Genomic DNA, 57,671 nt, shown 5'->3' on the forward strand with positions numbered 1-57,671 from the left:
TCATCGACCCGGGCAACAGTCCTTGGATGTTCCTCGTTCCTCGTGCCTTGATCGGTTTAGGGATGGGCCTGTCGTTCCTCGCCTTGAACACCCATCTGATTCAAAACGCGCCAAGAGAACTTGTCGGTCGAGTTACATCTCTGACTAGCGCGGCACAGCAGGTTGTGACTTCTTTCGCCGTCGCCGGACTTACGACTTTCATTGTGAGCCGTACCGGCCATTATGTAAGCCAAGGTAAAACAGCAATGCCTAACGCCATGACGCACGCTTATCATAATGCTTATGTTTTGCTTGCGGTGCTTGCGGCAGTCAGCGTGCTTTTGGCGGCAACGCTTAAACGCAACGTTGCCGCTCGTACAGAAGCTCCTGCTATGGTTGCCGAACTATCTTGATTACCTAGATGGAAGGATCACACAGTCCGAGAAATCGATTTATTAACCCGGATGCTACAAGAGCCCGCGGAATCGTTGATGATTCCGCGGGCTCCCTGTTTTGGCATGAAGAAGTTCCACTCTCCCCTTCGTCGGCATACTGTGAATTTTCCCCACCGTCACACCAGTTCCATTAGTACAAGCAATGTAACATGATTTGCATCCAAACTTCCACCGAAGCGCTCTCCGCTTGAAAATCTAACGGTTGGCACAGCCGTTAATCAGTCAAAAACAGAGCATTGATTTTCTAACGGTTGTGAGCGTCGTTATTTGGTGCACATCTCCTCGTATCGCATCAAAACAATGAAAAAGCCGCAACTACAACCGTTAGAGTCACAAATGACCAAAAATCCGCGATTTAACGGCGATGGCAACCGTTAGAATCCGCGGAATACCCAATGTATGATAAAATAATCAATAAAGCTTTATTTTCAGTCGAGAAGAGGGAGTCCCCACATTAATGGCCGTAACGATTTTAACTGTAGACGACGATAATGACTTCCAGAGAATGCTGCATATGTTTTTATCGGCAGAGGGCTTCCATGTGCTGCAGGCCTTTAACGGCGAACAATGCTTGTCCTTGTTGGAAAGCAATCATCCGGATCTTATTCTTCTGGATATTCAAATGCCGGACACGGACGGTATCACATTATGCCGCAGCATAAGAAGCTTGTTTCAGCGTCCGATCTTATTTCTAACGGGAAATAGCCAGCAACAAGACAAGCTGAATTCGCTCCAGTCCGGGGGCGACGATTATATCACGAAGCCGTTCGATCATTTGGAATTGATTGCAAGAGTGAAAGCCCATCTACGCTGGGGGATGCTGCTTACTTCGCCGCAACCATCCAGCAAGCTCTCTTTTCCTGGACTTGAAATCGACCTGGAGCGGCTAAACGTCACAGCAAACGGGCAAGCCGTCACTTTACTGGCCAAGGAACTGCATCTTCTGCTTACTCTGGCGCAAAATCAGCAGCGGGTGTATCACCCAAGACAGCTTTATGAATTAATTTGGAACGATTTATCCGGCTACTCGTCTGAACTCATTAAAGTACATATTTACAAGCTGCGCAAAAAGATCGAAGCCGATCCGATGAATCCCAAATACATCCACACGGTGAGGGGTTTCGGCTACAAATTCGATCCGAACTTGTAGCTTTGGTTAACCTTTTATTGAATAATCGGCAATGTAAAATAAAATTGACTGCCTTGCTCACGCGCGCTGTCTACCCCAATTTGTCCACCATGCCGCTCAACGATTTCCTTGGCAATTGCGAGGCCTAATCCTCTGCCCTGAGCTTCACCTTCCCGATAATGTCGAACGAATATATACTTGAGCTGTTCCTCGCCTATGCCAGTACCGGTGTCCCCCACAGTTACTTTGACGGACTGCTCACATAGCAATGCTTGAAGCGTGATCGTGCCTCCTGCGGGGGTAAATTTACATGCATTGTTGACTAAATTAACGATCACCCTTTTAATCAAATGAGGGTCCATGCGCACATCTGCATCGGCAAGAGCAGACGAAATAACGAGCTCGCAGTTATGCCCGGAGTATCGAATATCCGCCTCCATTTCCTTAAATATATCTTCGATCCAATCCCCGAACATGACCATCTCCAAAGTACGGGGGCTCTTCACACCTTCGAATTGGCTTAAAGCGAATAAGTCATCGATAAATCGGTTAACATCATGCACCTTATTGTGCACCTTGTCCAACAGCAAGACCTGCTGCTCCGGGCTTTCTGCAATCTTGATCTTAAGCGCCTGAATACCGCCTTGAACAATCGACAGCGGCGAACGAATATCATGGGCGATGTTTTGAAGCAAGTTCGTTCGCGACACTTCCGCTACGACAAGCTCCTCGTTTGCCCGCTGCAAGCTCACCGTTTGCTCTGCGACCTTCTTCTCCAACGTGGCGTTCCACTCCGATAAAGTATGCACCAGCTTGTTTTGGGCAAGCTCCTCATTTTTGCGCATTTGAGCCATAAGACCAAACAGGATAAACGCCATGAAAATGGATTCGACGATCACACCGAGCTGCGGGGCAAAGCGGGTAAACAAATTGTCGGGAAACAGACCGTATAAAAGCAATGCTTTAGGCGCAACAGTCATGATGACTTGCGGTATTCTAATGAGAGCTACCACCTGCGCGATACGGTTCCCTTTCCACGCGCATTCAATGACGCAAGCCATGGCCAAAACTAAAGTCACATACTTGAACCAAAATACAAATTGCGCCATGCCGAATGGATAAAAAAAGATAATGCCTAAGCAAACAATCGGACAAAGTGTGATCATCAACTGGCATAGGAGCTCGGTCATAAGTGCTTTTTTCGCGGGAAGCAACAATCTGTATAGGAACAAAACGCCGAACCAACGCCCCAACGTATAAGAAAGATCATAAACGGCAGAAGGCCTCTCCCAGAAAAATGTAGCGGTCGTTTGTCCTGTCCAATGATCCGTTCCAAATATCGGCAGAGAAAGTCCGTTCCAGATGAACAACCCTACGGCGAAGCTGAGAAGGCTAAGAGGGTAGTATACATAGGCAACATTGCGAACGTGCCAGTATAGCGCCAGCAAGAAAATGACAATGATAAGGACCGCTCCGAAATATAGACCATGCATCAGCAATTGCCCATACACATTGCCGTATACGGCAGACGGCTCTGTCAGTCTAAGCGGAAGAAGCATTGAACCGGATGCTTCGCAGCGAATATAGAACGTGGAAGTCTGTCCCTGTGGAAGGTTCAGCTTATAAGTTGGATAATGGCGATTGATCGGAACCGCTTCGCCGGATGCATACACTTTCATACTATCGACAAGAGAATTGTACAGGCTCAGCTCCCACTTGGCGTTGGAAGATTCGTTTCGGACGGTCACCCGCACCCAATAAGCTGACGATTTATACCCGAAGGAGGATTTCCCCTCAGCTGGTTGAAATTTCTCCTGCACATCTGGCGATTGGATGTCCTTAAGCGACCATTGCCGACTTGGATCTTCCAGAACGTCCATGTGTGCGTTAATCGAGTAATTGAGCTTGCCATCGACCAATGTAAGGCCAGAACCCCCGCTCGTCCCCTCTGCATTTGCAGCAGGAGCGACACAGAAAACACTAAATAAATAGATGAGCAGGAAACCGTATATGCTCCGCATGACAACCACCCTGGTCAATATCGATCATCGAATTTCCATTCGCCGTTCACTTCACGAATTCTCGATAGACATAATTCTTCATTGGACCTACTTTCCCCTTTAATTTGGCATACACTAAAACCCTTCCAGCGAATAAGGCGTTCGACCCGCAACAGATAAAAGCACCCCAAGCCGCAGAAAATCTACGTTTGGCGGTGCTTCCGCGACTTACTTGAGGTTAAAAATTCCTTTCCCGGTTTCCATGTTAATCGGCAATGATGAGTGTTCATGTGTGATGAGCCAGGAGTCATTTTGTTTTCTTAAACCAAATGTAAATCTGTTTGTCATTTGACGAAGCTTCTCTCCGGATTTGTTATAAGCCGCAAACCTAACCGTACAACGAACGAAAGCAAGATTTGAATTTTCCTCGACGACTAAATCATCATAATCAACTTTAAGCAATACATCTTCCTTCGTTAAACTATCAAACCACTCGTGCACGTTTTCACTCCATTGCGTGAAACCGGTACACTCCCAATTTTGCCAACAGTCATAAATATGGATATCCGATGCATAAGCAGATACAAATCTATCAACGTCTTTCTCGTTGACGGAAGATTTGTAGTTCTCTAAAACATCCAGAACATTATTAAAGCGGACACTCATCATATTCATCTCCTTATCTGTAAAATAGTCTATAACATTATAGACGAAGCTACGATAATAAAATCATCGGTTGACATAGATACTTTGGATAAGCAAGGTTGTCACCAATAGAAAACCGACCTGATAGTAGCGGGTAGATTTATTAAGCTGCCCGATATCACACTAGATCGATACTCTGCACAGAACCAATATACTCATAATTGTATATTTTGCCCGAGACCCCTGATGGTATTGCTCGGAATTTACCTTTGTCCACAAGTCCTTGGCAGTACTTAATTGCCGTCTGCTTGTGGATCTCAAGTTCTTCTGCAGCTCTCGACGGGCTGATGATACGATGATTTCGAATCGCCAATCGCATCAACTCTCGTTCGATTTTTAGGTATTTGCGCCAACTCGTCCCATCCCCTCCTCCTGTCGCTGCAAGATACTGAGCTAGAATACTTCGAACCATAGCAAGCACGAACGTTGGATTTTCTTTCATTTCATCAAGGGATATGGTGATTACGTGACAATCTTGCGATTGTAGATACAACCCTCTATTCAAATCCAATCGATACTTCGAACGATCCGTGCCATGCGATCCATAATCCATGATTTCGATGACGAATCGCAAGCTACCTAAGATCCACATAAAGTCCACGAAATACGGCCGTCCCCGCCAGTCTGTAACTTCATATTCCGGATGTAGTCCAGCAAAATGCCCCATAAGGTTCCACCATATTTGTTCTGCAAAAAAGCGATTACCGAATCCATGCCCTCTTTTCAGAGCATCTTTTCGTTCTCCGTGGCGTTTCGACAAATGTGCCTTGATCCACTTCTCATGCTCGATCACAAAACTCAAGCTACATCACCTTTCCATTCATAAAATAAGCCCCGAGTTCCCGTAATGAAAGAGGGAAATCGGGGCGTGCTTCGCCGCATTAATATTGCAATATATTGCATAAGTCGATCCTAACGGATTCGCTCCACATGATGCAACTGTTTTTTTGCAATCTTCTGCGATTGTGACTGCCTCGAGCCGAGTTTGTACGATTTTTCATACAAAGACATCCGAAGGACTATTCAGCACACTGCTTTGTACGATATTTCATACAAAACCTCTACGACGGACTATTCAGCACACTGCTTTGTACGATATTTCATACAAAACCTCTACGACGGACTATTCAGCAAACTGCTTTGTATGATATTTCATACAAATCTTTCAAAATCTAACCGTTTGTAGAATGTGCATACTCCATCGCTCGAAATATCCACATTATGGAAATTCTCCAACTCGTGTAAGACGGATTTCCAGTTCATTACTCACAATCGGCTGAAAATTGGAAGCGGGCACCGGATCATTAGTATGTAGTAGGGAAGCAAGCCATGGTCTGCCTCCTTATTTCATACTAATTACAATAACCCCGGCTACGATTATTCCGGCCCCGATCCAGCGATTGGGAGGTATGATTTCCCCAAAGATCAGCCAAGCGATCAGCAGGCCGAGTACGTAGGCCATGCTTTGCATAGGATAAGCCATGCTTAAAGGCATCCGCGACAATACCGCAAGCCATAATACCGTGGCCACAGCGTACATCCCCGCCCCCGCCATGATCCAAGGAGAGGCAAGCACTTGAAGGGCGTTGCTTATATGCAGTCCTCCGGAGCGATCCAATCCGATCTTCCACAGCGTTTGACCCGTAAGCAGAAGAAGAATGTTTAGCGATAACATTAGAATAGGCGCCATCATCGTTACATCTCCTATTCTTCGAGGTTTTGCAAACTCTTATCCATAGGAGATTTCGATTGAATCGGACGATTGATCTGACTCTCAAGAAGCGCCAATGATTGAGTTAGCTTAATGACATGACTGGTTAAATGAGAAACGGCAAGGGACAAATGAAGCAGCAGGAACAAGACAGCCACGAAGGCGAGAAGATATAGTAGCGACGGTGCATAAGACACATGAAGCATCGCAGAGAATCTGTCCAGCAAACTCGGGAATAATGAAAGCCCCATCATGAAAACGCCAAGCACTAGCCACAATATCGCATACTGTTCTCGTAACCTGCGGCTGCGGATCAGATGGAGCACCATAAAAGTAAAACCTAAGCCAATTACGAAACTAACGAAGTATATATTAGGATTCATAGCTTAAATTCAGCGCCTTTTTCTTTCGACTTTTGGCTATCAGTACCGCCAAAATGACTTTTACCATGTAATATAAAGATTGAAACGACGAGATGCTTGAAGTTCCGGTTTGACGTTCCTTCATCACGACCGGAATTTCGGTGAACGAATATCCGGAGTTATCCAGCAGCACAAGCGCTTCAACCTCCGGATAGTCCGTCGGGTACTCTTGCGAGAACAACTCGACCGCTCTTCGTCCGCATATTCTGTAACCGGAGGTCGGATCGGTGACTCTTTTCCCAAGCAGTCCAGATAATAGCTTCGCGAGCAACTCTATTCCTATCTTACGGGCAAAGGTAGATTGAAACCCCCTACGTTCCAGAAACCGTGAGCCAACGACCATATCAGCTCCCGTATCCCGCAAGGCTTTTAACATAAAATTAAAATCAGCCGGATCATGTTGACCGTCTCCATCGATCTGGGCGGCATATTGATACCCGAACTTGGCAGCATACTGGTATCCGGTTTGCATCGCGCCTCCTATTCCCAGGTTCGCCGGCAAATGGACGGTTAATGCACCTGCGGACTCCGCAAGCATGCCGGTATTGTCGCTCGAACCGTCATTAATGACAATGACGTCCGCCTCGGGCAACGTTTCCCGTATTGCTGAGATCACTTTCACGATTCCTTCAGCTTCATTATAGGCCGGTACGATAATCAATATTTTCCCTCTATCGACTTGTCTAACGATACTCATGGCGCTGTCCTCCCGATTAAATGCTGCCACTTAAAGCGGCGACCTATCCATCCGAGCATGTGAGCAACAAGCAAACTATCCATCACAATAAGCAGCGGCATCGTTATGACGTTGTAACGGTATTCCGGGACGAACGCAAGTCGCATCACCGTTATAGTCAATACCAATACGACTAGCAGCGCAGCCGGTTTACGCCAATTGCGCAACAGAACAACCGACGATACGATGGATAGCATAACAATCGCCAAGTGCAAATACGACTTGAAAGGAATGACGGAATAGTATGGTTTATGGCCGCTTCCGCCAAACATTTTCCCGTAAATATACTGCAGCTTACCGATCGTATACCATTTTAAGTAGGTACCTGTATGCTCCGTAAAACCGATCCGCAGTCGTTCCTTAGCGACTTCCATTTGAGTTTTACCCGCACGGTCGACCAAACCGTCGTCGTAGTTTTTATTCGGATAGGTTCCCGCCGCGAATGGATTCACTTGGGTAGAGGTAATGATCGGTTCGTGCAACGTAACGAGATTACGAATCAACCATGGCGAGAGCACAATGCCGGTCCCGATGCCGGCGATCAGCATCAGCTTCATCGTCATCTTGGCTTTGCGGTGCCAGAACAAATGGAGGGCAAAGCTTGCGGGCAGAACGACCAAAAATTCCGGACGAGTCAGAACAGTGAGTCCAATCATGATTCCGGCTGACAACGTCAGCTTCCAATTGTTCTTTTCGAATGCCAAGAGCTGCAAGTAAACGTAGGTCATAAACAATAAGGTCGCGAGCGATTCGGTCAATACCGCCCCATTTGTCCAGATAAAGGGAGGATACACCGCAGCTACGGCGGCTGCCGAAAGTGCCGCTATATCCCCTCCGAGCTTTTTCGCTATACGGTAGATCAACCAAAGCGTCACGAGGCTGAAGATGGCCTGCATGTAGCGAATAAGGGTCATCGGATCCTTGTTGATTAAATCAGCAACCAGATAGGAAGCAGCCATAAATAAAGGAAATCCCGGAGAAACTTGGGCATTTGGCTCCTCGCTTTTATAACCGTATACCCCCTTTTCCAACAACTGCCGCACCATAATGTCGTAATTGACCGTATCATGAGAATTGTTATGAACGGCCGAAGACAAAAAATCGAATCTTAAATAAGCTGAAACAACAAAAATCAATATTAAGGTTATTCCCGCGCCCGTCCACTTTCGCTGCATGACGAATCTCACCTCTCTGTTCGAACTTCAGTCCCGTTGAATTTCCGGGTGACGGCGTTCCGGCGGCTTCCGCCATGCTCCGGGAGACGCCCAAACAACATCCAGGCAGCCGGAAGGAATTTGGCCGAGAACGCGACGGCAGCTAAAGAGCCCGATAACATGACGATCCAACTGCCCAAATACTTCATGTGCGACATCCAAGATATGCCGTAATCCGGCATGAACCGGTCGTAAATATACAGGAACAATAAATGAATTAAGTAAATGCCAAACGAGTATTGACCTATCGGCTGCAATAGTCTGGATAGCGAAGTCGGAAAGCGGCGATAGATGAAAAATGCCGCTTGAACGATCACCAGCGCTGCCGTTATCGAATGAAAGTTCCACAGAAACTCGTACAGCATGGAGTTATAACGAACGCCATTAGCTCGAGCTTGATAATAAATCGAGACGTGAGCCAGAGCGATGGTCAGCCACGTTGCCCACAAAAGCCCCCAACCCAATACGCGGCTAAGGCTTGCGTTTGCTTTAGAAACGACGATCCAATTTTTGATTTTCGGATAATAAATCCCCAGCGCCGCCCCAAGGAAAAAGAACGAAAAGTAAGACAGCGACCAGCTTCCTTTGTTCGTGACTTGCCAATAATACTTATTTAACAAAACGAAGCTCCATTGAACGATAAAGCCGATCGGAATGAGAAAATGCACCATTCGCGCCCAACGCTTCGTTGCCCATAACAGAACAGGAAACAACACGTAAAACTGAATGCTAATGAAGACAAAGTACAGGTGTGCGTAAGCTTTTCCGGTGATCAGCTTTTTCCAGAAGGTAGCCAAGGCATCCGCATCAAACAAAACCTCATTCGCGCTGTAACGCACCATGACGAAGTAAATCACCGAGAAAAGGGCATAGGGCACGAGAATGTAGAGCAATCTTTTTTTGTAAAAGGAACTAATCAGTTTGCCATCCAGCGGCCTACAATAATAGCTGTAAAATAGGACAAAACTGCTTAGAAAAATAAACGTCGGGGTTCCGACTTTGGCAAAAATGTTTAAAAAATTGTAGAACCAGTAGTAGCCGGAGTGTTGCATTGCAATCGTGGCTGATGCGCTGGCATGCACGGTCAACACGCATAAAATGGCTAGAGCTCGCACGAGCTGAAGCTCCGGAATACGATCTTGGTCACGATTAGCTTTCATATTCATAGCCTCAAACCTTCCTCTAATGGGTGTAAAGTAAGCTTATTATAGAAGGAGGTTCTTACCGATTTCAGTATCAACAACTTAAGATTCGTTTAAGTATTGTTTAAGGAATTAATAAAACAAAAACACCTTCAAAATTGTCGTCCACATCTTACGATGTCGAGACATGCTCTTGAAAGTGTTTTGATTTTGAATCACTTTTATGGGGTTATTTTCCGGAGGGGGTATCTATCAGCCTTTGACCGCCCCCGCCGACAATCCCTTCACGAAGAAACGCTGGAAGCTCAAGAACAAGAGCAGAATGGGCAGCATTGTGATCGTGATGCCCCCGAACAGCAGACTTAAGTCCCCCATTCCGCGTCCGGCGAAAAATTTGTAAAGGCTGATGCTGATCGTTGGGTAATCCACGGCATTGAGGATTACCAGCGGCAACTGCAAATCGTTCCACACATAAATGAATTGCAAAATGATCAGCGATGCCGTCACTGGTTTGACTAGCGGGAAGATGATGCGGAAGAACGTATGCGCCGGCGAACTGCCGTCGATATAAGCCGACTCTTCCAGATCGAACGGCAAGCTGCGCATGAAACCGCTGAACATGAAGATGCAGAAAGGCGACAACACGGCGACATACATCAGCGAGATACCCATAATGGTATTTTGCAAGGATAGGCTTTTCAAGAGAAATACGATCGGAATGAGTACCGACTGCACCGGGATCAGGATGGCCGATGCGTACACCCAATACAGTGTATTGAAGATCGGGTGTCGGATGCGTGCCACGGCGTAAGCAGCCATCGCGGACAAGCAGATGGCAAAAAGAAGCGCGATGCCGCCGATCGAAAACGTGATGCCGTATGCCTTGAGCGTATTCAGCTTCTCAAAAGCTCTTGCGATATTGCCGAAGCCGACAGAGAATTCGGGTAGCGCAAGGGGCGCGGTGACAATTTGTTTGTGACTCTTGAACGCATTGATCATGATCAAATACAAGGGAATCGACACGATCACCCCGAGTAAACAGGCAAACAGCTCGAAGACGGCCTTTTTCAAGATTTTCACCTAAGACACCCCCTGTTCATATTTACGGGACATCGCGATGAAAAATAGCGTCACGACCAGTGCGACAATTGTCAGGACGAACGACGACGCCAAGCCGTACGACAATTCGCTTGAAGCGAACGCGTAGCGATAGATCCGGATGGCCATTGTCTCGCTTGAATTGGCCGGACCGCCGCCCGTCAGCGCAAACGGCAAGTCGAATATACGTATGCCGTTGGCGAGGCCGATCAGCACGTTCACGGTAATTCCCGGCGCAATCATGGGCAAGGTGATCGAGAAGAACTTCCTGACCTTGGTGGCGCCGTCGATGCTGGCCGCTTCCTTGAGTTCGGCGGGAACGCCCTGCAAAGCGGCAAGATAAATGATCATAACCGGCCCGATCCCTTGCCACACGGTAATGAAAATAAGGGAGTACACGACATAGTCGGGTGAATCGATCCAAGGAATATTGACGTTGGCGCCGCTCAGTTTTGTCAGCAAACCATTCAGCAACCCGGTATTCGCATCGAAAATATACCGCCAAACAAACGCTGCAACGACAACCGGGATGATGTTCGGAATGTAGAATAAGGCGCGTAAAATGTTTTTGGTTTTAAGCGCTTGATCCAGCATCATCGCCAGCAGCAACCCGATGGCGTTGGCCAGGAAAGCTGTGGAAATCCCGATCATGAGCGTTCGGGTCAGCGACTCGGTGAACACCTTGTCCTGAAAAATATCCCGGTAATTTTGGAATCCGATGAACCGGTAGGCCCCGATCCCCTTCCAATCCGTTAAGCTGTAATAGAAGGACTGGACGATCGGGAAAATCAGAAAGATCGCGATGACGGCTGTGATAGGGATAACGAACGCAACACCTGTAATAAACATTTTTCTTTGCATAGGGAAGCCCCCTATTCATTCGGATACATTGCTGGCTCTTAGTCGCATATGTGAATACGTCTTACCCGTTATTTCGCTTTCGTCTTGTTATATTCCGAAATAAACTTGTCGATCGCTTTGTCGAGATCGCCTTTGAACGTATATTCTTGCGCCGCGTTGCCGAGTGCAATCCAAGTCGCGCCAGGGATTGGACCTGTATTGGCGAACGAGATCACCCGATCTGTCTGCAACCAATTCGGCACGTCGCTATACGCTTCGTCGGGCTTGCCCACTCCCGGCATGGCCGAGAGCGAACCTGCGGCCTCATTTAATTTTCCGTAAATCTCCTTGCTGAAGAGCCAATTCAAGAATACTTTCGCTTCCTCAACATGCTGACTCTTGGCATTGATGGCGAAACCGTCTTCCGGCACGAATACATAAGCGTTCTTCTCGTCCGTTTCATAAGGCAGATTGATAAAACCGAAATCGAGGTCCGTGTTAAGCTCGTGTAACGTTTTCGCTTCCCATGTGCCCCCCAGCAGCATAGCGGCATCTCCATTGGCGAACGATTGCTGCGCGATCGCGTATTCGTTCGTAAAGCTGCCCGTGCGCACGAATTCGTTCAGATCTTTGAACCGCTTGAATCCTTCCTCCAGAATGGCACGATTGTCCGGCAGGCTCCAATCAACGCTGTTGGACAGATAGGCTTGCTTGAACGCGTCGTTTTTCACTGCATGCGCGCCGAACGTCCAATGGAACACATTGCCGATCCCGGTCTCCCATTTCGAGGAGTATACGAGCAGGTCCTTGCCTTTTTCCTTCAATTTCTTACCGGCATCCATCAGTTGATCCCATGTTTGGGGCGGCTCGTTATAGCCGACGTCTTTCAGCATCGCTTTGTTGTAGTTTAAGCCGAGCACGCCGAGGCCGTTAGTGAAGATCGCCTGCTTGTCCTTCAAGGAAGTCGCTTTACGGATGGATTCGGAGAAGTTCTGACTTGCCTCCAGTTTGCTCAGATCGTAGATATATCCTGCCTTATCGGCCATGGTGGTGGTGTCGTGGCCGATATTCAGTTGGTAGATGTCCGGCAATTCGCCGGTGGCAATGCGTGTGCGCAACGTATCGAACAGGCTGCCGTCGGGAAGGGTTTCCACCTTGATTTTAATATTTTGATGACTACTCTCGAACTCCTCAATCAACTTATCTTGGATGTGATTGAACACCGATTCCGCTAACATCATGGACACTTCCGCTTTATCGTTCCCGCTGCTTGTCGTTCCGCCGTCTTTACCGCCTCCCGAACAAGCGGCCAGCAAGCTTGAGAGCATAACTACGGTAACGCCAGCACTCGTCAACTTCTTCAACCTCATGGTTGCATTATTCATGTTTACATTCCCCCTGTTTGTCATGTCATTCTGTGTCCAGTTATAATTTGATAATTTGATCCGCATACGAGCCGCTTTTGCGGAATTCCGGCATATCCATCGTCCGGCCGCCATTCATGACGGACAGCTCGGACAGAAGCGCTACTGCCGTCCATTCACAGGCGTCGTAAACATCGATGGCAGGTTTCTCCAAACCTTTAACGGCATTTACGAAATCCTCAACGACAAAGTAATCACTCCCCCAGTGTTTGGCATTTTTCTGCTCCTCCGTTGCGTTCTTGTAGCGATCAGGCAAGTATTCATGAAAATCGCTTAACGGGCGCCACTTCCTGTCATACTCGGAATCGCCCCCCATCCATTCCAGCCATAACTGATGCTGACCGCCTTCGACGCCGCTCCTCGCTTCGAAGCATCCTTTCGTGCCTTGCAAGCTGTAGTTAATGCCGAGAGGCCGCTTCGATATGCAATCGACGCGAATCTTGATCAGCTTGCCGCTTTCCATCTGGCAGACCGTAATCGTCGTGTCTTCCTGACGAAAACGGGAATCCGTATGCCAGCCCGTACCAAAAGTAGAAACGGATTTAATCCGGTCGCCTTCGAACCATTTCATGACCGGTCCGAGACTATGCGTCGGATAGAAATTCCCGCGCTTGCCCAATTGCCAATACTTACGCCAGGTTGGCGCCGATTTTTTCGCGGCGTTCTCGCGGTTAAATTGGTACGCCAAGCTGCGGACATCGTGAATGTACTCTCCCTCGCCAAAGTAAACTTCACCGAAGACACCCTGCTTAACCATATTCGTAATGATCTGATTCTCAGGGATATAACAATAGTTTTCCGCCATCATATACACTTTTTTGGACGACTCAACAGCTTCCTTCAACCACCATAGTTCGTCCATCGTGACTCCCGCCGTAACTTCGCACAACACATGCTTGCCCGCATTCAGAGCCGCGATTGTTTGCGGTACGTGCAGATGCATAGGGGTAGAGATGACGACGGCATCGATGTCCGACTCTAGTATATCCTCGAAAATCCGATACGTACGGGGTATGCCGTGTTCGCGCGCTGCCTCCTGAACGTAATCTCCGTCCAAATCGCAAAGCGCTACGACTTCCGTATCGGGATTGCTCTGAAAGCCCAGAAGCGTGCTAAGTCCCCTTGCCCCGACAATTCCCACTTTAATGGTCATATCAATCTCCCTGTTCAATCAGTTTAATAATTGGAAGCGCCTTCAATAATGGCCAGCCAACGCGATCATGTACTTCCCACGGTGTTTAGACAAGCCGGACTTCTAAGCCCTTTTCCTTGATGGCTTCGATCTCATCCTTGTTTGCGTTATGATTTGAGATCAGACAATCCATTTTATCGACCGTCTCGATGCGGGCGAAGTTGGCCCGGCCGATCTTTGAATAGTCGGCAACCAAAATTGTTTTGTCGACGAGCGCAATCATTCTCCGGTACAGCTCCGCTTCCAGGTGATGATAGGTCGTCACCCCAAATTCAGAGCTGACGCCGTCCGACGACAAAATAAGCTTGTCCGCCTTGTACCGATTTAACTGGGCAATAGCATCGTCACCTGTAGTGAATTGGTACCCCAAATTGATATTGCCGCCTAGTATGACGACTACATTAAGGTTTCGATGGAAACCGGCTTCATGGACTACGGGCAACGAATTCGTAATGATGATCAGGTTCTTGTGATTTTTCAGTTCTTGCATTACATATAGCGGGGTCGTACCGGAACCGATGATAACCGTATCGCCGTCCGAGATCATAGCGGCCGCTTCCACAGCGATTTTTCTCTTCTCCTCGCCGTTCACCGCTGATCGGTCATGAAACGTCATATTGTAGTAGCTTTTGTATGTGCTGATCGCTCCGCCATGTACGCGTTGCAATGCTCCCTGCTCTTCAAGAACGTCAAGGTCAATACGAATTGTCACTTCAGAGATGCCGAACAGCTTGCTTAAGTCGTTAACTTTCACTTTGCCTTCGCGATGCAGTAACTCCAGAATCCGATTTCTTCTTTTATCGATATCAAGATCTTTCACATCATGCTCATGCATGAACATTCCTCCAGGATTAGACGATAGGATGGACCAATTCGTCGGAACGGCCGCGTTGCTCCTCGCGGATCGCCAGTAACGTCTCGTCCATACTGTATAATAGGTAGTCTATCATTTCCCTGGTGGCGATTGTAGGTGGCTTCGTAAGCGCTGCAGGCGGGCAGCTTGCTTTGTAAGTTTGAGCGCTAACATCAATACATGCTTCGTTCAGCACCTTGGTGAATTGCGTGACAGTCTGCGCTTCGCGGAAGAAGATCGTCGACAAGTGTCCCAGCCCTTCCGTCCGGTCGATGAAGTCCGGATAGCGTACCGCCAAGTCCCGCAGCTTGTCTTCATAGTATTGACCAATGTTGCGTATGTGGCTGCCGTTCTCTTCCGTGAACTTCATTGTTATCAAATAGGCCAGCGCCGCCAGTTCCTCCTGTCCGTTCGTAACCAGTGCGCCGAATTGGTTAAGTGTATCCATGGCCGCTGTCGTAATGATGCGAGAAGCTGGATATTGGCCGCCTGGGAAACCTTTTCCGATGACCACGAAATCGGGATTCAACTTGTATTCCCGGAACAGATACATAGGCGGATACCACATGCAAGATTGAATTTCATCACACATGATCGGAGTGTCGTGTTCGTGGCACAGTGCATAAACTTTCTGTAAATACTTAGGCTCGAGCTTGATGCCGCCGTAATTCATCAGAATGATTTCGTGCAGAAACCCCGCTGCCTTATACGGCGGCTTGTTGTACTGTTCGAATTTCGTCTGAAAATCTTCCCAGTCGTTGATTCGAACCGGACAAACCTTCAATATCCCCGCCTGCTCTAGCTTTTCTCCCAGTCCGGGCCACATGTCGCGCATGATCTGAGCGAAAATCGTAGTCCCATGGTAGTTCGCCTTGCCCCCGCCGTCGTGGTCCGCCATCACGAAAAATACCGGCGTAAGGTTCCCGTATTTTGGCTGACCAAAAGTTTCATCCAATCGATAAAACCGAGCCAGCATCATTTTAATGCCCGCTTCGCAAGCTAATGTTCCGGTCTCAAGATTGAGGACACGATTCAACATTTGTGGTTCTTGGGAAGCGAGAGCGGCATCCAATTCGTCCGTCTCTTCAGGACGAAATCCATTGATCGTCCGGACAAGCTCCCGTTCAAGAAACCGGGTAATGTAGCCGCGGGTGTTATTATGAGTCGCATTCGTAATGCCGAGTGCCCTTGCGTTGTCAATCAGCCGATACCCGGGAAAATTGTGACCGAGCGGTGTATGGTAGTGCTCGCTCTTTGCCGCAAGGTACAACCTGCCGTCTTCACCTAAGCGGAGACCTCCCAGACCGCCGATCGGACTCGCTTTCGTATTGGTTGCGCTTCCAAAAGCATTCGTAGGTGCTCCTTCAAGCGACGATTCCAGAGCAGAGACGTACGGCTTGCCAACATACGTCAACAATTGATTCGTAAAACTAACGTATTCCTCCGGCAAAAACTCAACCTCTTCGTGCGCCAACCGCTCGGCTTCCTTGAGGTTGAGCCCCAACAAGGAAGTGGCACCTGCGATGACGCTGTTCATATAGGACGAGCCTAACAACTGAACCAAAGACAGCTTCACTGAGTTCAATCAATCCACCTCGCTTCCCTGGTAGCCATGTTGTTTTTTTATTTCGTTTTTATTTTATTTATGTTTCGTTAATCTGTCAATAATATTATTTATATCTTCGTATCGGTTTCGTTTTCCATTTGTTAAGGGGCAAAACTGAATCTTACTCGGTGGAGATGATGACCCTTATCAAACACTTTAATGGTGGACCATAGCGAGATCGAATATCTGACCTCTTCGCTGCTAGTAAAGCGCTGTCCAATTAACCTCTAACGCCCGCCAGTTATCACAGGAGATCGATACTTTGCACAGAACCAATATACTCATATTTGTATTTTTTGCCCTTGTGGATCTCAAGTTCGTCTGCAGCTCTCGAGTGACTACCTCGGGCCGCGTATGTACGATTTTTCATACAAAAACCATCCGGCGGACTACATCTTACGTCGCTTTGTATGATTTTTCGTACAGAACCTTTGGGACGGACTATTCAGTTCACCACTTTGTATGATATTTCGTACAAAACCTCTACATTGGCTATTTAGCACACCGCTTTGTATGATATTTCGCACAAAAAAATTTCGTTCCCTATGCGCGGAGTGCCCCGACCTCTTCGCTGCTGAAGATCGACACAAGCTGAAGATCGACGATTGACAGCCAGAAAGGCTGCAACATATAATATGGGAAAACGTTGTACCATAATAGAACAAAGTCGTTCGCATTTCGCTTAGCCATTGTGCCGCATTTTTTTTGAAATTTGGTACAACGTTTTCCCAATCCTCAACAGAGGTGATTTTACCATGACCATACAACTGAAGGATATTGCCAAGTATCTGAACGTGTCCGTGTCTTCGGTGTCCAAGACCATTAACGGTACCGGCCGGGTCGGCAAAGAAACGCGCGAACGGATTATGAAGGCGATCGAAGAGCTGGGCTACCAACCGAACGAGGTTGCGCGCAGCCTTAAGCGTAAGAGTGCTAATTCGCTTGGCGTCATCGTCTCGGACTTGTCCAATCCTTTCTATTCGAAAGTAATTAAAGGGATAGAGAGCGTAGCCAGCCGCAACGATCATCACGTCATTGTGTGCAACTCAAACGAAGATGCGCACAAGGAAGAGGAATATGTCAAGCTGCTGATGCAGAATCGCGTAAGCGGTCTGATCATCGCCTCGGTCGGCGGCAATCCAAAAGCGCTTAAGCCGTATATCCGATCGGGTATCCCCTTCGTCTTCATCGACAACGAGCCGCGCATAGACGAACAATATAATCTTGTGACGATCGATAACATCAAAGCAAGCTACGAATTGACGCAGCATCTTCTGGATCAGGGTCACCGACATTTGGCGATCATCACCGGCCCTCTCGATCAATCGACCGCGCTCGAGCGCAAACTAGGCTTTGAAAAGTGCCTATCGGACAACGGCGTAACAATGTCGGAGCAGTGGGTCGGCAGCGGCGAGTTCAAACAAGCCTCCGGTTACGCGATCATGAAAGATTGGCTGAAACGGGACCAGCTTCCGACGGCGTTGTTCGCGGCCAACGATTTTCTGCTGTATGGAGCGACCAAGGCGCTGTACGAGCGCGGACTACGCATCCCGGACGACATGGCGGTCGCCTGCTTTGACGCGGATGACGAAACCGGATTGATCCGCCCGCGACTCACCTCGGTCGTTCAGCCAGCCTACGACATTGGCGCAGCCGCTGCCGAGATGATCATGAGGAGAAAGCAAGAAGGAGCCCCTCGCCAAGCCGAGCGAATCGTACTAGAGTCGTCGTTCCGACCGAACGAGTCAAGTTTAAAAGGGAGGTGAACACAATGAGCAAGGAAAACGGTAACCGCCTATGGGTATTTCCGGATTGCGAGCTTCCGCCGGCCGGGGATTTCCCGCTGAAGGGACACGAATCCGTCATCGTGCTGAATCAGAACCGCGAAGTTGCCCACTTGACGATTACGCTGTATTTTACCGATCGCGATCCCGTCACGGATATTCGGTTGACCGTGGAAAGCGAGCGCGTCCGCTGTCTTCGGCTGGACAACCCGGATGACCTGGCAGGCTTCGTAGTCCCCCGGGAAACGCAATATTCCCTGAAGCTGGAGAGCGATGTGCCGATCGTCGTGCAATACGGCCGGTTGGATACTCGTCAAACGAACATGGCCTTCTATGCCACAACCGGCTTCAGTCTATAACCAGATCCGCATCTGCAAGCCTTGGAGGAGAATCCGTGAAGGACAGCATACACGTTATATTCGGCTTTGATATGGAGACCGATGTCGGGAGCTTCACCCCGTATTACGACGGCGTCAAAAATGCAACTGGCCCGCTGATCGAGGTATTTGAGCGTAAGAACATCAAAGGTACGTTCTTCTATACCGGAGACGCGGCCAGAAGAAATCCGGACAGTGTCGCTCTCGTGCGAGATAGCGGGAACGAGGTGGGTACCCACTCCCTGTTTCACGAGACGGTAGGCGACCAACTGTTCCCGATTCCCGGCGTTGTTCCGCTGCTGGCGGAAGAGGTGCCGTTTCGGATCCGCAAGGCAACGGAATGGGTGCAGGAGGTGCTGGGCAGTCAACCGGTTTCCTTCCGCTGTCCGCGATTGTGGAGCTCGACGGCGGTCGTCAACGCTCTAGAAGAGTTGAACTACGCGGTGGACGCCTCGTACCCGATGTATTTTTACCGCGAGCGGCTTGTCCCCTATCATCCTTCTCGCGAGGATTGGACTCAAGAAGGGGATCTTAATATTTTGCAAATCCCTAATTTCGCGGATATGACGATGAAGAGCAAGGACCCGGGACTGGAGCGCGATCGCGACCAATGGCCGCTGTTCAGAACGAAAGGCGCCGACGCGCTCATGCAGCGCGTTCACAGCTTTATCCGCTTTATGCGGGAGAAGGATTTGCCTGTTGTGCTCTGTTTTTATTTTCATCCGTGGGAGTTCATTCCGATTCACAAAAGCTACAAATACGGGGAATGCACGGTAACGCCGGACCGATTCATCACGCTCAACTGCGGTGATAAAGCGATGGAAGAGTTCGGTCTGTTGATCGATCGGCTGAAAGATTTGGGCGCCGAATTCCATCGGGCCGATGATTTTGCGGTGAAGTGGCATCGTTATACGACAGCACAGTCCAGAACATGAAACCCGGCATCACCATGCGTTGAGGACAGCCAAACGATAAGGGAGCGAAGAAAATGACACAGCACGTCAAAATTCCGGATTACGAGTACACGGAACGGATTCAGAAGGCGGCAAAGCTCGTTGCGGAACGGGGACTCGATATTCTCGTCGTTAACTCTAATGAGGCGGATTATGCGAACGCCCGCTACTTCAGCGGCTTCTGGCCTTTGTTTGAACGCGCCGGAGTGGCGATCTCGGCAAGCGGGGACGCTGCATTGATGGTCGGACCGGAAAGCACGGTGTATGCGGCGGACTTCGGCAAGATCGACAAGATTTTTTGCCTGATGGAATACCGCGAATCCGCTAATCCCAGCTATCCCGAGATCAAGCCCGATACTTATAACGATGTGTTCAAGTCGATCGGCGTTACCGGCGCGAAGCTGCGGATTGGCGTTGCTAGCTTCCTGGACACGACGGTTGTCATGATGGAAGGGCTCCGCAGCAGCTTTCCGGAAGCGGAAATCGTCCGCGCCGACGACATTATGGTCGAGCTGCGCACAATCAAATCCGACAATGAATTGGCTTGCATGCGCGAGGGCTTCAGAATTACGGAGTTGGCCACTGCCGAGGTCATCCGACAAATTCGGCCCGGTGTAACCGAGTGTCAGATGGTCGGAATAGCCCAACGCGTTATTTACGAGAACGGCGCGGAATACGAAGGGCTCCCGATGTATATTTTCAGCGAAAAATCGACCCGGCACGCCATTTCCCGCTCCTCCCATCGCGTGATCAATAAGGGCGACATCGTGCAACTCAACTTGTCGGCCAAGGTGGACGGCTATTCACCGGCAATCGGTTTGCCGATCAGCATGGGCAAGCTAACTCCTGAACGGCGTCAATCTATTGAATTTGGGCTCAAAGCGCACGAATGGACGCAGAGCAAGCTGAAAGCCGGAGTCGTCGCGAGCGATATTGCCAAAGGATTCCTGCAATTTTATAAGGATAACGGCTATGGAGAAAATTATTTATACGGCCCCTGTCATGGCACCGGCATGATCGAGGTGGAAGCGCCATGGATGGAGACGTCTTCAGACTATATTTTACGCCCGAATATGACTTTCCAGATCGATACATTCTTCATGACTAATTCGTTCGGCGTCCGTTGGGAGAAAGGCGTCGTCATTCGCGAGAACGGCTGCGAGCCTTTATGCAGCCCAATTGGGCGAATTCACGAGTTGGAGTTTTAGCCGCATGCCGACAATAACGACTATTCGGCTAGAAACTTGCCGGTTCGAACGTGAACCGGCTTTGCTGCTTGAGCACGGGGGACTGTGCGCCCACGTCTTCCGTTACCGGTCCGGCGTCTGCGCTGTAAAGCTAACGAACGCGGAAGGAAATTTGGTGGTGCTGCCCTATCAAGGACAGCAAATTTGGTCGATGGACTTCGCCGGCAGATCACTGGCGATGAAGTCGACGTTCGACGAACCCCAGGAGACACGCGATTTTCTGTCCACCTACGGGGCGTTCCTTCTGCATTGCGGGATGAGGGCGATGGGCAATCCCGGAAAGGCTGACGATCATCCCGTGCACGGCGAGTTACCCAATGCGCCATTCCAGGATGCGTGGCTGCGTGCAGGCGAGGATACTGAGGGCGCATACTTGGAAATCGGAGGGTCCTACCGGCATACGCTGGCATTTACTTGCGATTACCGCGTCGAAACGGCGGTCCGGTTGTACGAACAGGCGACAACGGTTCGCATAACAGTTAGTTTGACGAATCTACGATCGGAACCGCTGGAATACATGTATTTGGCGCATCTCAATTTTCGGCCTGTCGATTACGGCAGGCTTGTATACAGCGCGCCAAATGGTGAGGGGCAGGTTGGGATGCGGCAGCCGAATCCAGAGCTCATAAGTCGGAATCCAGCATACGGAGCATTCATCGACAAAGTGGCGAAAAATCCCGCACTGATTGACGTGCTCGACCCTACATTCCCGATCAACCCCGAAATTGTCCTCAATTATCGCTATGTAGCGGATGAGGAGGGCTGGGCTCATAGCATGCAAGTTCGACCGGACGGGTACGCGGATTATGTGAAGCATCGGCCGGACGAACTCCCCCAGGTGGTTCGATGGATTGCCAGAACCGGCCACGAGCAGGCGCTTGGACTCGCTTTACCTGCGACAGCCACTGCCGAAGGATACAGCGCGGAAAAAAGAAAAGGCAATGTGCGCCAGTTAGCTTCGCACCAGTCCATCTCCTTTCATTACGAAGCCGGGCTGCTTTCGCCGGAGCAAACCGCCGACATGGAACGCCGGATCACATCAATCCTGAACGCTGAAGATGCTGAACGGTTATAATGACTGTCTGTTGACGACAAGTAAAGGACCTCAGCCCCCATTGGGAATGAGGTCCTTCTTAGCCTAACTTGAAACGCGTCAATTAAAATAGTTGCACAAGCCGCCTTCCAAAGAGTTGGTCCAACTATTATTGTGTTTTTTCGCTTCTTTCATCGTGGAGAAGTCGGAATGTGTAATTATAAGCTCCGTCTTGTTTTCCTTATCAACAAAGTCGATCGTAACAAGCGTTTCCTCCGAATCGTCTCCTTCAGTCCCCCATTTCCAAGTGAACGAAAGCTTTTCATTCGGAACGATTTCTACATAACGACCTACTAACGTATGAATCTTACCATTGGGAGCTTGCATATGAAAAAGGTATTTCCCTCCAATGGAGACGTCCATTTGGCCAATGGTCGTCGTAAAACCCGTTAGCCCCCACCATTGCTTTAACTGTTCTTCCCTTGTCCAAGCCAGGTACACGATTTCCTTGCTAGCATTGTAGACACGGCGAAGCTCAAGGAAAAACTTCCCACCTTGCATTGATATCATGAATCGGGCCTCCGTTAGTTTTCTTTAGGTTGATTATCCAAAAAAAGTTCAAGGTTATCCATTTGAGCAGTCCAAAACTTCCTGAGGTCCATCAACCACTCATGAGCGTTCTCCACTGCTTGTGGATTTAGACCATAATATCGATAAGTCCCTTCCTTACGAACTGAAACTAAACCGGCCTTTTCCAACACCCTCAGGTGTTTAGAAACGGCCGGCAACGACATCTTAAAAGGCATAGCCAAATTCATAACCGTCATTTCTTCAACGGCTAGGCGCCTTATGATTTCTCTTCTCGTGGGGTCTGAAAGGACTTGAAATACATCATTTAATTGTTCTTCGTTATATTTAACCATATGTTTAATTTTATGTAGGTGTTTAACTAAAGTCAAGGCATGAAAAAAGAGCCGAACGATCAGGGTTAGGTACCTGAATCTCGTCGGCTCTTGTTTGTTTTCTTTAGAAGCCACTAGCAACTTCTCGCGCTTTCCGAACTGCTTTTTCTTTGATCGCTGACGCTTGGTTGGGATCTGCAGCCATGCCTTCAACGAAGATGCCCTCAAAGCTAGGGACTTCAAAAAACGCCATAATGGCATTCAAGTGGCGATGACCCATTTCAAAGTCCGCAAGAGCTGAGCCAGGTGATAATACGCTTCCGCTTGCCTGAATGTGAACCGCCTTTTTATCTCGCAACAAGCCGACACGGCCTTCACCGGGAACATACTTAAACGTTTTTCCTGCAACGCAAATAGAGTCGATGTATGCTTTCATAACAGGCGGAAATGAATAATTCCATATTGGATTTACAAATATATACTTATCTGCAGCGACGAATTGATCGACAAGTTCACCTAAACGACCTATTTTCGCTTTTTCCGCACCCGTTAATGCATCAAAAACAGCGCCTGCCCCAAGCTTTCCCCAACCGCTAAACACATCAGCGTCAAGCTCCGGAATATTCATTTGGTATAGGTCAAGATGAATAACTTCATCATTAGGATTTGCGGACAGGTATGCCTGTACGAATTCTTTACCAATTGCCAGACTATACGATGTTTCATGATCGTTCGGATTTGCTGTGATATATAAAACGGTTGCCATAATCGAATTACCCACCTTTATTTGAGTTGAGAAAAATAGTTAAGAAAAATAATAACGCTAAACTTTTGCGACACGTATCTCATCATTGCTTACCACCCGCGAACGATGCTCATCGCATCTGAAAGTAAATCGAATCAACACCTCCCACTACTTTTCTATTGAGACTCATTCAACTTCGAACATTTCTAAGTCATTATTTAACCAATTGGTTATTTAACTTATTGGTTAAATATAAAAGAGTTTTTATTTCTTGTCAAGCAGTTATCTCTTGAGCTTTTGATCGAGCGGAACCGAAGATCGCATTGCGGAACGACTATCCAGAATGGTTCAATAAAACTAGTCCTTTAAAACAAAAAACACGCCTCGCGGCGTGTCGGTGGTTTTTGTTTGGTGGACCCTAGCGGGATCGAACCGCTGACCTCTTCGCTGCCAGCGAAGCGCTCTCCCGCATTGGTCGGTTTCACTGCCATGGCCATCCGAAGAATATGCTTCTATGACAACTCAAGATCCAAAACTTGACGAAGCCACTCAGCCACCTGATGCGGAGCTTCCAAAGGGTATTGATGACCATAGGGGATGAAGGTTGTATCGAAGTGCTTGAATCGTTCCGGAATATGATGTGCTGCATCCCGGTCACCCCAATGGATTCGTACTTTTTGGGCGTTCCATAATTCAGGTTTTAGCTGGAAAGACTGGACTTGCGTTAACGCTGACATGACCATTGCGTTAGTAGAACGAATGCGGGCCGACTTCAGATCATGAATGACGTAGTTCGAGTAGTGATCCAGCCGTTCGCTGTACGCGATAAAGTCATTGGCTTTCAGCAATGTTTTTCTGAACGCGGAGCGAGATATAAGTTTCAAAATCGACCTGGTAACACCTGCATATTTATATTTGGCATGAATGGGATGCAGTACGGGCTGCAATAGCACGAGTTGCCTGATCTGCTGGTCGATTCTTTCCATGACCTTAGCAGCGATAAGTCCGCCGAACGAATGACCAATCAAAATAACAGGGCGATTCAGCTCGTGAATCATTTCGATCACAGCCTCTACATAGCCGTCCATCAGAGAAGAATGATGATGACGCGGTGAATGACCGAATCCGGGAAGGTCCACCAGCCAAGTATTGACATCATTCAATTGTTTCGCTATTGGAACGAAACAATCGGCCCCGCTGAATGTTCCGTGCAGAAAAATAACCGGTGTACCGTGATTCTCTTTTTCCAACGAAATCAGTTTGGATCTTCTGCGTTGCACGAACCCTTCGCGGTGCTCGGATGAGGGGTGGCTTAACCGGAAATCAAGATCGGCGATTACGTAGGGAAGCGTGGTCGGAACAACGGATGTCCGTACCCCGTTCTTACGCTCAATTTCAAACTTCGAGGTAACCGGGAATTCCGATTTCACGAGAAAATGCATCGATTCTTTGGGAATTCCCAATAGCTTGCCGATGCCAAGTCTTAATAAAGACTTCAACAAAGCAAGCGGAATTGTGCCGAAAGGCGGCGCCACTCCCATCTCCATCGCAATTTGCCTGATCAATGAACGGATTGACGGACTATCCTGCTTGGGATCCAATAAATAATACGTATTACTCGCAAGCTCCTTTGTTTGCACTAAGTTAACAATGAATGATGCGACATGATCAACATGTACCAACGGCAGCCAGTAGTCCTTGCCTCCTGGAACGAGTGGCATAAGATTCCTTCTCACAGAATCTACCAGTATACTAAGACCACCAATCTGCTCCGTAATTCCCGAGTAAGAATGGCCGATGACGGTACTGGGATTAACCGTGGACAGCGGAATGCCTAACGGTTTTAGTGCTTTTCGTATATAAGAGTCCGCTTGAAATTTCAATTTCTCATACGGGGGAGATTTCTCAAGAACGGCATCCAGATTGTGAAAAGCATTTTGCTCGTTATATGGACTCATATAGCCAACAACGTGAATGAATTGCTTCAATCCTTTCTTCATATGGATTTTTTCGGAAAGTTCGGCCAATTCGATGGCAGGATTAAGAAAAGCTTGCTCTGCCTCAATCTGGCTTAACTCAATATTCATGGGACCGCCCGCATGAATGATGATATCGGAATTTTGTATTCGTTTGTAATCGTTCGCGGAAAGCCCTAATTTCGGTTTCGACAAATCTCCTATTACTGCAGTAACGTGTTGCGGCGCCTCAAGCAAATGTAACCGCCCGAGGGTATGTTGAAAGCGATCAAGACTTCGCACGAGTACAATAATGTCGTGATTTCTGGATATTAACTCGGCAAGAATATGCCTACCGATGTAACCCGTCCCGCCAGTCAGGAATATTTTCAATTGAATCATCTGCCTTTCGATTCATTTATTAGTACTGAATAGTGCTATTCGGTGCAAAAAAAAATGACTTAAGTAACTAATCACTTAAGCATCGAAGCTAAAGCTTGAATAAGATTCTGTGCTAGCATTGGATTGTTGGTGGCCTTGGTTAGGAATAGCGCTCCTTCGATGGAGGTGACAATCAATGCCGCTGTCTCTTGGACGGGCAGATTCCGGCTCAATTCTTTCTTTTCCATGCCTTCTTCCAGCAGCTTCTCAACAACTTGTAGTTGTTTATCGAAGAATGCTTTTATTTTAGCTCTCGCTTCCGAAGAGGAATGGGAAGTCTGCGTATAAAGTGTCAGGAACGGACATCCACCAACATAATCGATTTGTTCATTATCCTCCGTGAGGATTCGAAATAGTCGCTCCATTTTTGCAGGAATGGACATGTCTTGCATCAAGGTACGGGATATTCGTTCTTCATACCGCGAGATCAATTGGTCGACAATTGCTAACAAAAGCTCCTCCTTACTTTTATAGTGGTAATAAATGTTGGTTTTTGAAACTTTGCTGAGGGCAACAATTTCGTCCATGCTTGTCACTTGAAACCCTTTTGTTAGAAATAAGGTCGATGCGGTCTGCAGGACGATATCTTTGTTTGAAATGCTTGATCTTTTGTTTGTCATATTGCTACTATACAGTACTACAAAATGTATGTCAAACCCTGTTTGTGATTGGAAATGATACTCGAACATTATGTGGTCCTTTCCTCCATGAGGTTGTGTTGTCCTCACTTCACAGGTACTACGACCCCCTCCGCCTCCCTTCCCGCAGCTTGCCACTTCACTTTTTGGGCTTATAGGGTCGCTCTTTACGATGCGGCAGGATTCACTTCATGTTACGGCCTGCTGATTTGCTCGCACTCCCACAGGGAATTACTTTGTCACGGGGCTTCAACCTTAGGATCTCTCCACCAGTCCTAACTTGGCTAGGCGCGCGCCAAAATAAAACCGCAACCTTCGCAGGTTGCGTGGGTTTTAAATATATGGTGGACCCTAGCGGAATAACGATATTTTGATTAAACTTGCTAACGATGATCAATCGACGATGCAGATCCCAGCGGTAAATATCGATGCCGTACTCGTCCGCCTTCGGCTCCCTGCGGTGCGGAACGCCCCAATTTGGTTCGATCTTTCGCGAGGCCACACAAAATAAAAAACGCATCAGTATTTGGATGCGTGAGTTTACATTTTGGTGGACCCTAGCGGGATCGAACCGCTGACCTCTTCGCTGCCAGCGAAGCGCTCTCCCAGCTGAGCTAAGGGCCCGGGATAATTGTCACGAATCGTGACGACAAGAATGAGTATATCACAGGAAAAAAGCGCATGTCAACGTATTTCCCACAACACGCATTTCCCACTTGAGCTGTTTTCTGGGCAATCAATTACGAATACAAGAGTCGCTGTGGTGAGCCGTAGTTGTGTTTAGTCCAACTAATTGCCTGCTACTTTTCCTTACTCCCCAAGTTTCACTCAAAGAGGCAAGGCGGATAAGACGACCCCGTCGCCTTATCGGCCCCGCTCTTCCCTAGACCCTATATCCCGTGCTTACTCATCAGCGAGTTAAGCTCCTTCATGAACATGTCGATGTCCTTGAATTGACGATAGACGGACGCGAACCGGACATATGCGACTTCGTCAACGCCGTAAAGATGCTGCATCATCGCTTCGCCGATCTGCCGGCTTTCGACTTCTGCGCTGGCCGTGTTGCGGAGCTCCCGTTCGACATCGCTGACGATAACTTCGAGCTGAGCGACTGACACCGGACGTTTCTCGCAAGCGCGCAGCAAACCGCGAAGCACCTTGTCTCGATTGAACTCCTCGCGGCTTCCGTCTTTCTTAATGACGATAAGCGGTGTTTCCTCGACGGTCTCGAACGTCGTAAACCTGCGGCTGCACTTCTCGCACTCGCGACGGCGGCGAATCGATTTATTGTCGTTGGCCGGCCGAGAATCCAGCACTTTCGTGCCGCTGAAGTCACAATGAGGGCATTTCATGACGCGAATTCGCCTCCTTCAAATTTTTTTTTGCATTTCCAAGGCTTCCCTTACATGAACGAGACAATAAAGCACATAATACTGTTACCAACCGCAAGGAGGTGAATCAACAATGGCTTCCGAACAAAACAACAACAGAAGCAACCAACTGCTCGTACCACAAGCGACTGCCGGATTGGCTCAACTCAAATTCGAAGCAGCGCAAGAACTGGGTATCGCCATTCCACAAGATGGCTACCAAGGCAACATGACAACGAAAGACAACGGTTCGATCGGTGGTAACATTACCCGCCGCTTGGTGCAAATCGCTGAGCAACAATTGGCCGGCCGTTAATCGCTAACGGTTACAATTGAAGGCACTCAATACCGAGAAGCTTTGAGGCGATTACGCTTCAAGGCTTCTCTTCCGATTGCGGGCATACAACGGTAAGGCCCGGCCTATCTCCCGGCAATCAGAGCTTTTCGTATATTTTCGCATATTTCTTATAATAATACATCACTCGTTGCACGTAATGTCTCGTTTCGCCATAAGGAATATCGCGTACCGTCTGTTCTTGTCCATCCCAGACGCCTTTGTCCAGCCACTGCCGGACTTTGCCCGGCCCCGCATTGTACGCGGCCAAGGAAATAACCAAGCTACCGTCAAATTGTCTCGTCAGCTCTTTCATGTACCAAGCACCCAAGCGGATACCTGCACCCGCCTCATTTCCCGCATCTTTCACGGTCAAATCCCCGAAGTTATCCTTTTTCAATATCCATTCCGCCGTATCTGGCATTAACTGCATAATGCCCACGGCTCCCTTGGGAGAAACCGCATTTACTTTATAATTCGATTCGACCCGGATAATTGCCGCGATCAACAGTGGATCGAGCCCGTAATGCGCTGCATTGTCCTTGATCTCTTCCGTATATTTGATCGGATAAATTTTTTTTCCCAGCCAGTCCGACTGCACAAACAATACGCCCAACACGATCAAAATCAAAGGAATGATTATTCTTTTCCGTTTCGCTTTCTTCATCTTACCGCTCATTCCAACCTCATTTCTCGCCAGAAGCGTTCCACTTGCTCTTCCGTCCGCTCCCGTTCGCCGCCGTTATCGATAACGATGTCGGCGCGCCGTCTCTTCTCCTCGATATCCATCTGCGCATCAAGCCGGCGTCCGGCGTCTTCCGAATTAAATCCGTCACGCTCAACCAATCGCTTTAATTGCAGCGATCTTGGAACATATACGACCATTACTTTTTCAAAATAATGCTCAAGCCCCGATTCGAACAACAACGGAACATCAACGACAACAAGCTTGTCCGGCGAAGTTCGCTCGTAATCGGTCATCCGGTTTTTCATCACTTGACGAATGGCCGGGTGAAGGATCGCTTCGAGCGCCTTCCGTTCGTTTGTATTTGCGAAAACAAGCGAGCCAAGCTTCTTCCTGTCTAGTGAACCGTCCTCGCGGATAACGGACGGGCCGAACCTGTCCACGATCGCGGACAGGGACGGTTGCCCAGGTTCTACGATCTCCCGGGCAATGATGTCCAGATCGATCAACAGTGCGCCTCGCTGCTTCAACATACTCGCGACCGTACTCTTGCCCGTAGCGATACCGCCTGTTAAACCGATGTTCATGTCCCGACTCTTCCTTTAAGTAAATATGGCTTATAGAGGTTTTATACGAACAACTTGAATATGCCCATGGCAATAAGAATAATACCTGGCATCGCGGACAAATGCTTCACCCAGCGCCAATCCGACACCCAGTAACCGACTCTCGTCCCCGACCATAGAAACAATCCGCTCGAGAACGCAATAAGACACGCCGTAATTCCCGGTGGAAACCCCAGCAATGCCGCCCCGATCCCCGCGCCAAACGCGTCAAGCGACAGCGCCAGACCAAGGAAGAACGCTTCGCCAGAGCTTATTATGCCCGAACGATCGACGTCCGCTGCGGACGGCGTACGTAAGATCTGCACGATGAAGCCAAACAGCTTCAGCTCGATCTTTAGCACGGGCGCCTGCTCTCCGTTCGTAGGGGGCGCCTCTTCACGCCGTATTTCTTCCTCCGACTTCCCAGCGCCTCTTCCCCGAATAAGCTGCATAAGAGCTGCGACACCGATACCGATCAGAATGACCGCGCCAAGCGCCGATGCACCGTGCGGAGGCAACCACTTCGTCAGTGCGACGCCGAGCATCATAGATAGAAAAATAACGAGACCGGAGCAGATAGAAATGATTACGACTGAAGGAAGCGGAATTTTGATTTTGCGAACGCCGTACGTCATGCCGACGCCGAAACCATCCAGGCTAACGGCGACGGACAATAGAACTAGCGATGCGACAGGTGCCATCATTTCTGTTCCCCCTGCATTGGATGCTGACCTGGCGAGCACGCTAAAGCCGTCAGGTTCTGTTCATCCTATGCACAGGAACAGGGGATTGCCCCGATATCGGCGTTTTTTTCTATGCGAATGCCTATTCTGACGAGCCGTCCAGCCTTTGTTTGACCGCATTGTTCCGTACGTAACGTTTGGCAGCATCCCCTCTGGAGACGTCTTGCGCGGCCGATTTGTTTCTCGGGCCTTTCTGACATACCGGGCAAGTATGGGTGCCCCGTCCACCGACGACAGTGCGTTCGATCGGTGTACCGCAAGTCAGGCAGGGCTCCCCTGTTCTTCCGTAAGCTTTCAGCGCATGTTGAAACATGCCCATCTCGCCTTGCCCGTTCACATAAGATTTAATGGAGGAGCCTCCGGCTTCCACCGCGGCAGCCAACGTCTGCACAATAGCAGAGTGTAGCCGATCCTGCTCGCTCTTCGTCAGTTCATCTGCCGGTCTCTCGGGATGAATGCCTGCCAAGTGCAGCGCTTCGTCCACGTAGATATTGCCGAGACCGACGATTACTTCTTGATTAAGCAGAAGCGGCTTGATTTTCGTCGACCGGCGGCCAAGCGCGAGGCGGAACGCATCGGGCGTAAATCCGCCTTCCAAAGGCTCCAATCCCAGTTTATTCAGCGGAGGCGACCTTAATTCTTCTCCTTCCAAGAACAGATGCATCGTGCCGAACTGCCTCACATCTTTATATCGAAGTTCCGTTCCGTCCGTAAAATGAAACACGACATGCGTATGCTTCTCCGTCGGCTCATCCTCGCGGTATACGCCGAACCGCCCCTCCATCCGAAGATGTGAGACGAGCACGAGCCCATCCAGAACGAAGCGGAGAAATTTTCCACGCCTTTCGACGGACGTAAACGTTCTTCCTTCCAGCATGGCGGCGAACGCTTGCGGATCATCCGGCTTCTGCAAAATGCGTGGCAACGTTGCAGTCACGCCCGCGATCGTCTTGCCGACGATCAACTCATTAAGCGTCCGACGAACCGTCTCCACTTCCGGTAATTCCGGCATCGACCTTCGCCCCTTCTATGATGTTGTTCGGCGATTTCGCCGTTTATTTCGCTTCGTACCAATTCGTGCCGACGCTTACGTCCGCAAGCAGCGGAACATCTAGCGGCAAGGCCTTGCTCATCACTTCGGGAACGAGTTCCTTCATAATCTCGAGCTCGTCCGCAGGCACTTCGAACACCAATTCGTCATGCACCTGCAGCAGCATGCGGCTTTGCAATCCGCGATCCCGCAGCGCTTCGCTCATCCGCATCATCGCCAGCTTAATAATATCGGCAGCTGTGCCTTGAATCGGCGTGTTCATCGCGGTCCGCTCGGCGAAAGAACGCAAATTGAAGTTCGAATGGTTGATTTCCGGCAAATACCGGCGGCGATCGAACAACGTCGTCACATAGCCGTCCTTGCGGGCTTTTTCCACAATATCGACCATATAGCGTTTGACGCCCGGGAATGCTTGGAAATATTGCTCTATAAACTCTGCGGCTTCCCGTCTCGTAATATTCAAGTTCTGGGAAAGGCCGTAGTCGCTGATGCCGTAGACGATGCCGAAATTAACCGCCTTCGCCTGACGTCTCATGTTGGCGTCCACCTGGCTCGACTCCACGCGGAATACGTCCATCGCTGTTTTTGTGTGAACGTCCATTCCTTTAAGGAAAGCTTCTTTTAGCCCTTCGTCTCCGGAAATATGCGCGAGTACGCGCAGCTCGATCTGCGAGTAGTCGGCGGCTAAAATGCTCCAGCCCGGCTCCGAAGGCACAAATGCCTTACGGATCTGACGGCCTTCCTCCAGACGGATCGGGATGTTCTGCAAGTTAGGGAATTGGCTCGACAATCTGCCGGTAGCCGCGATCGTCTGCTTGTAGAACGTATGAATTTTGCCGTCTTCCGGACGAATCTCCTTCGTAAGCCCTTCGATATAGGTGGACTGCAGCTTCGACAGTTGGCGGTAATGCACGATCAGACGAACCGCCTCGTGGTAAGGCTCGAGTTTCTCGAGCACTTCCGCATCGGTCGAGTAGCCTGTCTTTGTCTTCTTAACAACCGGAAGTTCAAGACGGTCGAACAGCACTTCGCCGAGTTGCTTCGTCGAACCGATATTGAACTCGAAGCCGGCCGCGGCATAGATCGCGTTAGTCGTCTCCTCGATCCGGCGTTGGAACTCGGTGCCGAGTTCGGCAAGCGCGTTCGCATTAACCGTAATCCCTTGCTTCTCCATTCCAGCAAGCACAATGGACAGCGGGAGTTCAAGTTCGTAGTACAGATTGTGCATGCGAAGAGACTCGAGCTTCTCCGCGAGAAGCGATTTTAATCGGCGAACCGCATCCACTTTCGCCGCGAGATGTTTAGCAAGCTCCGCTTCAGCGGGAACGCGGAATTTCGCGCCTTTGCCGTACACCGAATCGTCGGATAGAATCGGCGGTAAGTTCAGTCGCTGCAGCAAGCCGTGCAACGACGGATCAGCTTCTGTCGGATCGAGCAAATAAGCCGCGAGCTGCACATCGAAAGTCTGCCCGCGCAAGGCGATGCCGCTACGCGCCAGCACCAGCTCCGAGCGATGCGTGTCATAGCCCGTTTTCGTAGCGCTCTCATCTTCAAGCCACTGGATGAACGGAACGGCTTCCGGAGATCGGAGTTCAGCGAAAGGTACGACGTAACATGTCGTGCCCGCAACGATCGCAAGACCGATGCCTTCCGTTTGATGCGGATTATCGCCATAAGCTTCGACGATAAGTGCCTCGGCTTCGGACAAAGCATCATTTAGGCCAGCCCAACCGTCCGCAGAGACGCTGACGACATCGTACTTCGACGCCGTTTCCGCCGATAACGCGATTTCCTCTTTGTTCGCCTCACCGAGATTAAGCCGTTCGGACAGCGCTCGGAACTCGAGCTTGCGGAACGCTGTCGCGAGCGAAGCGTTCTCGTAGCCGTTCCACACGATATCATCAAGCGTTCGTTCGAGCGGCACTTCGCGGAAAATAGTCGCCAGCTTCTTGCTCATGCGAGCGCTGTCCATGTTGGCTTCGATATTGTCGCGGAGCTTACCTTTGACTTCTTCCACGCGATCCAACACATTCTCGACTGTGCCGAACTCCTGCAACAGCTTCAGCGCCGTTTTCTCCCCAACGCCAGGGACGCCGGGAATATTATCGCTCGCGTCTCCCATAAGGCCTTTCAGATCGATGATCTGCGCCGGCGATATCCCATACTTCTCTCCGATCGCTTCCGGCGTGTAACGCTCGACGTCGCTGACGCCCTTGCGCGTAATCAGCACGCTAACATGATCGGACGCCAGTTGCAGCATGTCCTTATCCCCTGACACGACAACCGCCGACTTGCCTTGGTCTTCTGCCAATTTCGAAAGAGTGCCTATAATATCGTCCGCTTCGTAACCCGCCAATTCGAATTGCGGAATCGAAAACGCCTGCAGCAGTTCCTTCAATAGAGGAAATTGTTCCGATAGCTCCGGCGGCGTCTTCTGACGTCCGCCTTTATATTCCGCGTAGCCTTCGTGGCGAAACGTCACTTTGCCCGCGTCGAAAGCGACGAGCACATGGCTCGGCTTCTCTTCTTCGAGCACTTTGAGCAGCATCGTCGTAAATCCGAGCACAGCGTTCGTATGCAAGCCGCTGCTATTCGTCAGCGGAGGCAGCGCGTAAAACGCGCGAAAGATAATACTGTTGCCGTCGATCAACACCAGCTTGTCCGTTTTGTTATTTCCGTTGCTCATGCCGCTCGTCCACCTCACCGTCATAAATTCGCATAAAATCATTTTACCATATGCCTTAACGGGTCGCACCCCGAACGAACGAAAACGATAGCGATTAACTCCAAGTGTCACAATAAAAATCCCCAAAGCCAATTAAGCTTTGGGGAGTGCTCCTGGATACATCGCGGCTGGATATTCGCTTGGCCTGCCGATCAAATAACCTTGCGCGTAGTCGAAGCCCATCGCCCTGAGCAGTCGCAGCTCCTCCGGCCGTTCGATGCCTTCCGCTACCGTGCGGATGTTCATCTTCTTCGCGAAACGCACGAACGTGCGCAGCATATGTTTCTTCATTTCGTCCTGATCGGCCATTCGGACAAGCGACCGGTCGATCTTAATATAATCAGGGCTCAGCTCTACGATCGACTGCAAGGAAGAATAACCCGCGCCCGCATCGTCGATGGCGATCTCGTACCCTTGGCTCCGGTAGTGCGCCAATATTTTTTTCGCCGCTTCGAAGTCGTCGATCGAACTTCTTTCCGTCAATTCAAAAACGACTTGACCCGGAAAAAGCCCGCGCTCGGTCAACAGGCGAATCGTCTGGCCCGACACGAAATGCGGATCGTTCATGATACCCATCGTGACGTTAATAAAAATTTTCTGAAGCGAGCCAAGCGTCGGGCAATGTCTGATCGCCTTCTCCCTGGCGAGACGATCGAGCGAGAACGCCCGATTACTTTTCTCCGCATAGCGGAACAAAGCGAGAGGTCCATCAAACAAGCTGCCTTCCGGGCAGCGGGTCAACGCTTCGTAACCGAACGTTTTCCCATCGACGAGCCGCATAATCGGCTGATAGACGCTGCGGATGCTGCTTTCCGCAAGCAACCGGTCTAGCTCGAGCCGCAAGTCCCAATCCTGCTGATCGACTCGAGAATCCCGCATTTGCATCATCGCCTTCTGAACGCCTTCATAGACGATGTCTTTCGCACTGGACGTCGACCAATCCCGCAATCGGGCACACCCGATGCCCCGCTCTCGAGAGCGCAAATAAGATGCGGACGAGTTATCATTCAAAGAAGAGATCGAAGCTCCGCTTCCCGCTTCCGCGATCATCGCCTCCCGCACGCGGCGGGCCAAACCGCGCAAATACGGCTCGCTTTCCTCTTCGGCGATCCCCTCCGGCATAACCGCATACAGCCACAGATGTCCGCCGACTTCGTCTCCGTACCAAATATCCCCACGTCCCATGGACGCATCCAACCATTCCGGCCATCCGTAGCCGTCATCCCGATTAACGGAAGTAAGCGCGCTCGGTCGTTCGTGGAGATCGATGCCGATAATGCCGATCGATCGATGATGGGTCGCTCGCTCCAACGAGCGCTCCAAACCAAACCATGACGTATTCATTCGAGTAGCCACCATCTTCCGCATATTGAATCATATCGCCTAAACCGTCTTCTGTAATGTATCAAATAGATGTAAACGCGACCGACATATTTTGTTAATACCCGATTAAATTCGATTGCATCAAACCAACTGATTCCGCAAGCCAAGCCTTTCCTGAACGATCGAATTGCCCGCGATTTTCTTCGCTTTTTTCTTAAGCAGCGCCGCCTTCTCCGACAACGTCTCCGGCGTCAATCCTTCCGACGACTCGCAGCGCAGCAGCGATATCGACATCGATAGACCGGTCGCCTCAACCGCCCGTCCAGACCGGTCCTCGATCGGAGCGACTCGCCCTTTGTCCTCGTATGCAGCGATGCCTCGTTCGAACCTTGCGATCATGTCGGCCGCCAGTTCTTCCGCATCTGCGCCCGAGCAGATCGCTATGAAGTCGTCCCCACCGATGTGGCCGACGAAACTTTCCGCCGTCTCTCTCGCCCTGACCGTCTCAAGCAACGTTTCTCCGGTATAACGAATGACGTCGTCTCCGCGTTGGAAGCCGTAATGGTCGTTATACCATTTGAAATGGTCCAAGTCGGCGTACAATACATCGAACGGACGGCCATCCGCCAGCCTGCGGACGATTTCCCTTCGAATCGGTTCGTTGCCGGGTAATCCTGTCAGCGGATTCGCCCATTGCGCGTCCGCCATTCGCGTTTTCGTTACCCACTCGAGCAACGCCTGAATCGATGTAATTCCCGTCACGATACCTTCCCGAGTAATGATAACCGCATCATACAGCTTGTCCGGTTCGCGGGCCATCGCCATCTGCGATGCCTGATCGACGGATATCGATTCGTCGACAATCATCGGATGCGCATCCATGATTTTGCCGACGGAACGGTTCCAGTAGAGCGGCAAGCCGAATTGTCCGGACAGAAGCTGATGAAGCTTTTCTTTCATAAGTAAGCCGACCGGCTTGCCGTTTTCTGTTATAACGATGCCTTGCTCCACTCGGTGCATTTCGAAATATCTCGATACTTCCGACACTTGCGCGTCCCGACTGAACTGCATGACCGGGGACGCAAGCTCCGACAACGCGCCGGACGCCCCTTTGTATTTCCTTTTCACCCGCTGACGGATGGCTTGACCGACCTTTTGGCCCGATGAAACGTATCCTTCGTGGTCGTTCCCGATCCATGCGCCTTGCGCATAATTCACGCCGCCGTCTATGAGCGCGGGAAGTTTGTCTTCCCGGTTCAACCCTCCTGCGATCAAGACGATCTGCTCTTTTCTCGCAATGGCGATCAATGCTTGCAACAAACTTTCCTCTACGGAATCGATCGAGCTGCCGTCGCTCCCGCCGACATCGATAGTCGCGTAATCCGGATGGAGATCCTTCATTCGACGCAGGGATGACATGTTCGGCTGGACGCCCGGCAAGGCGATTCGGAACCCTTGCGTGCGGTAGTGGCTCAGCGCGGCCTTCGCCGTTGCAACTGATTCGTCCCCTCCTCCAACAAGGACCAGCACAACATGTTCGCTGCGCAGATTCGCAGCCTCAATTCTTCTCAGCGTGCTGCCGGGATATAGCCTTGGGTCGTAAATAATTTTGGCCGGCACGGGAAGGAATAGTTTAATATCCCCGTTGCGGGAAGGGAACCCTCGAATGGCTGCTTCCCGGAACTTGCGATCGTTCTCGAACAGCCTCCCGTCGTGATCTGCCAGCTCATAGAACGTTTTCGCATCGATCTCCGCACCGTTCCTCCGACTGACCGGAATGGCTTCGTAGCCATAAAGCGAGCCGTCCAGAAGGGAGACGATCGGCCGGTAGCGGACATCGACATTTTCCTCTGCCGGATGAATGCCCATCTCGGACAGCGGCAGCCGAACGATCGGCCCTCCCGCGAATGTCAACTGCTGCCACGCGCGCTCGTATGCGCCAATAATTGCGCTTTCCCAAGCTTTCATAGACATCGTTGCGTGCATGCCTCGGACGGCATTCGCCTCCACGATCCAGGCGAACCCGCAACGAAGCGAACTGCCAAGCTCAAGCGAAGCCGGCAATCGGTGCTCTTTCAAGACGCGAACCGCCATATCCCGGAGCAAGAAAGCCATTCTGCCCGCCTCAGCTTCTGCCGCTCCTGCGTCCCCATCTTCTACGTCCGGGAAAGCTACCGCTAACGTTAATGTCGTCTCGCTTACGTTCCATTGCGTTAACGTGTCCGTTACCTTCACGAGACGCAGCGCGATCGCTTCGAGCGATCGACGAACTCGGGCTTGCCCCCTGCCCGTCCACTCGGCTTGTTGACCTCTCTCCCACCTAAGCAGAAAAAGACCGCTTGCCTGCCATTCGCCATGTTCGTCTGCCCAACCTGCCGCCAGCGATGTCATGTGACTTTCCATTTCTTGGATCATGCCTCCACGCCTCCGGTCCAGATGATTGCGTTCGACATCAATATACAAAAAGTAACATAATTCTGTTCGCGGAAATGCGGCTCTTTGTTAACGCTGCGTAAATGTAAGGCAAAAAACCGCCAATGCTTCATTGGCGGTTTTTGGGGCACTACAAGCAAATTGTATATTATTGGTTCAGGTCCGGACGTTTGCCTGTCATTAAATAAACGACGCTCTCCGCAATGTTCGTAGCATGGTCTGCGATCCGCTCAATGTAGCGGCCGACGAAGCTGAGCAGCATGGCCTGACTGACGATTTTCGGATTCTCAGCCATAAACGTTAGCATTTCGCGAATGATTTGCGCATACAACGCGTCGACTTGATCGTCATCTTTCGCGCTTTTGTACGCGAGGTCGATGTTCTCGTCCACGTACGATTGCAGCGATTCTTGAATCATAACCGCAACAATTTCCGCCATACGAGGCAGATCGATAAGCGGCTTCATTAGCGGCTGACCGTCCAAGCGAATAACGACTTTTGCGATGTCGACGGACAAGTCGCCCATGCGCTCGAGGTCGGACGAAATTTTGAAAGCGATCAGAATGCGGCGCAAGTCTTTAGCAACCGGCTGCTGCGTAGCAATCAGCTTCGCGCCGATCTCGCCGATTTTCTCCTCCAACTGATTAAGCTGAATATCCGATTTGACGATCGCTTTGGCGCTTTCCGCATCGCTGTTTTTGAGCGCCTCCATCGAATCGATAAGCGCCTTCTCTACCCGATCGCCCATTTCCGCGAGTAATTTCGTCATTTCTTCCAAGCCGTGATCGAATTCCAAACGTTTTACCATCATCCGAATTCATCCTCTCCCGGTTTCAGCCGAACCGTCCGCTAATGTAATCTTCCGTGCGTTGATCGGTCGGGTTGGAGAACAGTTGCTCCGTCTCCGAATACTCGACGACTTCCCCGTTCAGGAAAAACACGGTTTGTTGCGATACGCGCGCCGCCTGGTGCATGTTATGCGTGACCATGACGATCGTGTAGCGGTCTTTCAATTCCTGCGCAAGCTCCTCGATTTTTAACGTGGAGATCGGATCGAGCGCAGAAGTCGCTTCGTCCATCAGCAGAATATCGGGCTCGACCGCGAGGGCGCGGGCGATGCACAGCCGCTGTTGCTGACCGCCGGAGATACTGTTCGCGGAACGCTTCAAGTGATCCTTTACTTCGTTCCAGAGCGCTGCCGATCGCAAGCTTGTTTCGACGATCTCGTCCAGCTTCTTGCGATCGGAGATGCCATGAAGTCTTGGGCCGTAAGCGACATTGTCATATATCGATTTTGGAAAAGGGTTCGGCTGTTGAAACACCATTCCGACGCGCTTGCGAAGCGTCTCGACGTCTACTTCTTTCGAATAGATGTCGGTGCCCGCGATTTCTACTTTGCCTTCGATGCGAGTTCCGGGAATCATGTCGTTCATTCGGTTGAACGTCCGAAGCAGCGTCGATTTGCCGCAGCCGGACGGTCCGATGAAAGCCGTGATCGCCTTCTCCGGAATTTCCATGTTGACATGCTTCAGCGCGTGAAATTCCCCGTAAAACAAATCCAGGTCATTGATTTCGATAATGGAGTTCATAGCCGATTCTCCTCGTCAGTTGGTGGAAAACCCGTTTATCCGAACCGCCCGGTAATGTAATCGTTCGTTTCCGGTTTATGCGGATTCGTAAAAATCGTAGTCGTCGCATCGTATTCCACGACTTCCCCATTCAGGAAAAATGCCGTCTTATCCGATACGCGAGCCGCTTGATGCATGTTGTGCGTTACGATAATGATGCAATAATCCTGCTTCAGTTCCGCGATCAGCTCTTCGACTTTGGCGGTCGATACCGGATCGAGCGCGGAAGCCGGTTCGTCCATCAGAATGATGTCGGGCTTGACCGCGATCGAACGCGCGATGCACAGCCGCTGCTGCTGACCGCCGGATAACGCAAGCGCCGAGTTGTGCAGCCGATCTTTCGTTTCGTCCCATAGCGCCGCTTTGCGAAGCGACTGCTCGACGATGGCGTCCAGCTCGCTTTTCTTCTTCGTGCCGTGATAACGCGGACCGAAGGCAATGTTCTCGTAGATGGACTTGTGGAAAGGATTCGGCTTCTGCCACACCATGCCGATCCGTTGGCGGAGCGATACGACGTCTGTTGTCGGGCTATTGATGTTTTTATCTTTGATCCAAATATCTCCCGTCACTTTACAGCCCGGAATCAGATCGTTCATTCGATTCAAGCTGCGGAGGAACGTCGACTTGCCGCAGCCGGATGGGCCGATCAACGCCGTGACCTGCTTCTCTTCGAAAGAAAGCGAAATGTTTTTGACAGCTACCCGTTCCCCGTAAGCGACGCTAAGGTTAACGGCAGATAATCCGGTGTTCTGGCTCATGTCGGTAACCTCCTATTTATTTGATCGCCGTGAATTTGCGGTACAGATAACGGCCGAGCCATCTCGCGCCGAAGTTAAACAGCAGAACGGTAATGACGAGCACCGCGGATGCGCCTGCGGCGATTTGGCCGGCATCTGGCGCAAGCCCCTCGGAGTTGATTTTCCAAATATGAACCGCCAGCGTCTCCGCCGGACGGAACGGGTTCAACGGCGAGAACGGGCTGAACGGATTCCAATTGGTAAAGTCCAGTCTTGGCGAACTCATACCCGCTGTGAACAATAGCGCAGCCGCTTCGCCGAATACGCGTCCCGCCGACAAGATCGTGCCTGTCAGAATGACCGGCAACGCAATCGGCAGCATGACGGACGTTATCGTCTTCCACTTCGATAAGCCGAGCGCAAGGCTCGCTTCCTTCTGCTCGCGCGGCACGCCTTTCAAACCTTGTTCCGTAATGCGCACCATGAGCGGTAAGTTGAACACCGTTAACGCTAGCGCGCCCGAGAAGAGCGAGAACCCGAAACCGAACAAGTTAACGATGACGAGCAAGCCGAACAAACCGACAATAATCGATGGAACGGACGACAGTACCTCAACGATAAGGCGAACAGCGTTGGTCACTCGATTCGCCGGTGCGTATTCGCTCATATAGATGCCCGCGCCAAGCCCGATCGGAATCGTAATCAACATCGTTAATACGAGTAAGAACACCGAATTGAACAACTGCGGGCCGATGCCTCCGCCTTTGCGAATCGTTTCCGGCGCGGAGGTGAGGAAGTGCCAGCTAATATGACCGACGCCGCGGAACAGAATATACCCGAGCAAGCCCGCCAACAATAGAACGATAAATGCTGCGACCGTTACGAATACGCCTGTTGCGATTTTATCCGCTGTTTTCGCGTTCATGATGCCTTCCTCCCTTCGAGCCAGCGTACGATAAAGACGAAGATAAACGTCATTAGCATCAGGATGAGCGCTAGCGACCATAGGGCATTATTCGCAAGCGACCCCATTGCCGTATTGCCCATGCTGAGCGTAATCGCGCTCGTCAGCGTCGAGGCCGATTCGAAAAGCGACCGCGGAATATGCGGTGCATTGCCGATGACCATCTGGACGGCGAGCGCTTCTCCGAACGCTCTCGCGATGCCAAGTACGATACCCGTCATTAAAGCGGGCAGCGTCGTCGGAAGCACGATGCGATATATCGTTTGCCAACGCGTTGCGCCGAGCGCGAAAGAACCTTCTTTAAGCCCTTTCGGCAGCGCGGACAACGCATCGGTTGCTATCGTCGTTATGGTAGGAAGAATCATGATCGACAGGACAAGTGCGCCTGCCGCAACCCCGATGCCTTGACCAGGGAATACGTTACGGAAAAACGGCACGATGACGCTCAGGCCTACGAAGCCGTAGACAACGGACGGAATGCCCGCAAGCAGTTCGATGACCGGCTGCAAATATTTGCGGCCGCTGCGGGGAGCGATTTCGATCATAAACACCGCCGCGCAGAAGCTAAGCGGAGCCGCGATTATTGCGGCAAGAATAGAAGTGCTGAAAGAACCGAAAATAAACGGAAGAGCGCCGAGTAAAGGCGGTTCCCCTTCGGGAGCCCACTTTAATCCCGTCACCAGGTCGATAACGTTCACGCCATTGACGAAAAACGTGCTTAGCCCTTTGGAAGCGACGAAGTAAACGATGGAACAAATAGTTGTAACGAGAAACAGGATACACAAGAGCGTATAAATCTTGCCGACCCATTCCTCCGCAAGATGCGGCTTCGCATGTTGTCGTTCAGACGTTCGAGCCATAGGCCTCTCCCTTTACGCAAACCGATCAAGAGGCTAGCCGGGCTGCCTCTTGATCGGCGCAGGATATATGGAATTGCGATTATTTCGAAACGTTGCCGGTAGCGTCGCGCTTCACTTTCATTTGGCTAACAGGGATGTAGCCAAGCTCAGTTACGTCGCCGTTTTGAATTTCATCGCTTACCATGTAATCCAGGAAAGCTTTTACAGCTGCATCCGGTTCGCCTTTCGTGTACATGTGCTCGTAAGCCCATACCGGATACGTTCCGTTCGCCACATTGTCCGCAGTTGCTTCCACGTTCTCGTATTTCACTGCTTTAACGGAGTCGTCCAAGTAAGACAGTGCCAAGTAACCGATCGCTCCCGGCGTTTCGCCGACCAATTTTTTAACCGTGCCGGACGAATCTTCTTGAATCGAACCTTGCAGATCTTCCGTTTTCTGACCAATCGCAAATTTCTCGAACGTAGCGCGAGTACCGGAGCTGGACGGACGGTTGATGATTTGGATCTTCTGATCGTTGCCGCCTACGTCTTTCCAGTTCGTCACTTTGCCCGTGAAAATATCGACCAGTTGCTGTTTCGTCAAGTTGTCGACGCTCACTTCTTTGTTAACGACTGCCGACATCGCGACGACTGCAACTTGGTGATCGACGAGTTCTTTCGCTTTGTCCGCATCAAGCTTCTCTTCCGCGAATACGTCGGAGTTGCCGATTTGCGATTGACCTTCAGACACTTGCGTCAAGCCTGTGCCGCTGCCGCCAGCTTGTACTTGGATCGATACGCCGGAGTTCGCGTCCATGAATTTCTTCGAAACTTGATCTACGAGAGGCTGCAGCGCGGAAGATCCGCTCGCAAGGAAAGATCCGGAAAGATCCCCGCTTGCATTGCTTCCGCTATTATTGCTTTTGCCGCATGCGGCAAGTGTCAACGTCAACGTCAGGGCCATCGTCAGCAACAAAGGTTTTTTCATTCTAGTAGGTTCCCCTTCCAACTCTATCGATTTGGCTTACAGAACCTATTGTAGAGTCGAACGATTAACCGAATGTCTGACTAATGTTAACGCAATGTAAAAACACTCCCCTGAACATTAACAATTTCTCACAACAGATTAACGATTTTTTCTCTCTTTGATCCAGAGAGGAATCCGGAACACAATATTAAACATCAGGATGATGAATACGAGCACGGCTGCCGCTTTGTCGGAGATCGACACCGCATCCGGTACGATGGCTTCCGATTGTACGTACCAGAGATGGACAGCAAGCGTCTCGCCCGGAGAGAGCAAATTGAAATCCCACATTTCGCCCGAAGTCGTAACCCCTGCCGTTAAAATAATAACCGCGCTCTCGCCGAACGCACGACCGGCTACCAAACAAATACCCGTTATGAGTCCGCTCATCGCCGTCGGCATAAGCGCTCTGCGAATGGTCTGCAGATGAGTGGCGCCGAGCGCGAACGAAGCTTGCTTCAATTCTTTCGGAACGGCGCGGATCGACTCCTCCGTCACCCTCGTCATGACCGGCAAGTTCAGGAAGGCCAGGCTAACCGCTCCGCCGATGATCGTCAGGCCGATGCCCATCATTTCGACGAATAGCGCGATACCGAATAGACCGAAAATAATCGAAGGGACGGAAGCCAAACCTTCCACGCAGATGCGCACGAATGCGATCAGCTTGTTCGCCGGCGCGAACTCGGCGAGGTAGATACCTGCCGCCATACCAAGCGGAATGGAAATGAGCAAAGAAATGAAGAGCATGTAGAAGGAGTTGAACAATGCCGGACCGATGCCGCCGCCTTCTTCCATCTCGCTTGGCAAACCGAGGATGAAATCCCATGTTAAGCTCGGCAAGCCTTTTTTAAGTATGAGAAACAACAAACCGAAAATAAACAAGACGACGAGCGCGGAGACGAGCCATACGAAACCGGTAAACACTTTGTTTTTGGCGCGATTCCAACCTTTGCCTGTCTGGAAAGGGCTTTTCGTTGCGTTAGCCGCGACGCTCATGGTTGTGCCCCCTTACGCTGAAGCAGTCGAACTAGCACGATCATAAGAAGCGAAATAACGAGCAAAATAAATCCCATCATATAAAGCGCGTAGTTCCAGGTTGAATCGAACGGTACGTTGGCGATCTGCATAACGATGTTGCTTGTCAGCACCGAAGTTGGCTTAAAGAGCGCATTCGCGATCTGAGGCGTGTTGCCGATGACCATAACGACTGCCATCGTCTCGCCGATTGCCCTCGCCATACCGAGGATAACCGCATACATAATGCCGCTTTTCGCCGCCGGTATGACGACTTTGAACACCGTCTGGAATCTCGTCGCGCCGAGTGCGAAGGAAGCGTCCTTATATTTGCGCGGAACGGCGCTGATCGCGTCGTCGCTAATGCGGCTGATTGTCGGCAGCACCATAATCGTGAGCACGATCGCAGCTGCGAGGATACCGTCTCCCATATTCGTACCGGTTACGTCTCTGAGCAGTGGAATCAAGATCGTCATGCCGAGAAAACCGTATACGACCGACGGAATGCCGACGAGCAAGTCGAGCACCGGGCGGAGGAAATTACGCAGCCATTTCGGCGCCATCTCCGCCAGGAACACCGCGATGACAATCGAAAGCGGCACCGAAATGACCAGCGTTAAGGCAGTCAGAGCAAACGTGCCGAATATAAACACGAGCGCGCCGTAGCTGTCGTTCTCCGGCGTCCAGTCCGTAGACAGGAAAAACGTCGCGGGCGAAACGTCTTGGAACGTTAGTACGCCGGTTCGGAACATGAAGAACAAAATGCCGAATAAAATGATGCATACAAATGCGGCGCTCGCGATACATGCAATTTTGAAAAGTCGGTTATAGAACAAAAGCCTGTTTTTCCGGTCGAACGATTTGCCTGATCCGGATTTGATGCTGCCGCCGAGCTCGGAAGTCCCGGCAGTCGGGAGACGCGCAGGAGCAGTTGACTCCATTGACATCGGTATCGTCTTCCTTTCATGCAGAAACCAGCTTGGCTTCAGTTGCCGCGCTGGTTTCCGCTGTAGTTGAGTTGTGTCTATGCTGCCGAACGGTATATTACTACTTCATCGCGGAAATCGGGATGAATTTCAGCTTCTTCAGCGAACCGTTTTGGAATTTAGCGCTTTGGACGTACTCGATGAACGCTTTCGTTGCGCCCGTCGCTTCGCCCTTCGTCATGTAGTAGCCGTAGCCCCATACTTTGTACGTGCCGTTGATGACGTTCGCTTCCGTTGCGGAAACGCCGTTGATTTGCATAGCTTTCATGTTGCTCGTCACATATACGAGGTCGATGTAGCCGATTGCGTTAGGCGTCGTTTCGATGGCCGTTTTCATGTCGCCGCTCGATTTAACTTCTTTGTAGTTGCTGCCTTTCGTAATGAAGTCCGTGCCTTGCAGCGCCTTCATTTGGAAGTTAACGCGAGTACCGGAACCGAAAGCGCGGTTTACAACGATGATATCGGCGTCGGAGCCGCCAACGTCTTTCCAGTTCGTTACTTTACCGGAGAAAATGTCTTGCAATTGCTTCGTCGTCAAGTTGCTTACGCCGACGTTTTTGTTCGCAACAGCAGCGAACGGAATGACAGCGACTTTGTGCGGCACTTGGCCGTCGAATTTCTTGAAGCCCGGTACGTCCGTGGAAGCGTCCCAGTCAACTGCGCCGATGTCGGCAATGCCTTTGCGTACCGATTGCGGGCCTGTAACGGAACCAGCGGCGGAAGCGGAAATTTTTACTTTAGGGTTTAATTTCTTGAATTCGCTGGTAGCTTGAAGCGTCAGTGGAAGAAGTGCGGAAGAGCCGTTGATAACGATTTTGCCGCTAAGGGAGCTAGCTGCTCCGACTGCGGATACGGAAGAAGTGACGAGCGCGATCGCCATAGCGGCAACCGTTAACGATTTGAATAATTTCATGGATGGAAGTTCTCCTCTCGATTTTAGAAAATTCAGTTATTATTAGCGGGATGTCGGCTTCCAAAGGCCGTTGACATTCACGGACAGAATGCCGTCGTTAATGACTGCGAGCGGTGCACCGGATTTCGCGACGATTTCCGTTACGCCTTCGGATACTGTGCCGATTACGTTGGCGGAGCCGGTAGCCGCATTCACTTCGTATACGGATTGGCTCGAACCGTCGCCTTCGGTGAGCAAGTACCATTTGCCGTTTGACAGCGTCGCTTGATAGACGTCTTTCGCATCGAACAACGTTTTAACCGTTTTGTCTTTGCCGACTTGCAGCAATTTGGATTTCACGTTCGCATCGTCGCTTGCGCTGACGTATGTAACGGAAGATCCGTCTGCCGCTGCATGGATGAATACTTTGTCGTCGGTCGACGTCGTCAATTGCACCGCTTTAGCATCTTTGACAGCCGGGTCAACAACGAATTGGAACAATTGAGGCTCGGTGCCTTTCATGTCGATCGCCACGTCATCGTCCTCAACCGGCTTATTAGCGTCAGCTACGACCGCGCCCGGTTTCGTCACAGCATACGTGAACGTTTTGCCGTCAGTCGAGACGTCAAGGTTCGATTTGTAATCGACTTTGTCTTCGAGAATTTTGGTGATCTTGCCGTCAGCAAGATCCAGCTTCGCGATGACGCTGCCTTTGTCGCCTTGAAGGAAGTAGATCGCCGAAGCATCCGCAGCCCATACGAGTTCAGGTTTGATCGACGTGTCCGTGCTTACTTTCGTGGCGTTTTTGGAAGCGAGGTCGATGACGAACACTTCGCCTGCCGCATTCGTGTAAGCCGCTTTGTCGCCGTTCGGAGCCACGACCAGATCCGAAGCGTCTGCCGCATTGAGCAATTTCGTATATTGACCGGTTACGGCGTCAACGAGGTAGTCGATGCGCCCTGTCTCGGTTTCTTGGGAAGCGATCAACTTCGAAGCGTTCGCCCATTGTACGTGGTCGACGTCCGATACGAGATCCGCGTCGATCCAAGTAGCGCCCGTCACGTCTTTGTTGAACGAACCGCCAAGCGCGCCTACGAAATCTCTCATATCGATGAAGGTCGACCCGTTCACTGACTTCACGACAACGTCCAATTTTACCGCTACGCCGTCTACGTTCAGTTCATTGCTGCCAGCCTTAAACGTTGCGACATGGTCGTTCAGCTTAACCGTAACGACGCCGTTAGCCGATTGAATGTCTGCGCCAAGCTTGTCGCTCAGTTCTTTTACGGATACGAGCGTTCTGCCTTTTTCGAAAAACACGCTCAAGCTGACCGGAACGCCGTTCACGATATAACCGAACTTCGAAATCTTAACCGCGCTTGCTTTCGTTGCTGTCGCGACCGGAGCTGCGGACGCCGCAGACACGGCGGATACCCCTACGGCTAACGCGATTACAGATACAATAGACGCTTTTTTTAGCAACATCGACACTGATCACCCTTCTGAATATGGTAGGAATCATTTACTAGGTTTAGTATATTATCGATTTGTAAAGCGTTTATTCGAGTTTCGTATGCGAATTGTTAAATTTAACCGACCTTTGAGTTATGTGTCGAAAATTGTCATACTTGCAACTGGCGCATCAATTTCTTGAACGCTTCGAGCACTTCGCTGGACGTGTTTTCCGCTTCGCGCGATGCTTCGATCAGACTCGAAGCCGCTTCCCGGTTTAGCTCGGAAGAACTCCACAACTGCGCGAACGCGTCCTCCGTCTTCTTGACTTGACCGAATCCGCGATCGGCGCCTTGTTTGCCTTCGCTTACGAGTCTAGCCGCGGATTGAGCGGCTTCGGACATCGACCGAAGCTGGGAAGCGATTTGGCCGGCGGACCGTTTCGTCTGATCGGCCAGCATCCGAATTTCCTGGGCGACGACGCCGAATCCTTTGCCGTGCTCGCCTGCGCGCGCCGCTTCGATCGTTGCGTTAACCGCTAGAAGATTGCACTGATCTGCAAGATCCGATATCAATCGGATGATGCCGTCCGCAGCTGCGGTACGATGGGTTAACTCTTCGATCGCCTTTTCCTGCTTAACCGCATTCGTCGACCACAACCGGAACAATTGAAGCATGCCGTCCAGCTCTTCGCGGCCTTGATCGGTAATTTCGGCGATTCTTTCGCCGCATTCGATCGTATCGTTCGCCGCTCCGGTCACTTTGCCGACGGATTCGCTAATGCTGCCGATCATCGTCTCAGTGTCGCGAATCGTCCGAAGCTGTCTGCTGACCGCTTCACGTTGAAGCAGGCGCGATACGTTCAGCAAGTCGTTCACTGTCAGAATACCGACGAATTTGCCGTTGTCGGTCACGAGCACTGCATCGTAGAACGTCTCTTCTCCGCGAGACAGCGCCTTGTCAATCAGTTCCTGCGGAGCGACTTCGATATCGACGACAAGCGGCTTCGTTTCCATCATCTCTGAAACCGGGCGATGGCCGAACAAGGACATACCGTAGAGCGAACCAAGCAAGCGGAAAAAACGGGCTTTCATAATCAGACCGATCGGGTGATGGGCCTCGTTGCAAACGACGACGCAATCGAATTGCGTCTTGCGGCGGAACAGCGACACAAGGTCGTCGCTTTGCTGGTCAGGCGAAATGACCGGACAGCTCTTTATCCACTCGCGCATGACGATCGGCCGAAACAGCTCCTGGATCGCAGGCGCCGCTGCTTGAAGCGTTGACTGCGCCTGCTTGGCTGCTTGCTGCGGCGTAGTTACCCGTTGTTGCACGGCCGCTGGAGCTCTCAGTGCCGTGACGGACGGCCTCGGTTCGACGGTTGCCCCGACGGCTTCGTCTGCGAGCTCGGGTGATGCGGTCAGGCTCGGACTCATGAAGAGAACACCTCGGTTCTGCGTAATGTAGGAAATCATTACCTCTCCCCCTAAAGCTATCAAATCCGTGTCATCCATTTGTTCGAATACCGTTAACGGAATGTAAAGTTTGGGGCGGCGCAACATAAAGCATGCAAAAAAGCGCTTGAATGTTCTCATGGACACATTCAAGCGCTTTTTTCGATGACATACACGAAAAAATCGAACAACTCATCCCCGGACAGGGCTCGCAGGAGGCAGTTGAACGAAAAAATCGAGCAACTCACGCCTACTTATAAACAATCGGGCTTCTCTTGCGCTAACCAGTAATGAAGCAGTGTGGCAGACGCGCGTTTATACTTCGTCGATATTAACCCAAGCGCCGCGCTCGATCGACAAGTCGACCGCTTCAAGCACCTCTTGGCATTTCACGCCATCATAGAACGTTGGCGCGAATGGGGAACCGGTTGTGATGTGCTGCACGAACTCGTATACGATATGAACGAAAGCGTGCTCGTAACCGATAATGTGACCGGTCGGCCACCAGTTGCCGGCATACTTGTGGGACGGCTCCGTCGCCAGAATGCGGCGGAAGCCGGCCAAGTTCGGCTCGTCCTCGCGGAAGTACACTTCCAGCTCGTTGAGCTTCTCGAGATCCCAGCGGAGCGAGCCTTTGCTGCCGTGAATTTCGAACGTGTTATGGTTTTTGCGTCCGGCCGCGAAGCGAGAAGCGATGAACACGCCCATTGCGCCATTTTTGAAGTCGGCGAGGAAACCGGTCGCATCGTCAACCGTTACTTCGCCTTTTTCCGTCGCGGAGCCGGTGCCGGTCAAGCCGGAAGAGCCCGTCAGGATCGGACGCTCTTTCACGAACGTGCGATTATGCCCGACGACGCGATCAAATTCGCCGATCAGGAAACGGGCGAGGTCGATGCTGTGCGCGTTGATGTCGCCATGCGCACCGGAGCCAGCGATTTCTTTCTTCAGCCGCCACGCAAGCGGCGTGTTCGGATCGACGAGCCAGTCTTGCAAATAAGTCGCCCGATAGTGATGAATTTCTCCAAGACGGCCTTCGTCGATAATTTGTTTCGCAAGCTGTACGGCAGGCAGGAAGCGGTAGTTAAAGCATACAGCGTGTTTGACGCCGGCTTTCTCCGCAGCGGCGAGCATTTCGCGCCCATCCGCCAAGTTCAGCGCAAGCGGTTTCTCGCAGAATACGTGTTTGCCGGCAGCGATCGCCGCAAGCGTAATTTCCTTATGTGCGTCGCTTGGCGCATTGATGTCGACGAAGTCGATGTCATCGCGCGCGACCATTTTACGCCAGTCGGTCTCGTACGACTCCCAGCCGAACTTGGCAGCCGCGTCTTTGACGCCTTGCTCGTCGCGGCCGCAGATTGCTTTCATCACCACGTCAGCCGCCGGGTCGAAAAACATGCCGACATCTTTGTACGCATGGCTATGAGCTTTGCCCATAAATTTGTAGCCAACCATGCCAACGTTCAGTTTTTTCTCGTTTACGCCCACCACATTTCACCCGCGCTTTCCTGAAGAATAACCGAATTAAGGAATTTAGCCGCTTTCGTGAACCCTTCGTTCACGCTCATGATGCCATCCTCGTGCTCGATGCTGATCGTGCCTTCGTAGCCGACCAAACGGAGTACGCTGACGAGATCTTTCCAAAACTCCTCGTCATGTCCGTATCCGACCGTACGGAACACGAACGAGCGGTTCAAAATGTCGCCGTAATGTTTCGTATCCAGAACGCCGTTCAGCGCGACGTTGCGATTGTCGATTTTCGTGTCTTTTGCATGCACGTGATAGATACAATCGCCAAGCGCCTTGACGCACTCGATCGGATCCATGCCTTGCCAGAACAAGTGGGACGGGTCGAAGTTGACGCCGATGTTGTCTCCCGCTTCGCGACGGAGGCGCAGCGCTGTTTCCGTGTTGTAAACAAGGAAGCCTGGGTGCGACTCGATTGCGATACGAATGCCGTGCTTGCGGCAGAACGCGGATTGCTCTTTCCAATACGGAATGGCGACTTCGTTCCATTGCCATTCGAGAATAGTAAGGAAATCTTCCGGCCATGGGCAAGTAACCCAGTTCGGATATTTGGAATTCTCGGAGTCGCCCGGGCAACCCGAGAATGTGATGACTGTGTCGACGCCGAGTTTCTCCGCCAATTGGACCGTCGCGACGAAGTCGTCGTGATGAGCTTTAGCAAGCTCTTTGTTCGGATGCAGCGGATTGCCATGGCAGCTAAGCGCGCTAATCGTCAGTCCGCGGGAATCGACCGCTTCGCGAACACGGGTGATGGCCGCAGCATCGTTCACGATCGCTTGCGCGTTGACGTGAGCCGTTCCCGGGTAAGCCCCCGTGCCGATTTCAACCGATTGAAGGCCTGCAGCTTTCGCGGTGTCAAGCGCTTGTTCGAAAGATTGCTGTCCGAATAATACGATAAATACTCCTGATTTCACTGAGATTCACCAAACCCTTCATTGAAAATGTTCGTTCATTCAGCATGAAATATACTTTGCAATGTACGCGTGTTCATTATTCTCGCAAATCTATTTTACATGAAAAGGCGGGCGTCATGCTACTGTAATTTACCGCCTCCATCACGCTGCTAAACCGTATGCCAGCGGGGTGGCCAACCTCGCTAATGTTGCATTTTGCTACTATGAGACTTGGTCCACTCGCCGCACGGCTTTATACGAAGCTGATTGCTTGCCCCTTGCCTGCAGATTCATATACCGCCTCGAGAATTTCTTGTACGACAAGCGCCTGTTTCGCCGTCACGACGGGAGCTTGGTCATGCAAAATGGCGTTAATCCATGCGCGCGCTTCCTGCTCCGCCGCATCATCCGGCATCGGATTGCCTCCGAAATCTCCCGCCATCTGAATCTCCTGCGTATACAGACGACCATGCTGCTCTCCGTTGACGCGTAAACCTTTCCTCATGTCTGCCCCAGCCTTCGTCCCGCTTAAGGATACTTTCGCTTCATCCACGTCGAGCGTGTTCAGCGCCCAGCTCGACTCCAGCCATACGGTCGCGCCGTTCTTCATCGTAATCATCGCGAACGCCGAGTCTTCGACCGTGAACTTGGCCGGATCCCACGGTCCCCACAAGTTCGCTCCGCTGCCTTGTTCCGCCAGCTTTCGGTACGTCGTGCCAAGCACTGTGCGCGGTTCGTAATTATCCATCATCCAGAGAGCAAGATCGAGCGCATGCGTACCAATATCGATCAATGGGCCTCCGCCTTGTTTCTCCTTGTCGAGAAATACGCCCCAAGTCGGCACGGCGCGGCGGCGAACCGCGTGGGCTTTCGCCAAATACACTTCTCCGAGCTCACCTGCTCGACATGCCTCGTACAGCCAACGGCTGTCTGCGCGGAACCGATTCTGGTACGCGATGCTTAGCTTCTTGCCGGTACGTTCCGAAGTTTCAAGCATGCGGCGAGCGTCGTGCGACGTCCTGGCCATCGGTTTCTCACACAACACATGTTTGCCGTGTTCAAGCGCCGCGATCGAGATTTCGGCATGCGTATCGTTCGGTGTGCAGACATGCACGACATGAACGTCCGGGTCACGCAGCAACTCGTATACGTCATGGTACACCCTCGCGTCGTGTGTACCGAAACGATTTTTCGCATCATGTGCCCGGTCGGCGGCAACGTCGAAGAACGCAACCACTTGCGCTTCCGGGATTTTGGCAAGCGAAGGCAAATGTTTCCCTATGGCGATGCCGCCGCAACCGATCATGCCTACGTTAACTTTTGACAAAATACTTGTCCTCCTTGCGGGCAAGCCCTATTCAAATTACAATAAGTGTAACATACTCCGGCAATTTTCCCATTCGCCCTTCTACGAGAATATTATGTGATTTTGTCATTTAAGGGGATGAACCGCGCCCGTGCAAGCGACCAGAGAAAAGATCCAGTACGAGAATCCGCTGCTTTCTTTGCGCATCTGGCAACAGACCCGCAATCGCTCCGGTTCGGTGCCTTGGCATTATCATCCTGAATGTGAGCTGTTTCTTATTCAAGAAGGAGAACTAACCGTCGACCTGATTGACGAGACGTTCGAGATGAAAGCGGGAGACGTCGTTATTCTCGGTAACTCCCAACTGCACCGCGACACTAGCCCAGAAGGTAAACTTACGTATATCGTGCTTCAATTCGACTTGAATACGTGCTTCGACCAAAGCACAATCCCTTATTTGCAATATTTTAACGAGACGAAAGTGCCGCTTAGCGCGATGAATTACATTTTCCGTGAAAATCCCGAGGCACGTGCCGCAGCCGCCGAATGTATCCGACAAATTCATCAAGAAGCGCTGCAAAAGGAAAACGGTTATGAATTGGCCGTCAACATGCTGATCAAGAAGCTGCTTCTTATCCTTATTCGCAACGATTATCGAGGGCTGCTAGCGGATCAGGACCGGGTCGAGCGCATTCGGCTCAAACCTGTCCTCGATTTCGTCGAAGCGAGCATCGAAGATCGGATTACGGTGGATGAAGCTTGCAGGCTGGCGAATATGAGTTATTATTATTTCGTAAAATTTTTCAAACGCATCATGGGGCTCAGCTTCACGGAATACGTCAATTTCCGTAAAATCAAAAGAGCGGAGCAACTTCTCCTCACCCGCGATATGAGCGTCAGCGAAGTCGGCGATCATATCGGCATGGCCAATATGGCCCATTTCTACAAAATGTTCAAACGTTTTAATGGCTGCTCCCCGAAGGAATACCAACGCAAAATGCTTGCGTGGGGGCGGAAATAAGCTATCGGATCGCGAAGCACGCGCCGTTCTCCCTGGGTTACCCGGGGCGGACGGCTTTTTATTTTACTCCGGGGAAGGGTGGATTTATTACGATGGGCGACATTTTAACCATGCACGCGGATATGCGTTCTTCATATGACGAATGGATGGCGGGGCTGCTTACACTCAGCTCCGGCGAACGAAAAAGGAAGCTGCTCCGAGATAGACCGCATGCCGAGACGGCTTTTTTAATCCATGTCTGGTGGCCGACATTCGGGCATTTTAATCACTTGGAAGCCGAGTTTGAAATACGGGACTTCAAAGACGGTTGGCGTTATCTCGATTTCGCTTACATCACCGAAGGATTCAAAATATGTATCGAGATTGACGGATTCGGTCCTCATGCTCGGAACATCAATCGCACGCAATTCGCCGACCAGCTTATGCGCCAAAATCATCTCGTCATCGACGGCTGGATCGTCATCCGCTTTTCCTACGACGACATCATCGAGCGACCTCGTTTCTGCCAACAGATTATTCAGCAACTGTTCGGAAAACTCGGGATTATGGGATCGCACGCCCTTCCCTCACTTACGCCTTTGCAATCCGCGATCATAAGGTTAGCTGCTTCCTTGCCAGTTCCGCTAAAACCTCAAGACGCAGCGGCCCAACTGAACGTCCATCGCATTACCATTGCGCGAAACATTCAGCCGCTGGTCCAGATGGGGCTGCTTATCCCGACAAGATCTGATGTGAAACGTGTTTGCAGCTACCGGATTAACAAAGCGGCCTTGCCGAAATCACTACAATGAAGTCGTGGACGACCTTCTTTGCCGTTCCATTGTTGCATTTGCTACAATGAGCCTGCCGACGGCGGCTTTGCCCGCTCCATTGTTGCATTTTGCTACAATGAGCTTGCCTGCGTCGGCTTTACCCACCCTATTGTTGCATTTTGCTACAAAGAGACATAGACGCTCCCGAATTGCCTCGTCATTGTTGCATTTTGCAACAATGAGCTTGCCTGCGTCAGCAATGCCCGCCCTATTGCTGCATTTTGCAGCAATAGGAGCCCGAGGCACACCTACCGAAGCAAAAAAAACCTCGTCCGGCCTTAACGGCTCGACGAGGTTGCTTTGCGGTTGATGAACAGCTTGTACCCAACGCCGCGGATCGAATCGATCTGAACGCTTTGCTGGCCCAGTTCTAGTTTTTTGCGAAGCGAGCTGACGTGAACGTCTACCGTACGCTGGCCGCCGATATAATCGAATCCCCAGACGACGTTCATCAGATCGTCGCGAGTAATAACGATGCCCGGTCTCTCGGCCAAATACAGCAGCACTTCGAACTCTTTCGGGCGCAGCGTGATCCACTGGCCGTTCGAGAACACTTCATACTTGTCCGGGAAGATTTGCAGGTCGCCGATCGTGATGACCTTCTCCCCGCCTGTCGCCATTGACGGCTTGCTCTCTTCGTTACGCGACCGCCTCAGCACGGCAGACGTGCGCGCAAGCAGTTCCGCTACACCGAACGGCTTCGTAATATAGTCGTCCGCACCCAGTTTCAGCCCTTGGACGACTTCCTCTTCCGCGTTCCTCGCGGTCAAAATAATGACCGGCGTCTTCACGCCGTTCTGCCTCAGCTTCTGGAGAACTTCGAACCCGTTCATGCCGGGCAGCATCAAATCAAGAAAAATAATGGCGTACGATTCATGAATCGCCTTGTGCAGCCCTTCGGCGCCGTTGCCGACGACTTCTGTCTCGTAGCCTTCTTGGGATAGATTATAGGTTACAAGACGTGCGAGAGTCGGTTCATCTTCGATAATCAATACTTTATCCGACATGCGCCCCTCCGGTCCAGCAGGATTTTCCCCGCTTGTTTAAATCTCTTCCCTAGTTTTATCATACCACTGTAAACCGTTCGTCATGCAAATATTAACGCAACGTAAAATAGCGTTTTATTGGCATGATCGTTAAGGTTGAATGAGCGGAAGCTCCAGAATAAACTGCGACCCTATACCGACTGTGCTTTCGACCCGGATCGTTCCGTGATGCAGTTCCGTCAGGTGTTTGACGATCGACAAACCGAGACCTGTGCCGCCTGAGCTCCGCGATCTTGCCTTATCTACACGGTAAAATCGTTCGAAGATACGCGGAATATCTTTCTTCGGAATGCCGATGCCGGTGTCCGATACGGTTAACCGTACGAACTCCTCCGCACCGTCCTCTGGCGTAACGACGAACGCCCGGACTTTGACTTTGCCGCCATCCGGCGTGTAATTGATGCCATTTTGCATCAAGTTCATGACAATCTGGCCAAGCCGATCTTCATCCGCTTCCAGGAACAAGCCTTCTTCGACCTGAACGTCCAGTTCGATGTTTTTTCTCGCGGCCTCGGTTCCCAGCAATTCGGTCATCCGCGCGAGGAAAGCTGGCAGCTCGATTGGCGAGAACTGAAGCGGAGCTCGCCTTGATTCGATTTTGGACAACTCAAGAATGTCGCCGATAAGCCGGTTCAGTCGGTCGCTCTCGTCTTGAATAATCGTCAGGAAAGACCTGGCCGTCTCGGGATCGTTCACTGCTCCCGCAAGCAGAGTCTCGGCGAAACCTTTTACTGCAGCGACCGGCGTCTTCAGTTCATGAGAAACATTAGCGACGAACTCGCTTCGCATTCTCTCCAGCTTACGGATCGCTGAGACGTCCTGCATGACGAGAAGCAGTCCCGGTTCATCCTCTCCGCTCATTTTCATCGGAACAATATTAATTTCTAGCAGCCGTTCTTCCGGATAATACACCGTCAGTTCATCATGAAGCGGCATCGGGCTCGCCAAGCTTTCGCGGATGAGACCCGTCAACTCATAATGCTGCTTAATTTCTGAATAACTTCTTCCCACCCGTTCCCGAGCCGTGCCGCCTAACAAGAACTCGGCTTGCTTACTGAACAGCGTAATCCGGCCATCGTGCGCGATCATGACAACGCCGCTTATCATATTGTCCAGTACATCTTGCAGGCGAGTACCGTTTTGCCGAATCTCGTCCAGTTGGCCTTGCAAGCTGCCCGCCATCGCGTTCAAAGCCCGGGCAAGCTCGCTCATCTCATCCCGACCGGACTCCGGCACACGTATGGCGTAATCCATGTTGGCCATCCGTTTCGCGGCTGTTGTCATCCGCTCGAGAGGCCTCGTGACGCTAAGCGCGACACGATAGCTGACCACAACTGCAACGGCGAAGAGCAAGAGCAAGCCGAATATGAGCGCAAGCCACATATTATCCAGGCTTCGTTCAATATCGCCAAGGCTCATCGACAGCCGGATGATGCCTTTCGCTGGTCCGCCGTTCTCCCCGCCAACTTTGAGCGCGACATACATCATGTTCTCGCGCAATGTGTCGCTATAACGGACACTCGTTCCCGTTCCGCCCTCGAGCGCTTCGCGGATCTCTTCCCGGGAAAGATGGTTGTCCATCGTCGCCGGCTCATGATCGGAGTCACCCATCACTTTGCCGTTCAGATCGATATAGGTCACCCGCATGCCGGCGATTTCTTTGAACCGCTTGGCTTCTTGCTCCAGGTAGGCTGACTGCTCAGCCACATCACCGTCCTCTGGCCACGGCGTAGCCGCGTTAAGCACATGGAGTTCGCGAATCATATGGTCCCGTAGCGCGTTCTGATGATTTCGTTGATACGAATTTCCCATGAGCAATCCCGCGGCCAATACGGAAAATCCGATTAGCAGGACAAACAGTGTGGTCAGCTTTAGCCTAAACTTGGTCATATATACTCCTTAGGATGACGTGAATCGTCCGAACAGCCGCATTATGCAAATACAGGGTCCTTGAACTGAGCCAGCTTCGCTTTGGAATCCTTGTCCACATCAGCGTGCAGGCTGTTGCCGTGCGCGTCCATCGTCACGATCGCGGCGAAGCCTTCAACTTGCAAATGCCACATCGCTTCTGGAATGCCGAATTCCATAAAATCGACACCGTTCACGTTCTTAATGCATTCTGCATAATATTGCGCCGCGCCGCCGACTGCATTCAAATATACGCCGCCGTGTTCCTGCAACGCCTTTAACGTCTTCGGTCCCATGCCGCCTTTGCCGATCACCGCG

At 50.9% G+C, this 57,671-nt stretch carries 54 protein-coding genes and 2 tRNA genes (2 of these 56 only partly in view); 10 read left to right on the forward strand and 46 right to left on the reverse strand.

Annotation, left to right across the window (positions count from 1 at the left end; translation table 11 throughout):
* Together ACFPOF_RS21800 and ACFPOF_RS21805 are read left to right on the forward strand one after the other, a co-directional pair.
* Window positions 1-392, forward strand: the 3' end of a protein-coding gene (locus tag ACFPOF_RS21800) for a DHA2 family efflux MFS transporter permease subunit (RefSeq protein WP_378136579.1). Its footprint begins 1,072 nt before the window's first position; 392 of the gene's 1,464 nt are visible here — the last part of the coding sequence; its start codon lies off the left edge, out of view; its stop codon occupies window positions 390-392.
* A 499-nt stretch (window positions 393-891) separates the two neighbouring features.
* Window positions 892-1,584 carry a response regulator transcription factor gene (locus ACFPOF_RS21805; protein ID WP_378136581.1) on the forward strand — a complete coding sequence of 231 codons (693 nt, stop codon included), beginning with the start codon at window positions 892-894 and terminating at the stop codon, window positions 1,582-1,584.
* Between the two features lie 14 nt (window positions 1,585-1,598).
* On the opposite strand, the gene ACFPOF_RS21810 is transcribed toward ACFPOF_RS21805, so the two are convergent.
* The 14 genes from ACFPOF_RS21810 to ACFPOF_RS21875 all read right to left on the reverse strand — a co-directional run bounded on the left by ACFPOF_RS21810 (window position 1,599) and on the right by ACFPOF_RS21875 (window position 16,476).
* Window positions 1,599-3,584, reverse strand: a complete 1,986-nt coding sequence (locus ACFPOF_RS21810) for a sensor histidine kinase (protein ID WP_378136583.1) — start codon at window positions 3,582-3,584, stop codon at window positions 1,599-1,601.
* A 207-nt stretch (window positions 3,585-3,791) separates the two neighbouring features.
* Complete coding sequence (locus ACFPOF_RS21815) at window positions 3,792-4,232, reverse strand: YybH family protein (protein WP_378136585.1); 441 nt, start codon at window positions 4,230-4,232, stop codon at window positions 3,792-3,794.
* A 154-nt stretch (window positions 4,233-4,386) separates the two neighbouring features.
* Window positions 4,387-5,061: a hypothetical protein gene (locus ACFPOF_RS21820; protein WP_378137106.1), complete on the reverse strand. Its 675-nt coding sequence runs from the start codon at window positions 5,059-5,061 to the stop codon at window positions 4,387-4,389.
* 549 nt (window positions 5,062-5,610) lie between these two features.
* Window positions 5,611-5,961: an EamA family transporter gene (locus ACFPOF_RS21825; protein WP_378136587.1), complete on the reverse strand. Its 351-nt coding sequence runs from the start codon at window positions 5,959-5,961 to the stop codon at window positions 5,611-5,613.
* 11 nt (window positions 5,962-5,972) lie between these two features.
* Window positions 5,973-6,362, reverse strand: coding sequence for a DUF2304 domain-containing protein (locus ACFPOF_RS21830; RefSeq protein ID WP_378136589.1), 390 nt, complete (start codon window positions 6,360-6,362; stop codon window positions 5,973-5,975).
* The gene (locus tag ACFPOF_RS21835) at window positions 6,352-7,098 is read right to left on the reverse strand and encodes a glycosyltransferase family 2 protein (protein ID WP_378136591.1); all 747 of its coding nucleotides are present in this window, start codon (window positions 7,096-7,098) and stop codon (window positions 6,352-6,354) included. Before ACFPOF_RS21835 ends, ACFPOF_RS21830 begins: the two co-directional genes overlap by 11 nt.
* On the reverse strand, window positions 7,095-8,312 hold the full coding sequence (locus ACFPOF_RS21840; protein WP_378136593.1) for an ArnT family glycosyltransferase: 1,218 nt from the start codon (window positions 8,310-8,312) through the stop codon (window positions 7,095-7,097). Before ACFPOF_RS21840 ends, ACFPOF_RS21835 begins: the two co-directional genes overlap by 4 nt.
* A gap of 8 nt (window positions 8,313-8,320) precedes the next feature.
* Window positions 8,321-9,511 carry an acyltransferase gene (locus ACFPOF_RS21845; protein WP_378136595.1) on the reverse strand — a complete coding sequence of 397 codons (1,191 nt, stop codon included), beginning with the start codon at window positions 9,509-9,511 and terminating at the stop codon, window positions 8,321-8,323.
* 234 nt (window positions 9,512-9,745) lie between these two features.
* Window positions 9,746-10,573 (reverse strand): carbohydrate ABC transporter permease, encoded by an 828-nt coding sequence (locus tag ACFPOF_RS21850; RefSeq protein ID WP_378136597.1) that lies wholly within the window; start codon window positions 10,571-10,573, stop codon window positions 9,746-9,748.
* Window positions 10,574-11,452: a carbohydrate ABC transporter permease gene (locus tag ACFPOF_RS21855; RefSeq protein WP_378136599.1), complete on the reverse strand. Its 879-nt coding sequence runs from the start codon at window positions 11,450-11,452 to the stop codon at window positions 10,574-10,576.
* A gap of 68 nt (window positions 11,453-11,520) precedes the next feature.
* The gene (locus ACFPOF_RS21860) at window positions 11,521-12,816 is read right to left on the reverse strand and encodes an ABC transporter substrate-binding protein (protein ID WP_378136601.1); all 1,296 of its coding nucleotides are present in this window, start codon (window positions 12,814-12,816) and stop codon (window positions 11,521-11,523) included.
* A gap of 40 nt (window positions 12,817-12,856) precedes the next feature.
* Complete coding sequence (locus tag ACFPOF_RS21865) at window positions 12,857-14,008, reverse strand: Gfo/Idh/MocA family protein (protein WP_378136603.1); 1,152 nt, start codon at window positions 14,006-14,008, stop codon at window positions 12,857-12,859.
* Between the two features lie 85 nt (window positions 14,009-14,093).
* Window positions 14,094-14,882 carry a DeoR/GlpR family DNA-binding transcription regulator gene (locus tag ACFPOF_RS21870; protein ID WP_378136605.1) on the reverse strand — a complete coding sequence of 263 codons (789 nt, stop codon included), beginning with the start codon at window positions 14,880-14,882 and terminating at the stop codon, window positions 14,094-14,096.
* A 16-nt stretch (window positions 14,883-14,898) separates the two neighbouring features.
* Window positions 14,899-16,476 carry an aminotransferase class III-fold pyridoxal phosphate-dependent enzyme gene (locus tag ACFPOF_RS21875; protein WP_378137108.1) on the reverse strand — a complete coding sequence of 526 codons (1,578 nt, stop codon included), beginning with the start codon at window positions 16,474-16,476 and terminating at the stop codon, window positions 14,899-14,901.
* A gap of 785 nt (window positions 16,477-17,261) precedes the next feature.
* Between ACFPOF_RS21875 and ACFPOF_RS21880 the strand changes: the two genes are divergently transcribed.
* The 5 genes from ACFPOF_RS21880 to ACFPOF_RS21900 are packed head-to-tail and all read left to right on the forward strand — an operon-like array spanning window position 17,262 to window position 21,942.
* On the forward strand, window positions 17,262-18,272 hold the full coding sequence (locus ACFPOF_RS21880) for a LacI family DNA-binding transcriptional regulator (RefSeq protein ID WP_378136607.1): 1,011 nt from the start codon (window positions 17,262-17,264) through the stop codon (window positions 18,270-18,272).
* Window positions 18,273-18,277: 5 nt separating this feature from the next.
* Window positions 18,278-18,649 (forward strand): sensory rhodopsin transducer, encoded by a 372-nt coding sequence (locus ACFPOF_RS21885; protein ID WP_378136609.1) that lies wholly within the window; start codon window positions 18,278-18,280, stop codon window positions 18,647-18,649.
* Between the two features lie 35 nt (window positions 18,650-18,684).
* Entirely contained in the window at window positions 18,685-19,602 is a 918-nt protein-coding gene (locus ACFPOF_RS21890) for a polysaccharide deacetylase family protein (RefSeq protein ID WP_378136611.1), read from the forward strand.
* Between the two features lie 53 nt (window positions 19,603-19,655).
* Window positions 19,656-20,828 carry a M24 family metallopeptidase gene (locus ACFPOF_RS21895; RefSeq protein WP_378136613.1) on the forward strand — a complete coding sequence of 391 codons (1,173 nt, stop codon included), beginning with the start codon at window positions 19,656-19,658 and terminating at the stop codon, window positions 20,826-20,828.
* 4 nt (window positions 20,829-20,832) lie between these two features.
* Window positions 20,833-21,942, forward strand: a complete 1,110-nt coding sequence (locus ACFPOF_RS21900; RefSeq protein WP_378136615.1) for a DUF4432 family protein — start codon at window positions 20,833-20,835, stop codon at window positions 21,940-21,942.
* Window positions 21,943-22,020: 78 nt separating this feature from the next.
* Here the strand turns inward: ACFPOF_RS21900 and ACFPOF_RS21905 are convergent, their stop codons facing one another.
* From ACFPOF_RS21905 to nrdR, 8 genes are all read right to left on the reverse strand, one after another.
* Window positions 22,021-22,470 (reverse strand): SRPBCC family protein, encoded by a 450-nt coding sequence (locus ACFPOF_RS21905; RefSeq protein WP_378136617.1) that lies wholly within the window; start codon window positions 22,468-22,470, stop codon window positions 22,021-22,023.
* 14 nt (window positions 22,471-22,484) lie between these two features.
* Window positions 22,485-22,937, reverse strand: coding sequence for an ArsR/SmtB family transcription factor (locus ACFPOF_RS21910; RefSeq protein WP_378136619.1), 453 nt, complete (start codon window positions 22,935-22,937; stop codon window positions 22,485-22,487).
* The gene (locus ACFPOF_RS21915) at window positions 22,927-23,568 is read right to left on the reverse strand and encodes an NAD(P)H-dependent oxidoreductase (RefSeq protein WP_378136621.1); all 642 of its coding nucleotides are present in this window, start codon (window positions 23,566-23,568) and stop codon (window positions 22,927-22,929) included. Before ACFPOF_RS21915 ends, ACFPOF_RS21910 begins: the two co-directional genes overlap by 11 nt.
* 388 nt (window positions 23,569-23,956) lie before the next feature.
* A tRNA-Ala gene (locus ACFPOF_RS21920) sits at window positions 23,957-24,046 on the reverse strand.
* Between the two features lie 13 nt (window positions 24,047-24,059).
* On the reverse strand, window positions 24,060-25,904 hold the full coding sequence (locus ACFPOF_RS21925) for an alpha/beta fold hydrolase (RefSeq protein ID WP_378136623.1): 1,845 nt from the start codon (window positions 25,902-25,904) through the stop codon (window positions 24,060-24,062).
* 71 nt (window positions 25,905-25,975) lie between these two features.
* On the reverse strand, window positions 25,976-26,563 hold the full coding sequence (locus ACFPOF_RS21930) for a TetR/AcrR family transcriptional regulator (RefSeq protein ID WP_378137109.1): 588 nt from the start codon (window positions 26,561-26,563) through the stop codon (window positions 25,976-25,978).
* A 566-nt stretch (window positions 26,564-27,129) separates the two neighbouring features.
* Window positions 27,130-27,205, reverse strand: a tRNA-Ala gene (locus ACFPOF_RS21935).
* A 266-nt stretch (window positions 27,206-27,471) separates the two neighbouring features.
* Window positions 27,472-27,933, reverse strand: a complete 462-nt coding sequence (nrdR, locus tag ACFPOF_RS21940; RefSeq protein ID WP_378136625.1) for a transcriptional regulator NrdR — start codon at window positions 27,931-27,933, stop codon at window positions 27,472-27,474.
* Window positions 27,934-28,045: 112 nt separating this feature from the next.
* Between nrdR and ACFPOF_RS21945 the strand changes: the two genes are divergently transcribed.
* Window positions 28,046-28,267, forward strand: a complete 222-nt coding sequence (locus tag ACFPOF_RS21945) for a small, acid-soluble spore protein, alpha/beta type (protein WP_378136627.1) — start codon at window positions 28,046-28,048, stop codon at window positions 28,265-28,267.
* 118 nt (window positions 28,268-28,385) lie between these two features.
* On the opposite strand, the gene ACFPOF_RS21950 is transcribed toward ACFPOF_RS21945, so the two are convergent.
* The 21 genes from ACFPOF_RS21950 to ACFPOF_RS22050 form a co-directional block, all read right to left on the reverse strand.
* Window positions 28,386-28,964 (reverse strand): lytic transglycosylase domain-containing protein, encoded by a 579-nt coding sequence (locus ACFPOF_RS21950; RefSeq protein WP_378136629.1) that lies wholly within the window; start codon window positions 28,962-28,964, stop codon window positions 28,386-28,388.
* Window positions 28,961-29,557 carry a dephospho-CoA kinase gene (coaE, locus tag ACFPOF_RS21955; protein WP_378136631.1) on the reverse strand — a complete coding sequence of 199 codons (597 nt, stop codon included), beginning with the start codon at window positions 29,555-29,557 and terminating at the stop codon, window positions 28,961-28,963. Before coaE ends, ACFPOF_RS21950 begins: the two co-directional genes overlap by 4 nt.
* Window positions 29,558-29,598: 41 nt before the next feature.
* Window positions 29,599-30,276 carry a sporulation membrane protein YtaF gene (ytaF, locus tag ACFPOF_RS21960; RefSeq protein ID WP_378137111.1) on the reverse strand — a complete coding sequence of 226 codons (678 nt, stop codon included), beginning with the start codon at window positions 30,274-30,276 and terminating at the stop codon, window positions 29,599-29,601.
* Window positions 30,277-30,400: 124 nt separating this feature from the next.
* Window positions 30,401-31,330, reverse strand: a complete 930-nt coding sequence (gene mutM / locus ACFPOF_RS21965) for a DNA-formamidopyrimidine glycosylase (RefSeq protein ID WP_378136633.1) — start codon at window positions 31,328-31,330, stop codon at window positions 30,401-30,403.
* Between the two features lie 43 nt (window positions 31,331-31,373).
* Complete coding sequence (polA, locus tag ACFPOF_RS21970) at window positions 31,374-34,055, reverse strand: DNA polymerase I (RefSeq protein ID WP_378136635.1); 2,682 nt, start codon at window positions 34,053-34,055, stop codon at window positions 31,374-31,376.
* 132 nt (window positions 34,056-34,187) lie between these two features.
* Entirely contained in the window at window positions 34,188-35,438 is a 1,251-nt protein-coding gene (locus ACFPOF_RS21975; protein ID WP_378136637.1) for an EAL domain-containing protein, read from the reverse strand.
* Between the two features lie 120 nt (window positions 35,439-35,558).
* Window positions 35,559-37,832 (reverse strand): EAL domain-containing protein, encoded by a 2,274-nt coding sequence (locus tag ACFPOF_RS21980; protein ID WP_378136639.1) that lies wholly within the window; start codon window positions 37,830-37,832, stop codon window positions 35,559-35,561.
* A gap of 166 nt (window positions 37,833-37,998) precedes the next feature.
* Window positions 37,999-38,658 (reverse strand): phosphate signaling complex protein PhoU, encoded by a 660-nt coding sequence (gene phoU, locus ACFPOF_RS21985; RefSeq protein ID WP_378137113.1) that lies wholly within the window; start codon window positions 38,656-38,658, stop codon window positions 37,999-38,001.
* A gap of 25 nt (window positions 38,659-38,683) precedes the next feature.
* On the reverse strand, window positions 38,684-39,439 hold the full coding sequence (gene pstB / locus ACFPOF_RS21990; protein WP_378136641.1) for a phosphate ABC transporter ATP-binding protein PstB: 756 nt from the start codon (window positions 39,437-39,439) through the stop codon (window positions 38,684-38,686).
* A gap of 35 nt (window positions 39,440-39,474) precedes the next feature.
* Window positions 39,475-40,236 carry a phosphate ABC transporter ATP-binding protein PstB gene (pstB, locus tag ACFPOF_RS21995; RefSeq protein ID WP_378136643.1) on the reverse strand — a complete coding sequence of 254 codons (762 nt, stop codon included), beginning with the start codon at window positions 40,234-40,236 and terminating at the stop codon, window positions 39,475-39,477.
* Between the two features lie 16 nt (window positions 40,237-40,252).
* Window positions 40,253-41,140, reverse strand: a complete 888-nt coding sequence (gene pstA / locus ACFPOF_RS22000; protein WP_378136645.1) for a phosphate ABC transporter permease PstA — start codon at window positions 41,138-41,140, stop codon at window positions 40,253-40,255.
* On the reverse strand, window positions 41,137-42,039 hold the full coding sequence (gene pstC, locus ACFPOF_RS22005; protein WP_378136647.1) for a phosphate ABC transporter permease subunit PstC: 903 nt from the start codon (window positions 42,037-42,039) through the stop codon (window positions 41,137-41,139). Before pstC (ACFPOF_RS22005) ends, pstA (ACFPOF_RS22000) begins: the two co-directional genes overlap by 4 nt.
* Before the next feature lie 79 nt (window positions 42,040-42,118).
* A complete protein-coding gene (locus ACFPOF_RS22010) occupies window positions 42,119-43,006 on the reverse strand; it encodes a phosphate ABC transporter substrate-binding protein (RefSeq protein WP_378136649.1) in 888 nt (295 codons plus the stop codon).
* A gap of 138 nt (window positions 43,007-43,144) precedes the next feature.
* Window positions 43,145-44,041, reverse strand: a complete 897-nt coding sequence (gene pstA, locus ACFPOF_RS22015) for a phosphate ABC transporter permease PstA (RefSeq protein WP_378136651.1) — start codon at window positions 44,039-44,041, stop codon at window positions 43,145-43,147.
* Window positions 44,038-45,006 (reverse strand): phosphate ABC transporter permease subunit PstC, encoded by a 969-nt coding sequence (gene pstC / locus ACFPOF_RS22020; protein ID WP_378136653.1) that lies wholly within the window; start codon window positions 45,004-45,006, stop codon window positions 44,038-44,040. The genes pstA (ACFPOF_RS22015) and pstC (ACFPOF_RS22020) overlap by 4 nt, the downstream gene beginning before the upstream one ends.
* Before the next feature lie 100 nt (window positions 45,007-45,106).
* On the reverse strand, window positions 45,107-45,958 hold the full coding sequence (locus ACFPOF_RS22025) for a phosphate ABC transporter substrate-binding protein (protein ID WP_378136655.1): 852 nt from the start codon (window positions 45,956-45,958) through the stop codon (window positions 45,107-45,109).
* Window positions 45,959-46,000: 42 nt separating this feature from the next.
* On the reverse strand, window positions 46,001-47,422 hold the full coding sequence (locus ACFPOF_RS22030) for a stalk domain-containing protein (protein WP_378137115.1): 1,422 nt from the start codon (window positions 47,420-47,422) through the stop codon (window positions 46,001-46,003).
* A gap of 137 nt (window positions 47,423-47,559) precedes the next feature.
* A complete protein-coding gene (locus ACFPOF_RS22035; protein WP_378136657.1) occupies window positions 47,560-48,864 on the reverse strand; it encodes a methyl-accepting chemotaxis protein in 1,305 nt (434 codons plus the stop codon).
* Window positions 48,865-49,158: 294 nt separating this feature from the next.
* Window positions 49,159-50,295 carry a Gfo/Idh/MocA family protein gene (locus tag ACFPOF_RS22040; protein ID WP_378137117.1) on the reverse strand — a complete coding sequence of 379 codons (1,137 nt, stop codon included), beginning with the start codon at window positions 50,293-50,295 and terminating at the stop codon, window positions 49,159-49,161.
* Between the two features lie 23 nt (window positions 50,296-50,318).
* Window positions 50,319-51,281 (reverse strand): sugar phosphate isomerase/epimerase family protein, encoded by a 963-nt coding sequence (locus tag ACFPOF_RS22045; RefSeq protein WP_378136659.1) that lies wholly within the window; start codon window positions 51,279-51,281, stop codon window positions 50,319-50,321.
* A gap of 232 nt (window positions 51,282-51,513) precedes the next feature.
* Window positions 51,514-52,587: a Gfo/Idh/MocA family protein gene (locus ACFPOF_RS22050; protein WP_378136660.1), complete on the reverse strand. Its 1,074-nt coding sequence runs from the start codon at window positions 52,585-52,587 to the stop codon at window positions 51,514-51,516.
* 130 nt (window positions 52,588-52,717) lie between these two features.
* On the opposite strand from ACFPOF_RS22050, the gene ACFPOF_RS22055 reads away from it, so the two are divergent.
* Together ACFPOF_RS22055 and ACFPOF_RS22060 are read left to right on the forward strand one after the other, a co-directional pair.
* Window positions 52,718-53,587, forward strand: a complete 870-nt coding sequence (locus ACFPOF_RS22055; protein ID WP_378136662.1) for an AraC family transcriptional regulator — start codon at window positions 52,718-52,720, stop codon at window positions 53,585-53,587.
* Window positions 53,588-53,679: 92 nt separating this feature from the next.
* Window positions 53,680-54,378 (forward strand): DNA-binding response regulator, encoded by a 699-nt coding sequence (locus ACFPOF_RS22060; protein ID WP_378136664.1) that lies wholly within the window; start codon window positions 53,680-53,682, stop codon window positions 54,376-54,378.
* A gap of 299 nt (window positions 54,379-54,677) precedes the next feature.
* On the opposite strand, the gene ACFPOF_RS22065 is transcribed toward ACFPOF_RS22060, so the two are convergent.
* The 3 genes from ACFPOF_RS22065 to ACFPOF_RS22075 form a co-directional block, all read right to left on the reverse strand.
* The gene (locus tag ACFPOF_RS22065; RefSeq protein ID WP_378136666.1) at window positions 54,678-55,406 is read right to left on the reverse strand and encodes a response regulator transcription factor; all 729 of its coding nucleotides are present in this window, start codon (window positions 55,404-55,406) and stop codon (window positions 54,678-54,680) included.
* A gap of 129 nt (window positions 55,407-55,535) precedes the next feature.
* On the reverse strand, window positions 55,536-57,335 hold the full coding sequence (gene pnpS, locus ACFPOF_RS22070; protein ID WP_378136668.1) for a two-component system histidine kinase PnpS: 1,800 nt from the start codon (window positions 57,333-57,335) through the stop codon (window positions 55,536-55,538).
* A gap of 41 nt (window positions 57,336-57,376) precedes the next feature.
* Window positions 57,377-57,671, reverse strand: the 3' portion of a protein-coding gene (locus tag ACFPOF_RS22075; RefSeq protein ID WP_378136670.1) for a fumarate hydratase. It continues 1,256 nt past the right edge of the window; the window shows 295 of its 1,551 coding nt (coding positions 1,257-1,551); the start codon falls outside the window, past its right edge; the stop codon is at window positions 57,377-57,379.

Source organism: Cohnella soli (assembly GCF_042655525.1).
Taxonomy (GTDB): Bacteria; Bacillota; Bacilli; order Paenibacillales; family Paenibacillaceae; genus Cohnella; species Cohnella soli.

Bases quoted from the DNA above. Each gene is read 5' to 3' on its own strand.
- ACFPOF_RS21840 (WP_378136593.1), bottom strand. From the start codon at position 8,312: ATGCAGCGAAAGTGGACGGGCGCGGGAATAACCTTAATATTGATTTTT.
- ACFPOF_RS21860 (WP_378136601.1), bottom strand. From the start codon at position 12,816: ATGAATAATGCAACCATGAGGTTGAAGAAGTTGACGAGTGCTGGCGTT.
- pstA (WP_378136651.1), bottom strand. From the start codon at position 44,041: ATGAGCGTCGCGGCTAACGCAACGAAAAGCCCTTTCCAGACAGGCAAA.
- ACFPOF_RS21865 (WP_378136603.1), bottom strand. From the start codon at position 14,008: ATGACCATTAAAGTGGGAATTGTCGGGGCAAGGGGACTTAGCACGCTT.
- coaE (WP_378136631.1), bottom strand. From the start codon at position 29,557: ATGAACATCGGTTTAACAGGCGGTATCGCTACGGGCAAGAGTACGGTC.
- ACFPOF_RS21980 (WP_378136639.1), bottom strand. From the start codon at position 37,832: ATGATCCAAGAAATGGAAAGTCACATGACATCGCTGGCGGCAGGTTGG.
- ACFPOF_RS21900 (WP_378136615.1), top strand. From the start codon at position 20,833: ATGCCGACAATAACGACTATTCGGCTAGAAACTTGCCGGTTCGAACGT.
- ACFPOF_RS21975 (WP_378136637.1), bottom strand. From the start codon at position 35,438: ATGAATACGTCATGGTTTGGTTTGGAGCGCTCGTTGGAGCGAGCGACC.
- ACFPOF_RS21905 (WP_378136617.1), bottom strand. From the start codon at position 22,470: ATGATATCAATGCAAGGTGGGAAGTTTTTCCTTGAGCTTCGCCGTGTC.
- ACFPOF_RS21870 (WP_378136605.1), bottom strand. From the start codon at position 14,882: ATGCATGAGCATGATGTGAAAGATCTTGATATCGATAAAAGAAGAAAT.
- pstC (WP_378136653.1), bottom strand. From the start codon at position 45,006: ATGTCAATGGAGTCAACTGCTCCTGCGCGTCTCCCGACTGCCGGGACT.
- ytaF (WP_378137111.1), bottom strand. From the start codon at position 30,276: ATGGCACCTGTCGCATCGCTAGTTCTATTGTCCGTCGCCGTTAGCCTG.
- ACFPOF_RS22010 (WP_378136649.1), bottom strand. From the start codon at position 43,006: ATGAAAAAACCTTTGTTGCTGACGATGGCCCTGACGTTGACGTTGACA.
- ACFPOF_RS22030 (WP_378137115.1), bottom strand. From the start codon at position 47,422: ATGTTGCTAAAAAAAGCGTCTATTGTATCTGTAATCGCGTTAGCCGTA.
- pstC (WP_378136647.1), bottom strand. From the start codon at position 42,039: ATGGCTCGAACGTCTGAACGACAACATGCGAAGCCGCATCTTGCGGAG.
- ACFPOF_RS21810 (WP_378136583.1), bottom strand. From the start codon at position 3,584: ATGCGGAGCATATACGGTTTCCTGCTCATCTATTTATTTAGTGTTTTC.
- ACFPOF_RS21815 (WP_378136585.1), bottom strand. From the start codon at position 4,232: ATGATGAGTGTCCGCTTTAATAATGTTCTGGATGTTTTAGAGAACTAC.
- ACFPOF_RS21835 (WP_378136591.1), bottom strand. From the start codon at position 7,098: ATGAGTATCGTTAGACAAGTCGATAGAGGGAAAATATTGATTATCGTA.
- ACFPOF_RS21855 (WP_378136599.1), bottom strand. From the start codon at position 11,452: ATGCAAAGAAAAATGTTTATTACAGGTGTTGCGTTCGTTATCCCTATC.
- ACFPOF_RS21885 (WP_378136609.1), top strand. From the start codon at position 18,278: ATGAGCAAGGAAAACGGTAACCGCCTATGGGTATTTCCGGATTGCGAG.
- ACFPOF_RS21895 (WP_378136613.1), top strand. From the start codon at position 19,656: ATGACACAGCACGTCAAAATTCCGGATTACGAGTACACGGAACGGATT.
- ACFPOF_RS21805 (WP_378136581.1), top strand. From the start codon at position 892: ATGGCCGTAACGATTTTAACTGTAGACGACGATAATGACTTCCAGAGA.
- pstB (WP_378136641.1), bottom strand. From the start codon at position 39,439: ATGAACTCCATTATCGAAATCAATGACCTGGATTTGTTTTACGGGGAA.
- ACFPOF_RS21825 (WP_378136587.1), bottom strand. From the start codon at position 5,961: ATGATGGCGCCTATTCTAATGTTATCGCTAAACATTCTTCTTCTGCTT.
- ACFPOF_RS22040 (WP_378137117.1), bottom strand. From the start codon at position 50,295: ATGGTTGGCTACAAATTTATGGGCAAAGCTCATAGCCATGCGTACAAA.
- ACFPOF_RS21845 (WP_378136595.1), bottom strand. From the start codon at position 9,511: ATGAAAGCTAATCGTGACCAAGATCGTATTCCGGAGCTTCAGCTCGTG.
- ACFPOF_RS21945 (WP_378136627.1), top strand. From the start codon at position 28,046: ATGGCTTCCGAACAAAACAACAACAGAAGCAACCAACTGCTCGTACCA.
- mutM (WP_378136633.1), bottom strand. From the start codon at position 31,330: ATGCCGGAATTACCGGAAGTGGAGACGGTTCGTCGGACGCTTAATGAG.
- ACFPOF_RS22060 (WP_378136664.1), top strand. From the start codon at position 53,680: ATGGGCGACATTTTAACCATGCACGCGGATATGCGTTCTTCATATGAC.
- ACFPOF_RS22025 (WP_378136655.1), bottom strand. From the start codon at position 45,958: ATGAAATTATTCAAATCGTTAACGGTTGCCGCTATGGCGATCGCGCTC.
- ACFPOF_RS21915 (WP_378136621.1), bottom strand. From the start codon at position 23,568: ATGGCAACCGTTTTATATATCACAGCAAATCCGAACGATCATGAAACA.
- ACFPOF_RS22035 (WP_378136657.1), bottom strand. From the start codon at position 48,864: ATGATTTCCTACATTACGCAGAACCGAGGTGTTCTCTTCATGAGTCCG.
- pstA (WP_378136645.1), bottom strand. From the start codon at position 41,140: ATGAACGCGAAAACAGCGGATAAAATCGCAACAGGCGTATTCGTAACG.
- ACFPOF_RS21930 (WP_378137109.1), bottom strand. From the start codon at position 26,563: ATGACAAACAAAAGATCAAGCATTTCAAACAAAGATATCGTCCTGCAG.
- nrdR (WP_378136625.1), bottom strand. From the start codon at position 27,933: ATGAAATGCCCTCATTGTGACTTCAGCGGCACGAAAGTGCTGGATTCT.
- pnpS (WP_378136668.1), bottom strand. From the start codon at position 57,335: ATGACCAAGTTTAGGCTAAAGCTGACCACACTGTTTGTCCTGCTAATC.
- ACFPOF_RS22065 (WP_378136666.1), bottom strand. From the start codon at position 55,406: ATGTCGGATAAAGTATTGATTATCGAAGATGAACCGACTCTCGCACGT.
- ACFPOF_RS21830 (WP_378136589.1), bottom strand. From the start codon at position 6,362: ATGAATCCTAATATATACTTCGTTAGTTTCGTAATTGGCTTAGGTTTT.
- ACFPOF_RS21950 (WP_378136629.1), bottom strand. From the start codon at position 28,964: ATGAGCGGTAAGATGAAGAAAGCGAAACGGAAAAGAATAATCATTCCT.
- ACFPOF_RS21925 (WP_378136623.1), bottom strand. From the start codon at position 25,904: ATGATTCAATTGAAAATATTCCTGACTGGCGGGACGGGTTACATCGGT.
- pstB (WP_378136643.1), bottom strand. From the start codon at position 40,236: ATGAGCCAGAACACCGGATTATCTGCCGTTAACCTTAGCGTCGCTTAC.
- ACFPOF_RS21880 (WP_378136607.1), top strand. From the start codon at position 17,262: ATGACCATACAACTGAAGGATATTGCCAAGTATCTGAACGTGTCCGTG.
- polA (WP_378136635.1), bottom strand. From the start codon at position 34,055: ATGAGCAACGGAAATAACAAAACGGACAAGCTGGTGTTGATCGACGGC.
- phoU (WP_378137113.1), bottom strand. From the start codon at position 38,658: ATGGTAAAACGTTTGGAATTCGATCACGGCTTGGAAGAAATGACGAAA.